The organism is Rhodomicrobium lacus, assembly GCF_003992725.1.
In the GTDB taxonomy this organism is placed as follows: Bacteria; Pseudomonadota; Alphaproteobacteria; order Rhizobiales; family Rhodomicrobiaceae; genus Rhodomicrobium; species Rhodomicrobium lacus.
The window spans coordinates 565,089-622,759 of sequence record NZ_RZNF01000002.1 but is presented as its reverse complement, the minus strand read 5'-3'; the positions used below and the strand labels follow the sequence as shown (position 1 = coordinate 622,759).

The window sequence follows — 57,671 nt, the reverse complement described above, 5'->3', positions numbered from 1 at the left end:
GCGGCCGGCTCGGAAGGCCAGCGCAACGCCATTCAGGTGCGCGTGGAGCTTCAGGCCGACTGCTATGCGGGCGTCTGGGCGCATCATACGGCGAAGCTCAACAACACGCTGGAGCCGGGCGATATCGAATCGGCGCTTCGCGCGGCCGAGGCGATCGGCGACGACGCCATCCAGAAGAGCACGCGTGGCTATGCCGTGCCTGATTCGTTCACGCATGGTTCCTCGGAACAGCGGGCGCGCTGGTTCACACGCGGCTATCAGACTGGCTCGCTCGCAGCCTGCGATACGTTCAACACCGACTCGATCTGACGTTACGGTTCGGCGCTCAAGCGCCGTTTCGTCATGCGCTCGCCACAGCTTTCCCCTATCAGCGCAGCCGATGTTTACCCTGCGCCGCTATGCTGTTGCGTGGCGCAGCGCGGTCGATTGTTTCCATCGGTCGCGGTTTGATCTAGGCAGAGCGGCAGCGAAGGCAGAAGGGGACGACCGATGGCGGGTTTCAATGCGGTGGTGCTGGCGGCGGGGCAGGGGACGCGCATGAAATCCGCGCTGCCCAAGGTCTTGCATCAGGTTGGCGGATTGCCGCTGGTCGCCCATGTCGTCAAGGCTGCGGCGGATGCGGGCGCGGAATCCTGCTTCGTGATCGTTCCTCCGGACGCGCGAGAGTTCGATGCGCTTCGCTTGCCCATCGCTGCCCGGTTCTTCGAGCAGCGCGACCGGCTCGGCACCGCGCATGCCGTGTTGCAGGCGCGCCCCGCGCTCGAAACCTCGAACCTTCCCGTGGTGGTGCTTTGCGGCGACACGCCTCTCGTCACGCCCGATAGCCTCGCGCGCCTTTCGGGCGCCGTCGCGAACGGGGCCGACATGGCCGTCATGGGGTTCGAGGCCCGCGATCCGCAGGGATATGGCAGGCTGATAACCGACGCGTCGGGCGCGCTTCTCGCCATCCGCGAACACAAGGATGCGACCGAGGAGGAGCGTGCCATCACGCTGTGCAATGCGGGCATCCTTGCCTTTCGCGGCGACCTGATCCTTTCGCTGCTCGACCGCATCGGCAACGACAATGCGCAGCGCGAATTCTACCTCACCGACGCGGTCGAAATCGCCCGCGCGCGGGGGCTTCGCGTGGCCTTCGAGATCATCGACGAGGACGAGGTTCGCGGGGTGAACACGCGCGCCCAGCTTGCCGAGGCCGAGGCCATCTTCCAGCGGCGGGCGCGAGCGGCGGCGATGGCGGGCGGCGCAACGCTGATCGCGCCCGAGACGGTGACCTTCTCGCACGACACCGTCATCGGACAGGATGTCGTGATCGAACCGAACGTGATCTTTGCCGGGGGCGTCGTGATCGAGGACGGCGTCACGATCCGGGGCTTCTCGCATCTCGAAGGCGCGCGTGTCGGACGCGGTTCCACCATCGGCCCATTCGCGCGGTTCCGTCCCGGCACGGTGCTTGAGGCCGGGGTGCATGTGGGCAATTTCGTGGAACTGAAGGCGTCGCATGTCGGCGAGGGCGCGAAGGTGAATCACCTGAGCTACATCGGCGATGCGCATGTCGGTGCGAAGACCAACATCGGCGCGGGCACCATCACCTGCAATTACGACGGCTATAAAAAGTACAAGACCGATATCGGCGCGGGCGCCTTCATCGGCTCAAACAGCTCGCTCGTCGCGCCGGTAACCATCGGCGACGGCGCCTATATCGGCTCGGGCAGCGTCATTTCCGAGGATGTCCCGCCGCACGCGCTGGCGCTGACGCGGGCGCCGCAAGTTCACAAGGACGAATGGGCGAAGCGCAAGCGCGCGCGCGCCGACGCCGAGAAAGCAGCCTCCACGAAGTAGGCGACCGGCGGCATTCCAGCCGCCAAGCCTCTCCGTACAGCCCTTCGCATTCGCGGCTCGTTCACGCGATCCGCACGGCTGCCTTGAACAGGCGGTCAATGATACAGTATAACATTACGTATCATCCACCGGAGAGCTTTCTTCCCATGACGCAGAGAGACACGCGCCTGCCCGTAACCGTCCTTTCGGGCTTCCTCGGCGCGGGCAAGACGACGCTCCTGAACCACGTTCTGAACAACCGCGAGGGGCGCCGCGTGGCGGTGATCGTCAACGACATGTCCGAGGTGAACATCGACGCCGACCTCGTCAGGGCAGGGGGCGCGAACCTGTCCCGCATGGAGGAAACCCTTGTCGAAATGTCGAACGGCTGCATCTGCTGTACCTTGCGCGAAGACCTTCTGAAGGAAGTCGCCCGCCTCGCCTCGGAGGGCCGCTTCGACTATCTGCTCATCGAATCGACCGGCGTTTCCGAGCCGCTGCCCGTTGCCGCCACGTTCGAATTTCGTGACGAGGAAGGCTTGAGCCTGTCCGACATCGCGCGGCTCGACACCATGGTGACAGTGGTCGACGCGGCGCATCTGCTCAAGGACTACTCCAGCACCGACTTCCTGCGCGACCGTGGGGAAGTCGCGGGTGAGGAGGATAATCGCACGCTCGTCAATCTTCTCGTCGAGCAGATCGAATTCGCCGATGTGGTGATCCTCAACAAGATATCCGACGCAACGCCCGAGCAACTCGACGCCGCACGCAAGATCATCCGCAGCCTCAATCCCGACGCGCGCGTCATCGAGACGGATTTCGCCCGCGTCGATCCCGCCCGGATCTTCGACACGGGGCTGTTCGATTTCGACAGGGCGCATCAGCACCCGCTCTGGTATAAGGAACTGTACGGCTTCGCGGAGCATACGCCGGAGGATGTGGAATACGGCATCACGAGCTTCGTGTGGCGCGCGCGAAGGCCCCTCGACCCCGCCAAATTCCAGGAATTCATCCAGACGCCGCTGCCGGGCGTCGTCCGCGCGAAGGGGCATTTCTGGCTCGCGACGCGCCCCGATTGGGTGGGTGAGTTCAGCCTGGCGGGTGCCATCGCCGCAACGGGGGGCATGGGCTATTGGTGGGCCGCCGTGCCGGAGGCGCATCTGGCGCAGGACGAGGAAACGCTTGCGAAGGTCAAGTCGCGCTGGGATCCGGTCTTCGGCGACCGGCGGCAGGAGCTGGTTTTCATCGGCGCGCTCGGTGCCATGAATCGCGGGCGCATCGAGGCGATGCTGGAACGCTGCCTTGTGGGCGATCCCGAAAAGCCCGTGTTCAGTCCCAAATCATGGGCGACACTTCGGGATCCGTTTCCGTCATGGGGAAGCGGCCCGAATGGGTGACGCTTGCGCGAACCTTTCCGAAGCGCAACTTAAACTTGCCTGAAACAGTCTGTAGTATTGTTTGAATTTGTGCGTTCGCGCGGCGCAGCTACCATCCCGGGCGTTCATCGTCGTCCGACCTTCGGAAAGGCCAAATCCATGTGCGGAATCATCGGTATTCTCGGAAAAGAACCGGCAGCGCCGCGTCTTGTCGATGCGCTGCGCCGGCTTGAATATCGCGGCTACGATTCCGCGGGCGTCGCTACTCTCGAAGGCGGCGTCCTCACCAGGCGGCGCGCCGAGGGCAAGCTCGCCGCGCTCGACCGGAAGCTTGGCGAGGAACCGCTCTATGGCACGGCCGGCATCGGCCATACGCGCTGGGCGACACATGGCGCGCCGGTCGAAAGGAACGCGCATCCGCATATGGCGGGCGGTGTCGCCATCGTTCACAATGGCATCATCGAGAATTTCCGCGAGCTTCGCGAGGAGCTTGAGAGGGAAGGCGAGACCTTTGAAAGCCAGACCGACAGCGAAGTCGTAGCCCATCTCATCAATCGCGAGCTTCAGCGCGGGGCGGACCCGGTGGCGGCCGTTCGCGAATCGCTGGCCCGCCTGACCGGCGCCTTCGCGCTGGCGATCCTGTTTTCCGGGCGCGACGATCTCATGATCGGGGCACGGCGCGGCAGTCCGCTTGCCGTCGGCTACGGCAAGGGCGAAATGTTCCTCGGCTCCGACGCCATGGCGCTCGCGCCCTTCACCGACCGCGTGACCTTCCTCGACGAGGGCGACTGGGCGGTGCTCAGCCACGGCGGCGCGGCGATCTATGACGAAAGCGGCGCGGAGGTGAAGCGTCACATCGTGCGCACGGCGGTTTCGGCGCTGCTCATCGACAAGGGCAACCATCGCCATTTCATGGCGAAGGAGATCCACGAGCAACCGGAAGTGATCAGCCGTACGCTCGCGCATTATGTGCGCTTCGACCGCAATTCCATCGAACTCCCCGGCGGCGGACTGCCTTTCGACAAGCTGTCGAAACTGACAATCACCGCATGCGGAACGGCCTTCTATGCCGCGCTCACAGCGAAATACTGGTTCGAGCGCTACGCCAAGCTGCCGGTGGATGTCGATATCGCGTCGGAATTCCGTTATCGCGAGGCACCGTTGCCGAAGGACGGCCTTGCGGTGTTCGTCTCCCAGTCCGGCGAAACGGCGGACACGCTCGCAAGCCTTCGCTATTGCCGCGACAACGGCCAGCTCATCGCCTCGGTGGTGAACGTGCCGGAATCGTCCATCGCGCGCGAATCGGACGCCGTGCTGCAGACGCTTGCCGGCCCGGAAATCGGCGTGGCCTCGACCAAGGCGTTCACATGCCAGCTTTCGGTGCTGGCCTGCATGGCGATCGCCGCCGGGCGCAAGCGCGGCGTGCTTTCCGCAAGTGACGAGGCGGAGCTTGTGACCGCGCTCGTGCAGGTGCCGCGCCTCATGGCGGATGTCCTGAAGCGCGAGGACGAATTCGACATGCTGGCCCAAACCCTCGCGAAGGCGCCGCTCGTGCTCTATCTCGGTCGCGGATCGAACTATCCGCTGGCTCTCGAAGGTGCGCTGAAGCTGAAGGAAATCTCCTACCTCCACGCTGAAGGCTTCGCGGCGGGTGAACTGAAGCACGGCCCCATCGCGCTGATCGACGAGACGGTCCCCGTGATCGCGATTGCGCCGAAGGATGCGCTGTTTGAAAAAACCGTGTCGAATCTTCAGGAGGTGGCGGCGCGGGGCGGCAAGCTCGTCGTGTTTTCAGACGCGCCCGAAGCGCAGGCGTCCGTCAAGGCGCAGGCGAATTTCGTGCTTCCCGCGGCGCACAGCCTCGTCAACCCGATCCTCTACGCCGTGCCGATCCAGCTTCTCGCCTATCACACGGCGGTGGCGATGGGGACGGACGTCGACCAGCCGCGCAACCTCGCGAAGTCGGTGACGGTGGAGTAGGGGACGCGCGCGCCCGGATCATTGTTGTTCGACGCTGCGGCGGCGGTCTGTTCGACGGTCCGCATGTGGAGGGCTGGAAAATGAGCGCGGCGTAATCGACGCCGTCATGGGCGAGATGTTCGGAGTTGTCCGCCCGAGATTGTAAAGCAACGGGCTTGCGATTGGGGCCCGGATCGGAAGGTCCGAGGACATGCGGCGAATCCTCGGAATTTCAAATAGCCAGCTGGTCTTGATCCTGATTGCGGCACTTGGATTTTTGCTTATCCTATCTGTCGTGAAATTTTCGGGAGCGCCCCCAGATCGAGACCGAACATAGAGATTTTTTCCCGTGCGATAACAGCTATGCGCGCCTGCCTGCGCGCTTCTACGCCAAGCTTCCGCCGGTGCGCGTGGCCGCCCCTCGTCTTGTTCGGTTGAACGAAGACCTTGCGCGGCAACTTGGTCTCGATCCAGCCGCGCTTTCCACAACCGATGGCGTGGCGGCGCTTTCAGGAAACCGCGTGCCGCAACGGTGCGAACCGCTCGCCATGGCGTATGCCGGTCATCAGTTCGGCATGTTCGTTCCGCAACTCGGCGATGGCCGTGCCCTCCTGCTTGGGGAGGTTATCGACCGTGACGGCGTTCGCCGCGATATCCAGCTGAAAGGCTCCGGCCGCACGCCGTTTTCGCGAGGCGGAGACGGGCGCGCGACGCTCGGGCCGGTTCTTCGCGAATACATCGTCAGCGAAGCGATGGCGGCGCTGGGCATTCCCACGACACGTTCGCTTGCCGCCGTCACGACCGGCGAAACCGTGGCGCGGGTCAGGCCGTTACCTGGCGCTGTGCTGACCCGCGTCGCCTCAAGCCACGTCCGCGTCGGCACATTCCAGTTTTTCGCCGCACGCGGCGACGTGGAGGCGACCCGTCGCCTTGCCGACTATGTGATCGCGCGGCACTATCCGAATGCAGCGGGTGCGGAAAACCCCTATCTCGCGCTTCTCGGTCTCGTCTGCGTACGGCAGGCAGAACTCATCGCAAAGTGGATGCTGATCGGCTTCATACACGGCGTGATGAACACAGATAATGTGTCGATTGCGGGCGAGACCATCGACTACGGGCCGTGCGCCTTCATGGACGCTTATCACCCGGATACCGTCTTCAGCTCCATCGACCATGGCGGCCGCTACGCTTACGGGAACCAGCCGCGCGTCGCCCAATGGAATCTGGCGCGTCTCGCCGAAACGCTGCTGCCCCTGATAGCCGAAGACAAGGCCACCGCCATTGAGAGCGCGCAAGAGGCGCTCACCATCTTCGCGGCCCGCTTCGATGCGGCCTATATCGACGGGATACGGCGCAAGCTCGGGCTTCTGCGCCCCGAACCCGGGGACATTTCGCTCGCGGACGATCTGCTGAAGCGCATGGCGGCGAACGGCGCGGATTTCACGCTCACCTTTCGCGGCCTGTGCGAGACGGCGTCGGGCGTCCCGGCACACGAGACCGCGCGTCTTCAGTTTGCCGATCCGACTGTTTTCGATGAATGGGCGGTGCGCTGGCGCGAACGGCTTGCGCGCGAAGCAACCGAACCGGCCGAACGCCGCGCCGTCATGCGTTCGGCGAACCCCGCGTTCATTCCGCGCAATCACCTGGTCGAGGAGGTCATCGACGCGGCGCAGGACAAGGGCAATTTTGCCCCCTTCGAAACCCTGCTTGCGGTTCTTGCGAAGCCTTACGAGGATTTCCCCGAATTCGCCCGCTACGCGGCGGCGCCTCGGCCCGATCAGGTCGTTCATCAAACTTTCTGCGGAACCTGACGGGTCGAGCCTCACCGGCACCACACCCCGAACCCGCAATTGACCTCCTGCGCGTTCCTTAAGACGCCGACGGAAGCCGCTCGCATGGATCGATTGTTACCCGCTGGATGCGGGCGGCGGCTGGCTGCCGCCGCTTCCGCAATGGGGGCGATTGCGTACTCGCTCACGGAGCAGGCCGCGGCGCCTCCGCACTGGCAATTTCGTTTCGCAATAGGTGCCTATTCAGGCGTCTTCTACATTCTCCCTTTTAAAACAGCAGGCTCTCAAGGTCTGCTTCGGCTTCTTCCTGCACATCCGTGCAATCGGACGGCACACCGGCTTCCCCACAAGCCTGATCGTGTATGATCCGCTCTTTCTGCATGGTGTACCGGGAGCGGATCTCGGCCAGCGGCTCCCTATCGACTGTCAATGACGCGAAATCCCGATCTCCCGCTGCGGCATCGAGTGCCGAGATGACATCCGGCCAATCCTGCTGATCGTCAGCGCAATCCCGAACCCGGTCCGCCGCTTCGTCGAGAATACAAATGGTCTTCGGCCCAGCCTGCTTCAGCGTCGCCGCTTCCTGTTTGATGCGACCCATAACCGTCTCCAGCAGCCTCGCCGCGTTCATGGGATCGCCATTCACCTCACGACCCCCCGATCGCTGGGCTTCCCCTCGCGCGGCCTCGACGGCGTCTTTCAGGTCGGTCAGGATCTGACGCATGCCGGCCGCGGCGCCCTTTGCGCTCCGGGCGACGGCTCCCAGTTCACCCGCTATCACGCGCATTCCACGCGCGCTTTCTCCAAGCCTCGCGCAGAGGATTGCCATGTTGAGACGCAGAAGCTGGACCACGTGGTCGGTCGCTTCGATGGCGTCCATCTGTCCGAGAATCTCCCGCATCGCATCAGCCGTCTCCTCGCCAAGCTCGCGGACGGTGCGACGCATGTCCGCGTCCTTCTGAAGAAGGGGGACGATGGATTGGAGATTTTTCGCCAGAGCGGTCAGGGCGTGGCCGCTGTCCGCGAGGATCTCGTCTGCCCGTTCGCTCCCTTCCTCAAGCACCGCCTGAGCGTCGCGGCGAGTACCGTCGAGCGCGGAGAGCAGGGCCACAACCTCGGTGGCAAAGTCCTCATGGGTCGATGCAAGCTGCAACGCCGCAAGACGAAAAAGCATCGCCTCGGTATCGTCATCCCCAGGCCCGCCGCGGTCCAGGATCGCGCTCAGGATTTCTTCGACATGCTCAAGCCGCTGACGGGTGCTGTCACCGATCTGCATGGCGGCAATAGCATCGCCGATCCTCATGCTGATCGCCGATGTCAGTTCGCCGGATCGCTGAGCGTAGGACGCGGCGCGGCCTTGCTGAAGCTCGATGGTTGCGAGATTGGCCTTCAGCTGTTCCGAAATCGTCGCCATGATCTTCGCATGTTCGCGATTGGAGGCGAGGTGAATCTGCGTCGCTCTGGCTACGGTTTCGCTGACGCGGGCGTGGATGCTCAGGATCGAACGGACCGTTTCGCGTGCCTTGCGTCCGATCTCCGTCATATCTGCCACGAAGGCAGCGAGATCTTCGTGGCCCGCTTCGACGCCTGCCGCCACCACCCGGGCATTGATCGCGATGAGATCCAGCATTCTGATGGCGTTGGCGAGATCGTCGAGAGGATCCTTCAGCTTCCGGATCGTCTGGGCGATCTGTCCGATTTCGGTATCGTCGGCTGCCAGATCTGAGACGATTTCAGCGACTTCATCGCGAAGCGCATGCACGCACTCGGCAACAGTCAGGAAATCACGGCCCTGAAACTCCGCAACCATGGCCTGATGGGCAGCGGAAACGGTCCGTAGCAACTTCACGCCGCCTATCAGGCGTTCGCCCATTTCGAGGAACGTCCGCTCGATTGCCTTCCGAGGCTCGGCTATTTCCGCGATGATCTCCGAAGGATCGCAGACTTCCTGCACGAAGGACATTCTCGGCTTCTCGACAGCCATCACATCAAGAGCCGTCATGACGCCTTCACCGCATCGACTGTATGGTTGCGCGTTTGCATGATCACCTGCGCCATGCGCGACAGAGGCAGAACCTTTACGGCCGCTCCCCGGCGGATCGCTTCTCTTGGCATACCGAAAACGATGCTGCTTTCCTCGTCCTGGGCGATCGTGAAAGAACCCGCCTCGCGCATCTCAAGAAGACCTTGCGCTCCGTCGTCGCCCATCCCCGTCAACAACATGCCGAGAGCCTGCGGCCCGAGGCTTTGCGCAGCCGATCGGAAGAGTACGTCCACCGAAGGCCGATGCCGGCACACCGCAGGACCGTCCTTGATGGTCACGCTGACGCGGGAGCCCGCGCGCTGAAGAAGCATGTGGCGATTGCCCGGCGCGATCAGCACACGGCCGGGGATTGCCGCATCTCCGCTTTGGGCCTCCTTGACCGACACGGCGCAGATTCCATCGAGGCGGCGCGCGAAGGCGGCGGTGAATTTTTCCGGCATATGCTGAACGATGACGATCGGAGGACATTCCGCAGGCAGCGCGCGAAGGATATCACGGAGAGCTTCCGTCCCACCGGTCGACGCGCCGATGCAGACAATCATATCGCTCGCACTGTAATGATCCGCGCGCGTTCTTGCCCAACCCTGGGGAATAATGGCGTCGGCCGTGAACTTAGCCTCCACGCGGAGCGGCTGAGTCGCCCGCGGCTTCAGCCTCGCATGCGCGGCTGCCTTGGCAGTATCGCAGATCCGCATTCGCGAGTGCTGGAGAAACTCGACCGAACCGATCCGCGGCTTTGTAACGACGTCGACGGCCCCCGCCTCCATCGCTTCCATGAGCGTGCTCGACCCCTCCTCGGTCAGACTCGAACAGATCACCACCGGCAGCGGGCGCTGCGCCATGATCTTGCGCAGGAAGGTCAGGCCATCCATGCGCGGCATCTCGATGTCGAGGAAAATGACGTCAGGTATCTCCCGACGGATGCGCTCCGCGGCGACATAGGGATCCGAGGCCGTGGCCATCACCTCGAGTTCGGGGTCGCTGGAAAGAATGTCCGACAGGGCCTGGCGGACAGACGCCGAGTCGTCCACGATGAGAACCCGGAATTTTTCGCCTGAACGTCTTGTTGAATTCTGCATCGGTCGCCTCACAAAACCTGAAAGATGGATGGTGCGACCTGCCGTGCGGTCAGACTGGCGCCGACCCACGTCTCGGAATGGCCGAGAAAAAGATAGCCGTTCGGTCTCAAATGGCTGATCAATCTGCGGGTTACGGCGACCTGTGTGTCCTTCTCGAAATAGATCAGCACATTACGAAGGAAGATGGCGTCGAAATCGCGCTCGTATCGATAGGTTTCGTCCATCAGGTTGATGGCTGAGAACTGCACATGGTTCCTCAGTTCCGGGATCACGCGCACCTCATTGGCTTCGGGATCGCGCGAACGCATGAAATAGCGTCGCTGCATCGCCTCCGGGACAGGAGACACGAAACCAGCCGGATAAACCGCGCGCCTCGCGGCAGCCAGCATCCTCGTCGAGACGTCGGTGCCGAGTATCGAGAATTGGAAGCGGAGATTGGCGCCTGCCATATCGGCGAGGATCATGGCCATGGTGTAGGCCTCGGCGCCGTTTGAACTTGCCGCGCTCCAGAGTTTCAGATGCGGCGTTCTCTCGCCGGCGCGGCGGGCAACCAGATCCGGTACGGCTCGATCGGCAAGGAAGCTGAAATGATCAGGCTCGCGGAAAAAATCCGTCTTGTTTGTCGTCACCACATCGATCAGATGCGTTAACTCGGTCCCCTCGACGCCTTTGTCGAACAAGTAGGCACAATAGGCATCGAAGGTCGGCTTGGCGCAGGCGCGCATGCGCTTGCGCAGTCGCGTTTCGATCATCGTTCTTTTCGATGGCGGCAATCGGATTCCGGTCTGCCGGCTGACCAGTGTCGCTATGCGCGCGAAGTCACGGTCTCCGAGCTGATCGAAATCGGGCATCCTCTCGCGCCGGGCTTCGGCAAGCTGGGCAACGGTCATGCTAAAACTCCACAAATACGGGTCGGGTCAATCAAGGCGAGTTGCACCTGCTGCGCGCGCCTCAGGCCAACGAGTCCGACGCGAGGACGTCGGCCAGAAACAGCCGGTCGAGATCGAGGACGGTGACGAACGCTCCGGCGCGTCGTCCCACACCCGCCACGCAGTCAGCGCGCCATCTCGCTCCAAGATCCGGCGGAGGTTCGAGCGCGCCTTGATCGAGGCCGGTCACCTCGAAGACGCGGTCTGTTTTCAGACCGAATCGGCGCGTGGCTCCCTCGACCGAGACGTCGAGAACGACGATCCGGGTGTTTTGCGTGTCTGCCGAAGCCGGCAGCGCCAGTTTGGTTCGCAGATCGATCACCGGCACATTCTGGCCGCGAACATCGATCAGGCCGATAAAATCGGCCGGTGCGTTCGGCATCGCCGCGACAGGCTGGATTTCAAGAATTTGCTGAACGCTCTCGACGGGCACGGCGAAAAGACCGTCGGCGACGCCAAGCGTCACATATTGTGTTTGGTCGGTCATCCTGTCCTCGCAGTTTTTCGATAAGGGGCCCCCGGCCGCCGGAACGGCCGGGGTGATGTGAGTGGAAAAGGCTCATGCCGCTCCGTTGCGTACGAACTGCTTGTCGAGATCGTCGCCGAGCTGCTCGTTCATGTTGAGAGTGAAGCCAGTCTGGGCCGAAGGCTTTGGGCTTCTGGACGCAATCGAGGGGCTGGCGTGGCGCAGCGCGTCCTGCATTTGCGCGACGCTGAGGCGCCCCGTCGCCTTCGCGGGCTGCCGCTCAACGTTCGCGAAGCCTGCCTCATCGATCCGGAAGTAGCTGACGGCCCGCTGAAGCTGCTCGGCCTGGCCTGCCAGTTCCTCCGAAGTCGATGCCATTTCCTCGGCCGCGGCGGTGTTCTGCTGGGTCACCTTGTCGAGCTGCTGGATCGCGATGTTGATCTGCGCCGCGCCCGCATTCTGTTCACGGGTGGCGTTCGAGATTTCGAACACCAGTTCGGCGGTGCGCTGGATGTCGGGCACGAGGCGCCCCAGCATCTCGCCGGCCTGCTGGGCGGCCTTGACCGTGTCGCCGGAGAGGCCGGAGATTTCCTGCGCCGCGGCTTGGCTTCGCTCGGCGAGCTTGCGAACCTCGGAGGCGACGACCGCAAACCCGCGGCCATGCTCGCCCGCCCGAGCCGCTTCGACCGCCGCGTTGAGCGCGAGGAGGTCGGTCTGCCGGGCGATCTCCTGCACGATCAGGATCTTTTCGGCGATGGTTTCCATGGCCTGGACGGCCTTGTCCACCGCTTCGCCGCTCGTCTTGGCATCGATGGCCGACTGGCGCGCCATTTTCTCGGTCTGAGCGGCGTTGTCGGCGTTCTGCCTGATATTCGACGCCATCTCCTCCACCGAGGAGGACGCTTCTTCGGTCGAGGATGCCTGCTCCGTTGAGCCCTGGCTCAGTTCCTCGGCCGTCGCCGACAGTTCCTGGCTCCCGGCGCTGACATTGCGGGCGGACGTCGTGACCTCCGAGATGACGCCGCGCAGGCGCTCGACCATGCTGGCGAGGGCGAGACCGAGCGTGTCCTTGTCTGACAGCGGTTTGTGCGAGACGGTGAGGTCGCCGCTGGCGATCTTGTCTGCAACATGCGCGGTCTGGCGAAGATTGGCGGTCATGCCCTGCATGGCGATACCGAGCGTGTCCTTGTCCGAAAGCGGTTTGACGTCGCTGGAAAGGTCGCCGTTGGCGATGCGATCGGCGACCGCGGCAGTCGCGCGCAGGTTGCGGGTCATCGTGTTAAAGGTCTCGACCAGATCCTTGATCTCGTCGTCCGTTCTGACTTCGACAGTGTGGTTGAGGTCGCCGATAGCGACCGCATCCGCCGCGGCCTTGACCTTGCGCAGGCCGTTGTTGATGCCGAGCGAAATCCACAGGCCGGCGGCCACAGCGATAAGCAATACTGCTGCGACGGCAATCATCAGAAGCTTTAACGTATCGGCATAAAGAACGTCGGTGTCATGATCGGCTTGTTCCAACAGTTTTTGCTGAATATCAATGAGCGTCTCGACCGCCTTGCTCACCTCGGCATAGATAGTCCGGATATCGCCGTTTGAAATGTCCGTTGCGGTTGCCTTGTTGCCCGAATTCAGTGCTGCGGAAAAGTTCTGCGTCGCCTGAGTGAGCTTCTCGCCGAGATTGGAGACGCTGATCCAGTAAGGGCGTCCCGCTTCCGGAGCCTTGGCGAGACCGTCTTTCCAAACGCGTTCGGCATCCTGAAGACTGCGGACCGTTTTTCGCGAGAAATCTTCGATCTCCCGGCTGTCTTGCGCCAGAAGCGCGTTTTTCTGAGTCCTGATACTCTCAAGGATGTGGAGATTGACTTGATAGGAGAGCTCAAGCCGCTTTACCGGGCCTTTTATGACATCGGTGATGGCCGAATTCAGCGAGTTCAAGCTCGATATGGCGTAAAGGGAGAGCCCCAGGACCAAGGCGATGATGGTTCCGAAAGCCAATGCAAGTTTTAGCTTTATGGTGAAGCGCATAACACTTGTTCCGTCTGGTTGGCGCCCGCCACTATGGGCGCTCTTGGTGGTGTTGATCGGGAGATGCCCGGGGGGAGGGGCATCCGTTCTGTATGCGTCCGTGATCAAGTAAAGAGCGCCCCCTTGTAACGTTCAGTTTTTCTTGCCGTCGTCCTCGCTGTTTTCTGGTAAGGGGCCCCGGCCGCCGGAGCGGCCGGGAGGGGTAGCAAGCTCTGCCGAAGGAAGCTCATGCCGCTCCGTTGCGCACGAACTGCTTGTCGAGATCGTCGCCAAGCTCATCCATGTTGAGGGCGAAGCCGTTCTGGGCCGAGGGCTTCGGGCTTCTGGGCGCGATCGAGGGAGCGGCGTGGCGCAGCGCGTCCTGCATTTGCGCGACGCTGAGGCGCCCCGTTATCTTCGCGGGCTGCCGGTTGCGCTCGACCCTCGCCGAGCCTGCCTCATCGATCCGGAAGTAGGCGACGGCCTGCTGAAGCTGCTCGGCCTGGCCTGCCAGTTCCTCCGATGTCGATGCCATTTCCTCGGCCGCGGCGGTGTTCTGCTGGGTCACCTTGTCGAGCTGCTGGATCGCGATGTTGATCTGCGCCGCGCCCGCATTCTGTTCACGGGTGGCGTTCGAGATTTCGAACACCAGTTCGGCGGTGCGCTGGATGTCGGGCACGAGGCGCCCCAGCATCTCGCCGGCCTGCTGGGCGGCCTTGACCGTGTCGCCGGAGAGGCCGGAGATTTCCTGCGCCGCGGCTTGGCTTCGCTCGGCGAGCTTGCGAACCTCGGAGGCGACGACCGCAAACCCGCGGCCATGCTCGCCCGCCCGCGCCGCTTCGACCGCCGCGTTGAGCGCGAGAAGGTCGGTCTGCCGGGCGATCTCCTGAACGATCAGGATCTTTTCGGCGATGGTTTCCATGGCCTGCACGGCCTTGCCCACCGCTTCGCCGCTCGTCTTGGCATCGGTTGCCGACTGGCGCGCCATTTTCTCGGTCTGAGCGGCGTTGTCGGCGTTCTGTTTGATATTCGACGCCATCTCCTCCACTGATGAGGACGCTTCTTCGGTCGAAGATGCCTGCTCCGTTGAACCCTGGCTCAGTTCCTCGGCTGTCGCGGACAGTTCCTGGCTCCCGGCGCTGACATTGCGGGCGGACGTCGTGACCTCCGAGATGACGCCGCGCAGGCGCTCGACCATGCTGGCGAGAGCGAGACCGAGCGTGTCCTTGTCCGACAGCGGCTTGTGCGAGACGGTGAGGTCGCCGTTGGCGATGCGATCGGCAACCGCTGCAGTCGCGCGCAGGTTGCCGGTCATGGCGTTGAAGGTCTCGACCAGATCCTTGATCTCGTCGTTCGTTCTGATTTCGACAGTGTGGTTGAGGTCGCCGATAGCGACCGCATCCGCCGCGGTCTTGACCTTGCGCAGGCCGTTGTTGATGCCGAGCGAAATCCACAGGCCGGCGGCCACAGCGATGAGCAATACCGCTGCGACGGCAATCATCAGAAGTTTTAACGTATCGGCATAAAGAACGTCGGTGTCATGATCGGCCTGTTCCAACTGGTTTTGCTGTCTTTCAATGAGCGTCTCGATTGCCTTGCTCACCTCGGCATAGATCGTCCGGATCTCGCCGTTTGAAATGTCGGTCGCGGTTGCCTTGTCGCCCGAATTCAGTGCAGCGGAAAAGTTCTGCGTCGCCTGGGTCAGCTTTTCGCCGAGATTGGACAAGCTGGTCCAGTAAGGGCGTCCCGCTTCCGTAGCCCTGGCGAGACCGTCTTTCCAACCGCGTTCGGCATCCTGGAGACTGCTGACCGCTTTTCTCGCAAAGTCGGCGGCCTCCCGGCTGTCCTGCGTCAAAAGCGCATTTTTCTGAGCCCTGATGCTATCGGAGATGTGGAGATTGACTTGATAGGAGAGCTCAAGCCGTTTCACCGGGCCTTTTAGGACGTCGGTGATGGCCGAATTCAGCGAGTTCAAGCTCGATATGGCGTAAAGGGAGAGCCCCAGAACCAAGGCGATGATGGTTCCGAAAGCTAATGCAAGTTTTAGCTTTATAGTAAAGCGCATGATACTGTTCCGTCTGGTGCAGCCGCCTGACTTAAGGGCGGTCTTTGGTAGTGTTGATCATCAGATGCCAGGGGGGCTTCATCCGCTCTGTATTCGTGCGAAATCGAGCAAAGGGCGCCCCCTTGTAACGTTCGGTTTTTCTTGCCATCGTCCTCGCTGTTTTCGATAAGGGGACCCCGGCCGCCGGAACGGCCGGGGTGATGAGTGGAAGAGGCTTACGCCGCTCCATTGCGCACGAAGTGCCTGTCGAGATCGTCGCCAAGCTCATCCATGTTGAGGGCGAAGCCGTTCTGGGCCGCAGGCTTCGGCTTCCTGGCTGGGTTGTGGCTCGCCGCGATCGAGGGAGCGGCGTGGCGCAGCGCGTCCTGCATTTGCGCGACGCTGAGGCGCCCCGTTATCTTCGCGGGCTGCCGGTTGCGCTCAACGCTCGCGAAGCCTGCCTCATCGATCTGGAAGTAGCTGACGGCCTGCTGAAGCTGCTCCGCCTGGCTTGCCAGTTCCTCCGATGTCGATGCCATTTCCTCAGAAGCGGCGGTATTCTGCTGGGTCACCTTGTCGAGTTGCTGGATCGCGATGTTGATCTGCGCCGCGCCCGCATTCTGTTCACGGGTCGCGTTCGAGATTTCGGACACGAGTTCGGCGGTGCGCTGGATGTCGGGCACGAGGCGCCCCAGCATCTCGCCGGCCTGCTGGGCGGCCTTGACCGTGTCGCCGGAGAGGCCGGAGATTTCCTGCGCCGCGGCCTGGCTCCGCTCGGCGAGCTTGCGAACCTCGGAAGCGACGACCGCAAACCCGCGGCCATGCTCGCCCGCCCGCGCCGCCTCGACCGCCGCGTTGAGAGCGAGGAGGTCGGTCTGCCGGGCGATCTCCTGGACGATCAGGATCTTTTCGGCGATGGTTTCCATGGCCTGGACGGCCTTGCCCACCGCTTCGCCGCTCGTCTTGGCATCGGCGGCCGACTGGCGAGCAATCTTCTCGGTCTGAGCGGCGTTGTCGGCGTTCTGCCTGATATTTGACGCCATCTGCTCCACCGAGGAGGACGCTTCTTCGGTCGAAGACGCCTGCTCGGTGGCACCCTGACTCAGCTCCTCGGCCGTCGCCGACAGTTCCTGGCTGCCGGCACCGACATTGCGGGCAGACGTCGTGACCTCTGAAATGACGCTCTTGAGCTTCGCAACCATATCTCGCGCTGCCGCCAGCAGGCTGTGGGCGTCGCCGTCGCGGGTTGCCACCTTGACGTTGAGATTGCCGTCGGCGATTTCCTTGATCACGTCTCGCGCATAGGTCGGCTCGCCTCCGAGTGTGCGGAAGATGTCGCGGATAAGAAAAACCGCCGTGCCGATGCCGATGAGAAGTGCAACGCCTATGACGCTGAAGATGATCGTCTGGGACTGGGCGAAGACGGCGTCGGCTTCCTTGCTCGCGGCATCTGCGCCGGACACGGCGAGCGAAACCAGTCGATTGAGGGTCGAGGACGTATCCTCAAATGCTGCGCGGTTCTCGTTGAGTTTTTGCTCGGCCACTTCCGTCTGGTTCTCTCTTACCAGAGTTATCAGTTGGCGTGAGAGACCCATGTAGTTACCGAGTTTGGCGAGAAAGGTCTCATAGAGTTCCTTCTCCTCTGGCGCCGAGATAAGCGCCTGATATCTTTCCTGGTGCTTCTTGAAACGCTGACTGAATTCGTCCAGACGTTCTTCCGAAAAACGCCTTTCTTCTGGCGTATTCGCCATCACAAGCCTGAATTCGGCGGCGCGATATCGTCCCAGTCCGGAATTGATGCCGTGGACGGCATCAACGCTCGGTAACCACTTGTTCGTGATAACGATCGTCTGGGCCTCCATCTTGTTCATCTGCAAGGTCGCGATGCCGCCGAGGCCGCTTACGAGCAGCAGCAGTGCACCGAAGGCGAGTGCCAGTTTCGCTTTGAGAGAGAGCTGCATCTAGAGTTTCCTTTCATCCGTAGCGGAGGACGTCTCGCGATCCTCCTTCGGCCCAAAGATCCTTGCCATGTCGGGAATGATGATGAAGTCCGCGCCGCGCTTGCCGATGCCGCGAATGAATTCCGCTCGCCAGCGCATGCCCACCGCTGGCGCCTCTTCGACGGAAGCGCCCGCGATTTCAGTAACGTCGTGCACCTTGTCGGCGAGGATGCCGACCAGCGTCGGCTCACCCTCCAGATCGACCTCGATGACCACGATGCGTGTGTTGGTATCGGGCGGCGTCCGCTCCATGCCGAACATCACCCTGAGATCGGCGAGAGGCACGACCTTGCCCCGCACATTGAGCACCCCGCCGACGAAGGCCCTGGCATTGGGCACCTCGGTAATGGGCACCATGTCGAGGATTTCTCTCACGGATTCTGCGGGAAGCGCGAAGACCTCGCCCTGCAGTCCGATGGTGAGTGCCTTCATGCTCGCAGGCACGCCCGCCTTCTCGAACGCGTGGCTCATGCAACCCTCCCCAGGCCTTCGCCTCTCCACTGTCTTTCAAACGCCTGGCCGAAGGCGACGAGGGAACTGATGTCCAGTATCAGCGCGACCGTGCCGTCTCCGAGGATAGTTGCACCGGAGAAGGTCTCGATGTCGGAATGAAGTTTCGACATGGACTTGATCACCGTCTGGCTGTTGCCGATGATCTGGTCGACGACGAAGCCGACCCGGGACTCGCCCGCCGAGACGATGACGACCTTCTGATGGAGGTCCGGCGGCGCATTGACCTTGAACAGCTCCCGCAACCGCAGGAAAGGCACGATCCGTCCCCGTATGTTGAGGAAGTTCTTCCCGTTTCCGCCCAGTTCGGTTGTGCTTGGCAATTCGACGCATTCTTCCACTGCCGACAGCGGGATTGCGTAGCGTCCCCGGCCAACCCGTACGAGCATGCTTTCGATGATCGCAAGGGTCAGGGGCAGGCGGAGCGTCACGACGGTGCCTTGTCCGGGTGTGGTCGTCAGATCTATCGTGCCGCGCAGACCCTCGACCGCCCGCTTGACGACGTCCATTCCGACGCCGCGCCCCGAGACGGACGTGACTTCGCTCGCGGTCGAAAAACCGGGGTGGAAGATGAGCTGGCACAGTTCGTGGTTGCTTATCTTCTGGTCGGGCAAGACAAGCCCGGCCTCTTCGGCTTTGACGCGGATGCGCGCGGCGTCGATACCGGCGCCGTCATCGATGATCGAGATCGCGACTTCCGCGCCTGTGTGGATCGCGGCGAGGCGGACCTGTCCTCTGGCGGGCTTGCCGGCACTGGCTCTTGTCTCCGGGCTCTCCAGACCATGATCGATAGCGTTGCGAATGATATGCACGAGCGGGTCGGCCAGACGCTCGATCATGGTCTTGTCGAGTTCGGTTTCACCGCCGGTCGTGACGAAATCGACCTCCTTGCCGAGATCATTCGACAGGTCGTGAACGAGACGGCGAAAGCGCGAGAAGACCGTGCCGATCGGCACCATCCTGATTCCCATGGTGGTGTCGCGAAGCCCGGAAGAGAGCCTGCCGAGTTCTTCCACGACGGCCTTGAGATTGAGATCGTTGCTGGCGCCCGCGATCTGGGAGAGACGCGACTGGACGATCACCAGTTCCCCAACCCTGTCCATCAACTCGTCGAGCCGTTCAGCCGCAACTCTTACGGATGAACTGGCCTTGTTGGCCGCCGGTGCGATATCCCTCGCGCGACGGGAAGGCTCATCCGCATCCGGCTTGGAGGCCGCAGGCGTTTCGCTGTCCTGCTCTTCGGCTGGTTCGGGTGCCGTGAACGCGTCGCCCTGATCGATAGGTTTGATCGAAAGGTCGGTTCCGTCGCGGATGAAAAGAAAGACGTCCTCGATCTTGTCTGTTCCGACCTCGTTCGGGAAGGTAACTTCCCAGCCGAGATAGGACGCTTGCGGGTTCATGACTTCGAGCGGGGGCAGTTGATCGACCAACGCCTTCACGGAGCAGGCGCCAAGCTCGCGTAACTCATCGAGAAGAAGCAATGGATTCGTGCCGAAGGCGATCGCGTCGGCCGGAAGCCGGAAGCGGACAAGGCAACCTCCGCGGGGCCGCTCGGAAAGAGCCTCTGTAACCTCTTCCGCGTCACTCTCCGCCTTGCTCGCTGCCTCGCGAAGTTCGCTGAGGAGCCTGGCAGAATCGTCGGCATGAAGGGCGGGCTCGACGATGAGCCTATGGATGTGGTCCTTTGCTGCCAGCGCGATGGCGGCGAGCGCGGGACTGATGGGCGCACTGCCTTTGCGGACCCGATCGAAGGCCGTCTCGAATTCGTGGACGAACTCGGCCATCTCGTCGAAGCCGAACATCGCGCCCGAGCCTTTCAGCGTGTGCAGGGCGCGGAAACTCTGGTCCACGAGAGCCTTGTCGTCCGGCCGCTGTTCGAGGTCGAGCAGTGTCTCTTCGAGTGCGTCCAGGAGTTCTCTGGCTTCCTGACGGAAGGTGTCTGTTGGGTCGGAGGCTTTCATGCGCCGAGCACCTTTTTCAGAATGGCAAGGAGCTGGTCCTGCTTGAAAGGCTTCACGATCCAGCCTGTGGCTCCGGCGGCCTTCGCCTCGTTCTTCGATGCCGCGTCCGATTCCGTGGAGAGGAAGATGACAGGCACACCGGCGCTGGATGGGTGGCTTCGATATTTGCGGATGAATTCGAGCCCGTTTACGCGCGGCATGTTGAGATCGGTGATCACCGCGTCGATGGGCGTGGCCACGGCTTTCGCATAGCCGTCTGCGCCATCGACTGCCTCCATCACCTGATAGCCGGCTGATGACAAGGTGAGGGAAACCATCTGGAGGACCGATGGCGAATCGTCGATGGCAAGGATCGTTTTCGACATGAGATTTCCTTTCTCCGCTATCGTGAAAGAGCCGTCTGAGGCGGGGTAAAGCCTGCGGGGATGGCAAGGCCCGCCCTCGCGAAGGTGGTCTCGACAGCACCTTCAGGCGTGCGCAGGAGCGTAATGGTGCGCCCGAGTTTCTCGGCCGCCACGTGGGCTGCGATCAGGACTTGGAGAATTGAGACGTCGAGCGATGTGACGCGTCGTGCATCCACCAGGACTTCGTTCTCATCGCCAAGGGCCGCGAGCAGGGCTTCATGGAGTCCGCTTGCATTGCGAGGCCCGAGATCGCCCTCGAGTTCGAGCGTTCCAGCTTTCGTCTTGTCGATTACATCAGAGCACATACGGAAAACCTCCGCCTCGCAGATGCGAGGTTGCAAAAAAGAACCGATGCCCCCCGCTTTTGACCGAAGCGGATGCAACTCAGTTGCCGTGTAGATTGTATGCTATTATTTAGGGCGCTCTTCTTAAGAAGTACTGAAATGACTGATTACTTTCGTTCAGAAAGTGCACAAATATGGGTGCGAGTTCATTCAGTACAAATGTCGCTTTTATTTTAACCTGATGCCGAGCAATCATGATCGGCGGCTGGGAGGTCAGTCCGCTGCAGTATTCTCTGTCATCAGTCGGCAGGCGGAGAGAATGAGAGCAGCGGCGAGTTGGCAAAATGCGGGCCGCAGTCGGGTGCTCGCACTCCGGGGCAGCAGTCACACCCAGCAAATGCCTGCTGCAAGGTTTCGGCAGAAACGGCTTCGAACTTTAACAAGAGACCGGTTTACCGATCTGATTGCCGGGGAGGAGGGAAGAGCCGACTGAAAAACATCACTGCCACCTCACCTGATCCGACCCGACGTGATGCGCGGCTCATCCTGGTTTTGCAGTGTGTCGAACTTTGCCAGCACTTGCGGGAGCGCGGCGGGCGGTTCCTTGTTTGCCTCGGATATGCGCAGGGAAGGCAGAAAGTCCGCAGGGTGAACACCTGCGTCGGGCACAGGGCGAAGGGAGATCTTCCGACCGCAGACGGCTTCCGCGGCGGTCGCCGCTCGTAATCCCGCTCACCGGATGCGGCAAAACTTTATCCAGATCCCAGAACCAACTGCGGTTCGCGTTCCGATCAGCCTGTTGTTAAATAGGCGGGGATGAAAAAGCCGTGCAGGAACTGTCGGAAGATTTGCTGCGCGAAAGCGTCGTGGCGCAAACGCTGCCGTTTTCCTTGTCGATCAGCCTGTCTGCATCTCATCGACGGCACAGCAGGGACATGAGGCGCCATGCGGCCTCACGGCCAGCGGGGCGCAAGCGCACCCTCCTTTGAAGGCGCGACGGCTGGCTCCTGCACGCATGGACTGCGCCGATCGGGCCTGTCCTTGCGTGCTTATGATGCTGATGCGAGCGGCGCGGCGCTACTCGCCGAAAACCCGCGCGAAGATGACATCGACGTTTCGCATGTGGTGCTGGGGATCGAACAGCGCCTCGATCTTTTCGGGCGAAAGCGCCGCCGTCACGTCAGCATCGGCCTTGAGAAACGCGAGGAACTCGCCCTCGCCACGAAAGGCCCGCATGGCGTTCCGTTGCACGAGACGATAGGCGTTCTCGCGGCTGACGCCAGCCTGCGTGAGGGCGAGCAGCACTTGCTGCGAATGCACGAGGCCGCCGCCGCGTTCGAGGTTCGCCTTCATCTTCCCGGGATAAACCACGAGCTTGTCGATCACGCCCGCAAGGCGCGCCAGAGCGAAATCGAGCGTCACGGTCGCGTCCGGGCCGATCAGGCGCTCGACCGAGGAATGGGAGATGTCGCGTTCATGCCAGAGCGCTACGTTTTCCATCGCGGGGACCGCATAGCCGCGCACGAGGCGCGCCAGGCCGGTAAGGTTTTCCGTCAGCACCGGATTGCGCTTGTGCGGCATCGCCGACGAGCCCTTCTGGCCTTCGGAGAAGAACTCCTCGGCCTCGCCGACTTCGGTGCGCTGCAGATGCCGGATCTCGGTCGCGAGCCGTTCGACGGAGGACGCGATCACGCCGAGCGTTGCGAAGAACATGGCATGACGGTCGCGAGGGATGACCTGCGTCGAGACCGGCTCCGGCTTGAGGCCGAGCTTTTCGGCGACATAGGCTTCAACGCGCGGATCGAGATGCGCGAAGGTGCCGACCGCGCCGGAGATGGCCGCCGTGCCGACATCTTCTTTTGCACGCAGCAGGCGCTCCCTCGCGCGGGTGAACTCCGCATAGCCCAGCGCCAACTTGAGCCCGAACGTTGTCGGCTCCGCGTGGATGCCGTGGCTGCGGCCAACCGTAACGGTGTATTTATGTTCGAGCGCGCGGCGCTTGAGTGCGGCGAGGACCGCGTCGATGTCGGCGAGCAGGATGTCGGCCGCGCGGGTCAGCTGCACGGCGAGGCAGGTGTCGAGCACGTCGGACGAGGTCATGCCCTGATGCATGAAGCGCGCCTCAGGGCCAGCATGCTCGCTGACGCTCGTCAAAAACGCGATGACGTCGTGCTTCACCTCGCGCTCGATCTCGTCGATGCGCTGGATGTCGAACGCGCCCTTCTCGCGCAAAACCTTGGACGTGCCCGCCGGGATCGTGCCGAGCTGCTCCATGGCCTCGGCGGCGAGCGTCTCGATTTCGAGCCAGATTTCATAACGTGACTGGTCGGACCAGATGTTTGCCATCTGCGGGCGGGAATAGCGCGGGATCATGGAAAAACTCTCAGGCTGCGGCGGCTGCGCCGTCTTTTGCATCGATCTTTGCAGCGATGCTTAGCTGATGAGCCTGCAAAAGCGCAAGCAGCGATGGCAATGGCGTGCGCCCGGAGGTGAACGCGATAGTGCCGGAACCCCGTTTCGCGCCCACACCGACGATATGGCCGCGCTCCGAGAGTACGTTCGCAATGCGGCGCGCGATTGCGGGGGCAGGGTCGAGCCAGGTTACAGGCCAGGGCGAAAGCGCGTCGAGGCGTTCGAGCAACAGCGGATAATGCGTGCAGCCCAGCACCACCACATCGGTGCGCGCATGCCCTTCCTCCACGAAGCACGGCGCGATTTCGTGCGCGATGGCGGCGTCGGAAACCGGCTCGCCGCTGGCGTAGCTTTCCGCAAGCTCCGCGAGGTTCGGCGTGCCGACAAGCGTCACGCGCGCGCCCGACGCATATTTGTCGATCAGGGTATGGGTGTATTCGCGCGCGACCGTGCCGGGCGTGGCGAGCACCGAAACGAGGCCGCTGCGCGTGATGGCCGCCGCAGGCTTGATCGCGGGCACCGTGCCGACGAAGGGCACGGAGAAGGCGGCCCGCAGCGCCGAAAGCGCGACCGTCGAAGCCGTGTTGCAGGCGAGAACGACGCAATCCGGTTGGAACGCCGTCAGCGCATTACCGACGAGCTGGAGAAGCCGGTCCACGAGTTCGCCTTCCGGCTTCGGGCCATAGGGAAAGGCGGCGTCGTCGGCGATGAAAAGCACTTCCGCTTCGGGGATCGCGGCGCGCGCCGCCTTCAGCACGGTAAGACCTCCGAGGCCCGAATCGAGGAACAGGAGCCTCGCGGCGCGTTTGCTGTCGCTCATGGTGTCGCCATCGCCTTTCGGCTGTTTCGCGCAGGGAGGCCGCATGGCCCGGCGCGCGAGACGCCGCGCAAGTCATACTGCATTCATGCGCTTGCGAAAAGGTTGCGATAGCTCTGCGTGCCGTCCGGCAGGGATGAGGACGCCGCATGGACGCCGCGTGCGATTGCGCGGGCGAGGCAGTTCGCGGCGGCCGCGCCGATATAGGGCAGCGCGGTGTCCCGGTCCGAAAGCACCGCCCGCGCCGTGGCGAGCGCGAAGACGATGTCGCCGTCGAGCGGCGAGAAAACCGGATGGATCGCGCGCGCCATGCCCGCCGCCGCCATCGTTGCCACGCGTTTCGCCTGTGTTTGCGTCAGCGGCGCGTCCGTCGCGACGACACAGAGTGTCGTGTTTGCGCCGGCGAGCGCCCCGTATTTCAGCACGGGCCGCGCGGCTTCCGGCGGGATCGGATGAGGCAGGCCAAGTCCACCGAATTCCGCGCCGTGCTCATAGGGTGCGGCCCAGAAATGCGCCGTGTCCGCGACCGTCACCGCGCCAGCCGCGTTCACCGCCGCGAGCGCGCCGACGACGACCGCTTCGCCGCCGAACGTCAGGCGCTCGGACGCGCTGCCGAGGCCGCCGCGCATTGAAAGACCTGCCCCCCGCGCGACCGTCGCCCCGTATCCGGCACCGGCCGAGCCGAGCGCAAAGTCTCCGCCTGCCGCCTCGGCGGCCTTGAAACCAAGTTCACGATAGGGCGCCTCGCGGCCCCAGTCCTTGTTGCCGCCGTTGATGAGATCGAACAGGATCGCCTGCGGAACGATGGGCACCCGCACCGGGCCAACCTGAAAGCCGCGTCCGTTTTCGCGGAGCCATGTCTGCACGCCGCTCGCCGCATCGAGGCCGAAGGCGCTGCCGCCGGAGAGCACGATGGCGTCCGCCGCGCCGACCGTGCCTTCGAGGCCGATGGCGTCGCGCTCGCGCGTGCCGGGGCCGCCGCCCATCACGGTTGCAGCCGCAACGACGGGCGCGTCGGCCAGAATGACGGTCGTGCCGCTCGCGATGCGTGTATGTTCGGCGTTGCCGACCCGCAGCCCCTCGACGTCGGTGATGAGATTGCGCACGCCGTTCGCTCCTTCGCTGTGAAAGGGGTAGGCGCTTTATGTGGGGTATAAGGCGCGTCGGCGAAGGGCCGGGCGACGCCAAGGTTTCGTGATCGAACGAACCAATCGGCGGGCCCGCGCGGCTTCGGTGCGAAGCGACCTTGAGCGCCGCCTTCCGTGAATTTACGGCGTGACCGTGCAGGGAATATTGCGTTGCCTGATGGCTCCGCAAAGCGCCGTCGCCGCCGCCTTCGCCTTGTACGGCCCTGCCTGAATGCGATAGCCGCCTGCGCCGGACTCCACATCGAGATCGCGATTCACGAGGATGTCGGAAAGTTGCGCCTTGATCTGGCGGGCGGTTGCCTGCCCGGCCTGCTGACTGGGAGCGGAGCCGAAGACGATGAGGAAACCGTCGGCTGGCGATGCCACGGACGACGCCGATGTGGCCGTCGAGACAGGCGTCACCGGAGGGGTGGAAACCTTCGCGGGAGGCGTCGCTTTCGCAACGCGGGCGGGCTTGGCGGGTGCGTCGGCCTGAAGCGAAGGATCGACGCGGATCGGCGCGGCGCGGCGTGTCGGCGCGGGGCTGACGACGACCGCGGAGGCCGCGGCTTGCTGTTGCGCTTGCTGTTGCTGCGACGCGGAGGCTTGCGCTTGCCAGCCTTGTTGTTGCGGCTGCTGCGCCTGAGCGGCCTGCTGGCCTCCCGACGATCCGCCAAAAATGCTGTCGAAGAACCCGCCGATGCCGCCGCCCGACGAAGACTGTGCCTGCGGAGGGGAAGATTGGGGATCGGGCTGGGAAGCCGGCGCCTGAATTGCGGCCGGATTGTTCGCGTGCCTGGAGCGTCCCTGAGCCGGTTGGCTCGCTTGCGGCGCGGCAGATGCCTGTTGCTGCTGCGGGCTCAAACCCATCGCAGCCATCACGCGCTCCTTGCCTTCGTTTGCCGTCTTGCGGTCGGCGGCCGGAAGGCTCTCCATCCAGAGCGCGTTGGAATAATCCTGAAGCGCGCGGGCGTAGGAACCGCTTCGCTCGTTGATACGGGCGCGGAGCAAAATCGCGCGCGCCGCAAGTTCCCCGCTGAGACCGGCACGGAAGGCTGCATCGATAAGGGAGGATGCGTCCGAATAGGCGCCTGCGTCGAAGGATCTCGTCGCGCGGCTGAGAAGATCGACCCCTCGGCTGTCGCCGCTCTGCGCAAAGGCGACGATGGATCCCCCGCAAAGCCCAGCGGAAAAACCGAAGGACAAGACGAGACTAACGACAAACAATCTGATGCAGCCAAGCCCCATGGAAAAGCAATCGCCCGTTCCGTCACCTATCAACACATGCGCTAACGCACCCGAACGCACACGTAACCACTAGATTAGGGCATAGCCGTGTCTAACCTGCCTAGCGCGATTCGGCAGCGCGACAGCGGATGCACAGAGGCTAATCCACAGAGGGAGCGGGCGCGCGGCCCGATTTGCACAGAAACAAGCGAGAGTCTGCTGCTTGAGCCGCCGGCCGCAATCCGCCGGGAAAGACGGCGCCGTGGCGGCGGATCGCGCCTGTGTACCGTCTCGCGTCATAGCCGACTTCAAAGCCGGTGATGCGGAAGCCGTTTTGCCAATGAAACCCATCGCTGAAACAGTTGCGTCTTTGAGAACCTCAGCATATTCTGCCCGAACCGAGCCGCCCGGCGCATTTCAGGGCATGCCGTGGCGGCTTTTTCGTGCTTCTCCAAATGCGAGACGCGCTGGCGGCTTCTTCAGCCGCAAAAGCTGTTTCGTGCGAGAGATCCAATAAGAAAGGAAGCAAAATGCCCAAGATGAAGACCAAGAGCGGCGTGAAAAAACGCTTCAAGATCACCGGAACCGGGAAGGTTCTCGCCTCGCAGGCGGGAAAGCGTCACGGCATGATCAAGCGGACTCCGAAGTTCATTCGCAATGCGCGCGGCAGCGTCGTCCTCGAACCGGGCGATGCGAACCATGTGAAGAAGTTCGCCCCCTACGGGCTTGACTGATCACCGAAACGACGCAACGATTGAGCTTGGAGACGACGAACAATGTCACGTGTGAAACGCGGTGTAGCCGCACACGCCCGTCATAAGAAGGTTCTTGAGCAGGCGAAGGGCTTTTACGGCCGCCGCAAGAACACCATCCGCATCGCGAAGCAGGCGGTCGAAAAAAGCCTGCAATATGCTTATCGCGATCGCCGGACGAAGAAGCGCAATTTCCGCTCGCTGTGGATCCAGCGCATCAACGCCGCCACGCGCGAACACGGCCTGACCTATGGCCGCTTCATCGACGGCCTCAACAAGGCGGGAATCGAGATCGACCGCAAGGTTCTGTCCGACCTCGCCATCACCGATCCGGCGGGCTTCGCGGCGCTCGTCGGCAAGGCGCGCGAGGCTCTGCCCGCGGAACTCAGGTCTGCATGAGGCTTGACGAACTGACAGTGCCCGAGTTGCTCGCGCTGGCGAACATCCTTCTTCGGATCGCCGACGAAATTCCGAAGGAAGACGCCCGCGCGACGCGGGATGCGCGCGACGAGATCACTTATGTTCTGAAGCTGATTTCGGAGAAGGAGGGCAAGAAAGAGCCCTCTCCCGCGTTGCTCAACTAGAGCTCCGCCTGCAACTCGAACCCTGTCCGTTCAAGGAACAGCCCGCGATGCGCCCCAGGGTGCATGGCGGGTTTTTTTATCGCTTGGCGATGTTCAAAAGGTCGCCGAAACCCGATGGCTTCGTGCACGCCGTCTTCAGCGGTCTTGACCCCTCCGGCCAAAAGTGGCACGCCAATCGCACATCGCCATTCCTTCCCGAACGAGAAAGACCCCATGGAAACGCTTGCGGATTCCGCACCCGATCTTGACGCCCTGTCGAACCGGCTGGTCGAGGCCGTGGGGAATGCGGGCGACCTCGCCGCGCTCGATGCCATCCGCGTTTCGGCGCTCGGCAAGAAGGGCGAAATCTCGGAGCTTATGAAGAAGCTCGGGACGCTGCCGCCGGAGGAACGCAAGAGCTTCGGGCAGGCGGTCAATGTGGTGAAGGACGCGGTCGCCGCCGCGCTTGATGCGCGCAAGGCCGAACTCGAAGCCGCAGCGCTTGCCGAAAAGCTCGCGACCGACCGCGTGGACGTGACGCTGCCCGTGCGCGCCAACCCTGCCGCCGAAGGCCGCATCCATCCCATTTCCCGCGTCTGGGAAGAGCTGATGGTGATCTTCGCCGACATGGGCTTTTCGGTCGCGGAAGGCCCCGACATCGAGACTGACGACAACAATTTCACGCGGCTGAACTTCCCCGTGGGTCATCCGGCCCGGGAGGCGCACGACACGTTCTTCTTCAATCCGAACGAGCAGGGCGAACGCCTCCTGCTGCGCACACACACCTCGCCCGTGCAGGTGCGCACCATGATGAAAGAGAAGCCGCCCATTCGCATCATCGCGCCGGGCCGCGTCTACCGCATGGATTCGGACCAGACGCATACGCCGATGTTCCATCAGGTCGAGGGCCTCGTCATCGACCGCGCCACGCATATGGGGCATCTGAAATGGGTGCTCGAAGAATTCTGCAAGGCGTTCTTCGAGGTGCCGGACGTGAACATGCGCTTTCGCATGTCGCACTTCCCGTTCACGGAGCCGTCTGCCGAAGTGGATATCCAGTGCGACCGCTCGGGGCCGGAACTCAAGATCGGGCAGGGCAGCGACTGGCTCGAAATCCTCGGCTGCGGCATGGTGCATCCGAATGTGCTGCGCTCCTGCGGCATCGACCCGGACGAGTGGCAGGGCTTCGCCTTCGGCATGGGCATCGACCGCATCGCAATGCTGAAATACGGCATGCCGGATCTGCGCGCGTTCTTCTCCGGCGATCTGCGCTGGCTGAAGCATTACGGCTTCTCGCCGCTCGCCACGCCCTCGCTCGCGGGCGGCCTGTCGAGTTGAGGCGCGGGCGTTCGCGATAAATCCGCAGGATTTGTGAAGCGCCGCCGTGCTTCAACACATCACCTGCTCACGGCGAACGCGGCGGTGCGATGACGGAAAACATCTGGCAGCAATACGAGGCGCGGCTTCTTCGGGTGCTGGAGCACATCCACGCCCATCTCGACGAAGACCTCGACCTCGAAAAGCTGGGCGAGATTGCTTGCCTGTCATCGTATCACTGGCATCGCATCTATCGCGCGGTTCACGGCGAGACGGCGGCGCAGACCATTCGCCGCCTGCGCCTTCACCGCGCCGCCACAGAACTCGTGGAAACGCGAAAGAGCGTGTCGGCGATTGCTGCCCGAGCGGGTTACCCCAACCTGCAGTCGTTTACGCGCACTTTCGGCGCGGCCTACGGCCTGCCGCCCGCCGCCTATCGCGAGCGCGGCAAGACCGTCTATCCGACTGCCCAGTCTGAAAAGGCAAGTGCCATGTATGAAGTCACCATCAAGACGATAAAGCTGATGCATCTCGTCGGGCTCGCGCATCGCGGCCCGTATCCGGAGATCGGCGCCACGTTCACGCAACTCGGCGTACTCGGCGGTTCGCGTGGCCTGTTCGCGCGGATGAAGGGAAGCGTTGCGCTTTATTACGACGACCCGGACGTGGTTCCGGCGGAGAAGCTTCGCTCGCTTGCGGCGATATGGGTGGACACGCCTGAATGCGTCGAGCCGCCGCTCGAAGCCGCGATCATCGAAGGCGGCGATTATGCGATGCTGCGTCATGTCGGCCCGTATTCAGACCTGCACAAAGCCTATGGCTGGCTTTACCGCACGGGTCTACCCAGTCTCGGGCGCCCCGTGAGCGATGCGCCGTGCTTCGAGGACTACGTCAACGATCCGAAAAAAACGCCACCCGCCGAGTTGATCACCGACATCTACGTGCCGTTGGCATGAAGTTGCTGCCACATGGGGGCGGCGGCGTCGATGCGGCGGCTCTCGTCTCAGCCGTCGCCGCCCCTCATCCTCGGTCGATGAGACGCGCCGCTACCTGATCCAGCGAAGGGCGGGACGCTCGGCGACGCTAGGCCACGTGGACAGCAATCTCGGTACGAAATCGTGGATGGAAAAGAGCGTCGTGGCCTTGAGCGCCTCGATTTCCTCCGGCGTGCTCACGGGCACCCATGTGACGTTCCGCAATAAAATCCGCAGGATTTGTGAAGCGCGGCCGTGCTTTATTCCCTGATGCTCCACAGCTCTAATTTAGAGCCGCAGGCATCAAAAGCCATATAAATTTTCAATCCGCCCGAATAAATGTGTGTTTGGACCTCGTCACAGCTGTTTTTTTCATCCAACGATTTTATCTCTGCTTTTTGATGCGCATCAGCGCAATACAATTTGCAGCAGTTTTTATTTTCGGCCAAAAAGCGCAAAGTTAAATCGGTGCTTTGACCCATTACACGGTTGGGGTCAAGCTTGCGCGCATTATGCAATATTGCTTGGTCCAAGAATTCCCAGTTTCTTAAGAAACCGTCGCGTCCATAACAATAACCCGGCTTATGTGGCTCGAAAAATCCCACGTTCTCATTCCAAAACATATATATTAAGACAAAAATACCTATTATCGTCGCTATAAACGATGCGACGATGCTTGCAAATAACATTGCGGCTCGAAATAAAATCATAATGTTTTCTATCCCGCCTGCAACAGCCGCATCGCCTCGTCGCGCTCGAACAGCGCGAGGCAGGTGCGCGCGGCAAGCCCCTGTTCTGACTTCAGGAACGGATCGCGGCCCAGGAGATAGCGAACGGCGGTCGCCGCGCGCTCGATCAGCGGCGCGGCGTCGGGCCAGCCCGCGATACGGAAGCCGGGATCGCCGCTCTGCTTCGCGCCCAGTACCTCGCCGCCGCCGCGAAGCCGCAAATCTTCCTCCGCGATGACGAAGCCGTCGTCCACCTGCCGCAGGATATCGAGGCGCGATTTCGCCGTCTCGGACAGCGGCCCCTTGTAGAGCAGGATGCAGGACGACTGCGCCGCGCCCCGCCCCACGCGCCCGCGAAGCTGGTGGAGTTGCGCGAGGCCGAACATCTCCGCGTTCTCGATGATCATCACGGTCGCGTTCGGCACGTTCACGCCAACCTCGATCACGGTGGTTGCGACGAGGATCGAGGTTTCGCGCGCGGCGAAAGCGGCAATCGCCGCGTCCTTCTCGGCGCCTGACAGCTTGCCATGCACGAGGCCGACGCGCTCGCCGAAGACCTGGCGCAGATGGGCGGCGCGCTCGGTCACGGCGGTCATGTCGCGCGCGGTCTCGCTTTCGACGGCGGGGCACACCCAGTAGACCTGCGCGCCCTCGCCGAGCGCACGATTAAGGCCCTCGATGACATCATCCAGTCGCTCCTGCGGCACGGTGCGGGTGATGACAGGCTTGCGGCCAGCGGGCTTTTCGGTGATCTGCGACACGTCGAGATCCCCATGCAGCGACAGTTGCAGGGTACGCGGGATCGGCGTCGCTGTCATCACAAGGATGTCGGCGTCGCCCGCGCGGGCCTTCTCCTGCAAGGCGAGGCGTTGCGCCACGCCGAAGCGGTGCTGCTCGTCCACGATGGCGAGGCCGAAATCGCGGAATACCACATCGGGCTGAAACAGCGCATGGGTGCCGCAGATCGCGCGGATTTCACCGCTCGCGAGCTTGCCGAGAAGCCGCCCGCGCGCGCGGCCCTGTTCTCGCCCCGAGAGATAGCCGAGCGGGATGCCGGCCGCCGCACACAAGGGCGTCAGCGTTTCGAGGTGCTGGCGGGCGAGAACGTCCGTCGGCGCCATCAGCGCGACCTGCGCGCCCGCTTCCACCGCGTTCGCCATGGCAAGCGCCGCGACGACCGTCTTGCCCGCGCCGACATCGCCTTGAAGGAGCCGCAGCATGCGCCGCGACGAGGCCATGTCCGCCTTGATTTCGGCGAGCGCGGTTTCCTGCGACCGCGTCAGCGCAAAGGGCAACTGGCCGCGCATCTTCGCGGCGAGGCTGCCGTCGCCGACAAACGAGCGTCCGGCAAGCTGGCGGTGGCTTCGGCGCACCAGCGCGATGGCGAGCTGAGCGCTCGACACTTCATCATGGGCGAGCCGCTCGCGCGCCTTGTGCCATAGCGCGAGGTCTGCATGACTCCGGGGGCGGTGCAACGTCACGAGCGCCTCGCGGAAGGTCGGCCACCCTTCCGCTTCGACGAGCGCCGTATCGTGCCATTCGGGGAAATCCGGCACTTTCGCCAGCGCTTCGCCGATGACGCGGTAGAGAAATTTTTGTGTAAGGCCGAACGTCAGCGGGTAGACGGGCTCGATGGCGGGCAGGCGATGGCGCTCCTCCGGCGCGAGGACATAATCCGGGTGCGTCATTTGCAGGCGCGCGCCGTGGCGCTCGACGCGGCCCGAGACGAGGCGCGGTTCGCCGACCGGCAACAGCCGTTTGATCCCCGCGCGGTCGCCGTGGAAATAGACGATGTCGAGCGCTCCGCTTTCATCCTCGCAAACGATGCGCAACGGCGCGCGAGGGGCAGAACGCGGCGGCGCGCTGAGCTTCACCGGCGTAACCACGAGCGTGACGATGCTGCCGGAGAGCGCTTCGCTGACCGATGGCGTGAGCCTGCGGTCGAGCGTGCCCGTCGGCAGATGCCAGAGGAGATCGATCACGCGCGGTGGCGTCAGCGGCTTTGCGAGGAGCTTCGTGAGAAGCTCCGCGCCGCGCGGGCCGAGCCCCTTGAGGCTCGTCAGCGGCGCATGAAGCGCGTTCAAGCCGGCTCCTGTTGCGGGGCGTTCTTTGTCCGGGACAACCATGCGTTCAAGAAATGTGGGCGTTGATGCACCCTGCCAAGGAACCGGCGCTTCAAACAACGGCATTTGCGACTGCGATTCGCTCATGGTGGCGAGTTTGAGCACGGCGCGCGGCCCGCGCAATCCGCCGCGCAATTTTTGCACCGGCGTGACGGGGATAAGGCGGAAAGTGCGAAAGCCGGGGGTATGAATGCAGGAGCTTCGCGACTATATTGCGGGCACGGTGCCAAGTGCGCCAACATTCGCGTTCTAAAGGTTTTTTTGATGGACGGGCTTGAGCTGAGGCGCAAGCGCGCGGTGTACCGTGCGCTTCATCGCGGCACGAAGGAACTGGATCTCATTCTCGGGCGCTATGCCGAGGCGCGCGTGCCCGTCATGGACGAGACGCAGCTTACGTCCTTCGAAACGGTGCTCGCGGCGCAAGACCCGGATGTCGACCTCTGGATCAGGAAGGGCGAAGCGCCGGGCGACCTCGCGGCCATCGTGTCCGAAATCCGCAGCTTCTACAGACTATGATGATGCTTCGAGCCTGATCCGCAAAAGCGCACGGCGGTTCTTCGATAAGGATCCTGCTCGACAAGCAGCGCCGCTCACTCGATTTACGCGAAAGCGATAACGCTCAACAGCTCCAACGCGGCGGCCCGAGGCCGCACCCCGACATGGCAGGCGAAACCGAAACATTGGACAAGAAGGCGGCGGGAAAGCCCACCGCGCTCGACAGGCTTGCGGGCGGAGACGGCGCTATCCTCGCCTCCGGCGTGCCCGAGGGCCACGACGCGTTTCTGATCGCGGCCATAGCGCGGCGCCTCCCCACCGACACGGCGTACCAGCAAGTGGTGCTGCACATCGCGCGCGACGACCACCGTCTTGCCGCGCTCAAGAGCCAGCTCGAATTCTTTGCCCCCGGCGCGGACGTCCTCTCGTTTCCGGCGTGGGACTGCGTGCCTTACGACCGCGTTTCGCCCGACAGCGACATCGAAGCCCGACGCATCGCTACGCTCGCAAGGCTCGCCCATGCGAAGGGCGGCAAGCCCGCGATCATCGTGCTGACAACGGTGAATGCCGCTCTTCAGCGCGTGCCGCCGCTCGCCGCGATGAAAAAGTCGGCGGCGCGGCTCACCGCTGGCGGCCGCATCTCCATGGAACAGGTGGTCGCGCGGCTCGAAGGATCGGGCTTCATGCGCACCGGCACCGTGATGGAGCCCGGTGAATACGCCGTGCGCGGCGGTATCCTCGATCTCTACGTGCCGGGGCATGCGCGGCCCGCGCGCCTCGACTTCTTCGGCGATACGCTGGAAACGATCCGCACCTTCGATCCCGTCACGCAACGCACGCAGGCCACGCGCGATGGCGTCACGCTGCTTCCGATCAGCGAAATCCCGTCGGGCGACGCCGCCGTCAAGCAATTTCGTCAGCGGTACGTCGAGCTGTTCGGGCCGAGCAAGGGCGACGACGCGCTTTACGAGGCGGTGTCTGCGGGGACGCGTTACCCCGGCGTCGAGCACTGGCTGCCGCTGTTTTACGACGGCATGGACACGCTGTTCGATTACCTGCCGAACGCGGTCGCAACGCTCGATCATCTGGCGGACGAGGCGGCGCTGCGCCGCCTCGAAACCATCGCCGATCATTATGAAGCACGCCGCGAGGGGCTCGAACAGCGCTCCTTCGGCGCGCCGCCCTACAAGCCGCTCAAGCCCGACGCGCTCTACCTCACATCGGAGGAATGGACAGCGAAGCTTGGCGAGCACAAGGTGCGCCGCTTCGAACCCTTCCCGCAGCCGGACGCCAGGGCGGTCGTGCAGATCGACTTCAGGGGCAAGCAGGGGCGCAGCTTCGCGCTCGAACGCGCTGAAAGCTCCGACAAGCTCATTCCGGCCGTCGCCGAGCATATCCGCACGATGCAGAGCCTCGGCAAGCGCGCGGTCGTCGCCTGCTGGACGAACGGCGCGCGCGAACGCCTCGGCAACATGCTCTCGTCGCACGTCTCGCGTATCGAAAAGGTTGCGAACATCGCGGAGGTGCGGAAGGCCGAGAAGAGCGCGGTCAGCTTCGCGCTGCTCGGCCTCGAGTCGGGCTACGAGACGCCCGACCTCGCGATCATCGCCGAACAGGATATCCTAGGCGACCGCCTCATCCGTCGCCGCAAGGCGAAGAAGGCGAGCGATGTGCTCGTCGAGGCGTCGAGCCTCACGCCGGGCGACCTCATGGTGCATGCCGATCACGGCATAGGGCGGTTCATCGGGCTGAAGACCATCGACGCGGCAGGCGCCCCGCACGATTGCGTCGAACTCGAATATGCGGGCGGCGACAAGCTGTTCCTGCCCATCGAGAATATGGAACTGCTTACGCGCTACGGCTCGGACGAGGGCGACGGCCAACTCGACAAGCTCGGCGGCGCGTCGTGGCAGGGCCGGAAAGCGCGGCTCAAGAAGCGCATCCGCGAGATGGCGGAAGAACTCATCAAGGTCGCGGCTCTGCGCGAAATGAAGCCCGCGCCGGTGCTTCAGGTTTCGGACGGCGCCTATAATGAATTCGTCACCCGCTTCCCTTACGAGGAGACCGACGATCAGCTCGCCAGCATCGAAGCGGTGGCGGACGATCTCGCAAAGGGCCGCCCGATGGATCGCCTCGTGTGCGGCGATGTCGGCTTCGGCAAGACCGAAGTCGCGCTCCGCGCGGCCTTCATCGCGGTGATGGAGGGCAAGCAGGTGGCGGTCGTCGTGCCGACGACGCTGCTCGCGCGCCAGCATTACCAGACCTTCGTCAATCGCTTCCAGGGCTTCCCCGTCAAGATCGCGCAGGCTTCGAGGCTCGTGACGCCGAAGGAGATGGCGCTGACGAGAGAAGGGCTGAAGGCCGGGCAGATCGATATCGTGGTCGGCACGCATGCGCTCCTCGCCAAATCCATAGCCTTCAAGGATCTGGGCCTCCTCATCGTCGACGAGGAGCAGCATTTCGGCGTGGCGCACAAGGAACGGCTGAAGAACCTGCGCGAGGAGGTGCACGTGCTGACGCTCACGGCGACGCCGATCCCGCGCACGCTGCAACTCGCGCTGACGGGCGTGCGCGAAATGTCGGTGATCGCGACGCCGCCGGTGGATCGCCTCGCTGTGCGCACCTTCATCACGCCGTTCGATCCCGTCACGCTGCGCGAGGCGCTGCTTCGCGAGCGTTATCGTGGCGGCCAGTGCTTCTATGTGGTGCCGCGCATTTCCGATCTCGACGATGTGGCGGCGTTCCTGCGCGAACACGTGCCGGAAATCCGCTTCCGCCAGGCGCACGGTCAGATGGCGCCGACCCAGCTCGAAGACATCATGTCGGCCTTCTACGACAGGGAATTCGACGTGCTGCTGTCCACGACCATCGTGGAATCGGGCCTCGATATTCCGAACGCGAACACGCTGATCGTGCATCGCGCGGACATGTTCGGCCTCGCCGCGCTCTATCAGCTTCGCGGGCGTGTCGGCCGCTCGAAGACGCGCGCCTATGCCATGTTCACCATCCCGCCGAACGGCAAGATCACGCCACAGGCCGAAAAGCGGCTCAAGGTGCTGCACTCGCTCGACAGCCTCGGCGCCGGTTTCACGCTGGCGAGCCACGACCTCGACCTTCGCGGCGCGGGCAACCTGCTCGGCGAGGAGCAGTCCGGCCACATAAAGGAAGTCGGCTACGAGCTTTATCAGTCGATGCTGGAAGAGGCGGTCGCAGCGCTCAAGGCCAACGGCGGCGAGGAGCGCGAGGAAGAGGAACAATGGTCGCCGACGATCAATGTCGGTCTGCCCGTGTTGCTGCCGGAAGCCTACGTGCCCGATCTACAGGTGCGGCTCGGCCTTTATCGCCGGCTCTCGGGGTTGCATGAGAGCGCCGACCTCGAAAATTTCGCGGCAGAGCTGGCAGACCGTTTCGGGCCGCCACCCGATGAAGTGAAGCACCTCCTCACCGTGGTTCAGATCAAGAATTATTGCCGCAAGGCGGGCATCGCGCAGGTCGACGCCGGACCGAAAGGCGCGGTGATCACCTTCCGCAACAAGAAATTCGCGAACCCGCAAGGTCTTGTGAAGTTCATGTACGAGCACGGCGCGCAGGTAAAACTGCAGATCGATCAGAAGCTCGTGTACAAGGAGGAGTGGGACGACGGCGTGGAACGGCTGCGCGGTGCGCGGGCGCTCGTGCGCGAGCTTGCGGCCATCGCGAAGGGCGAGGCGGAAGGCGCATCGGGAGTGGCGGCAGGCGAGGGCAAAGCCATTCACGAGATGCGCCTCGCGCTGCCGAAAAAGCCCGCGACGCCGCCGCCTGCGAAGCATCAGCAAAGACCCGGCGCGGGCGCCGCACAGTTCCGGCACGCCGCAGCGGGGAAGGGCGTGCCGCCGAAGCCTCCGTCGAAGGGTGGCAAGCCCCGCTATAATTAGATCAGGCTATTCGACGCCATTGCCTGCGTTACCGCCCCGGTACGCAGGCAAAAACGTTGGATTGCGCCTGCGAACCGGTTGCTCTTCACGTCTGTGTTTTCACACAAGCTGCTGCCCGATACTTTCGGGCCTCACCAGCTGTCTTTCGCCAAATATCGACGTGGAGCGGAAGGCTTGGAGCTGTTCCTGTCCTGAGCGCCGAATGCCCCCCCAAAAAAAAAGGCGCCTCGCCGAAGCGAAGCGCCCGATTGCCGTGGCAGCCGTCGACCGCGACTGTCTAAGCTCGAAATTTACTGGATCTGCTCGTAGCCCTTCTTGCCCCAGCGATAGAACACATAGGACGGAAGGTTCGGATCGCCCTTCGCGTCGAACTTGAACTTGCCGAGCGCGGTGTCGAACTCCAGATCCTTCAGCGCGGCCACGACCTTCTCGCCTTCCGTCGTACCCGCTTTCTCGGCGGCCTGCGCCCAGGTCTGGACCGCGGCGTAGGTGTAGACGACATAGCCTTCCGGGTTGACGCCCTTCTTTTCGAGCGCGTCGACGACCTCTTTCGCGGCCGGGTTCTTGCGCGGATCGGGGGAGAAGGTCATGAGCGTGCCTTCCACATCGTCGCCCGCGATCGAGCCGAGTTCCGTCGAGACGAGCGCATCGCCGCCGACGAGGATCGTCTTCAGGTTTTGCCCGCGCGCCTGGCGGATGATGAGACCGGCTTCGGTGTGGTAGCCGCCCAGATAGACGACATCGATGCCGTTCTGCTTCAGCTTGGTGACGATGGCCGTGTAGTCCTTTTCGCCGGGCGTGATCGCCTCGTAGAAGACTTCCTGCTTGCCCGCAGCGTTCAGCGCCTTCTTGGTCTCGTCGGCGAGGCCCTGGCCGTAAGCCGTCTTGTCGTGCAGGATCGCAATCTTCTTGTCGGCGAATTCCTTCGCGAGATAAGCACCCGCGACGCCGCCTTGCTGATCGTCACGTCCGCAGATGCGATAGGTGAAGTCGCCCGGACGCTCGTCCGTCAGCTTCGGGTTGGTGGAACCGGGCGAGATCTGAACGACGCCCTGTTCGTTGTAGACGCTCGAAGCAGGGATCGAGGAACTCGAACAGAAGTGCCCCGCGACGAAGACCACCCCGGAGGAAGCCAGTTGCTCGGCGACCGCGCGCGCCTGCTTCGGGTCGCACTGGTCGTCGCCGAACTGAAGCTTGAGCTGCTTGCCGAGCACGCCGCCCTTTGCATTGATGTCGGCGACGGCTGCCTCCGCGCCCGCCTTGAACTGGGCGCCGAAGGTCGCTTCCTTGCCGGTGAGCGGACCTGCGATGGCGATGGAGATGTCGTCCGCCCAAGCCGGGGCGGCTGCGGCCCCAAGACCGAGAAGGGCCAGACCTGCCAGAATTTTGCGCATATATCGTCCTCTCCAAGTGCTTTTCATCTTATGGACTGCGGAATGCGGAAGTTCAGTCTCGACGGGATTGCGGCGGGCTCTTGGCGTCGTGCAATGGCCGCCACGTCAGCGGGCTCGTTTCCACAGCGAGCCAGCCATACTGCCGAAGCATTTGCACTGTGCGTTGCCGGGAAAACCCGATTGCCGCGAAAACGAGCAGCACGATTGCATCGACGAGATAGTAATGGAGCGATAGTAGCGAGCCCTGAGACTGGCGCCAGCTTTCAAGCGTCGCACCCGCAAACAGTCCCCAGTGCAGAAAGCGCACCGCCGCCGTCAGCAGCATCACCTGAAGGCCCGCCTGCCAGATAGGGTTCCACCCGCGCGCCGCCGCTCGCCCGATCATGTAGGCCGCGCCGCCTCCGGCAAACACGGTGACGAACAGGAAGGCCCAGAACGAGGTTTCCCAGATCACGCCCATGGCGCATCCCCCACAGGTCTGCCGCGAGAAAAAGGCGATCCATCAGGCATGAACGCCTCCTTCGAGATAGGCCGCCTTGATGTCGTCGCGAGCGAGAAGCTCGGACGCCGGCCCCGCCATCGTAATCTGACCGTTGACCATCACATAACCGCGATGGGCGAGCTTCAGCGCGTGAAAAGCGTTCTGCTCGACGAGGAAGACGGTAAGACCCTGCCTGCGGTTCAGATCGCGGATCACTGAAAAAATCTGTTTGACGATGAGCGGCGCGAGACCGAGCGACGGTTCGTCGAGAAGCAAAAGCTTTGGCCGCCCCATAAGCGCCCGGCCGATGGCGAGCATCTGCTGCTCGCCGCCCGAGAGCGTACCGCCTCGCTGCCCTTGCCTGCGTTCGAGGACGGGAAACAGGCTGAAGACGGTTGCGAGATCTCCCTTTATCGAGGCGTCGTCGTTGGGGCCGAGCAGGGCACCCATGAGCAGGTTCTCGTAAACCGTCATGCGCGGGAAGATGCGGCGGCCCTCCGGCGACTGCGCGATCGACAGCCGCATGATTTCATGCGTCGGCATGGCCGTGATGTCGCGGCCGTCGAACACGATGCGGCCGGAGCGCGCGCGCGGATCGCCGCAGATCGTGTTCATGAGCGTGGTCTTGCCCGCGCCGTTCGAGCCGATCATCGTCACGATCTCGCCCTCGAAAACGTCGATGTCGACGCCCTTCAGCGCCCGGATCGCACCGTAATAGGTTTCGACGCCGCGCACGGCGAGAAGCGGCTTCATGGTTCAACCTCCACGCCAATGTCGGCCACTTCATCGTCGGGAACGCCGAGATAGGCCGCGATCACGCGCGGATCGGCGCGGATCTCCTCGGGGGTGCCTTCGGCGATCTTCCTGCCGTAGTCGAGCACGGCTATGCGGTCGGAAATCTGCATGACCACGCCCATGTCGTGCTCGATGAGGAGGATGGACAGCGCGTGCTCCTCGCGGATCTTGAGGAGGAGCGCGTTAAGCTCGTGGCTTTCGCGCGGATTGAGCCCGGCGGCCGGTTCGTCAAGGCAGAGCAGCACGGGATCGGTGCACATGGCCCGCGCGATTTCAAGCCGCCGTTGCGCGCCATAGGGAAGGTCGCCCGCCGGGTCGTCGGCGCGGTCGATGAGGCCGATTTCGCGGAGCCAGTACGCCGCCTTGTCGATGGCTTCGGCTTCCGCGCGCCTGAAGCTCGACAGCCCGAGCAGCCCCCCGATGGTGTAGCCGGAGGCCGCGTTCAGCACGGTATGCTGCGCGACGAGCAGGTTTTCGAGAAGCGTCATGCCCGCAAACAGCCGGATGTTCTGGAATGTGCGCGCCACGCGGGCGAGCCGCGCGATTTCGAAGCCCGGCATGCGTTCGAGAAGGAACACCGCCCCGGCGCCGTCCGCCTTCAACCATTGCTTGCCCCGGAACGTCGCCGCTGGCAGCGCCTCGAACGCGGCTTCCGAACCATGGGCAAGCGCGATGCGCCCCTCCGTCGGCTTGTAGAAGCCGGTAATGCAGTTGAAGAAGGTCGTCTTGCCCGCCCCGTTCGGGCCGATGATGGCGGTGATGTCGCCGCGCCGCGCGGTGAAGGACAGCTTGTCTACGGCGAGAAGCCCGCCGAAGCGCATGGTGAGGTTCTCCACACGCAGGAGGTCGTCGCGGATTGCGTCGCTTGCGCCGTCTGCCATCAGCCGCGCCCTTCCTTGACGAAGCTGCCAGATATGTTCTTCCTCGCGTTGAGAAAGGCGGAGGGCGTGCGTCCGGACATGAGCCCTCGCGGACGCCAGATCATGACGAGCACCATGGAAAGCCCGAAAATGAGCATGCGGTAGTCCTCCAGGTCGCGGAAGCGCTCCGCGCTGCCGATGAGGATCACGGCCGCGATCACGACGCCGAGTTGCGAGCCGAGGCCGCCCAGCACCACGATGGCGAGCACCAGCGCCGATTCCATGAAGGTGAACGACTCGGGGCTGATGAAGCCTTGCCGCGCGGCGAAGAACGAGCCCGCGAAGCCGCCGAACATTGCGCCGATGGCGAACGCGGTCAGTTTGGTCGTGACCGTGTTGATGCCGACAGACCGGCAGGCGATCTCGTCCTCGCGCAGCGCTTCCCAGGCGCGGCCGATGGGCAGGCGACGCAGGCGCAAGGTTATGAAGTTGGTGAAGAGCGCGAGCGCGAGGATGACGTAATAGAGGAACACCATGCGGTGGAGCGGGTCGAACTTCAGGCCGAACACGTTCGCGAAGGTGCTTTCGCCGGTGCGCTCGAAGGGCAGGCCGAAGAAAGTGAGCTTCGGGATCTTGTTGATGCCGTTCGGGCCGCCCGTCAGGCTCTGCCAGTTCAGAAGAACGATGCGGATGATCTCGCCGAAGGCCATCGTCACGATGGCGAGGTAGTCTCCGCGCAGTCGCAGCACCGGGAAGCCGAGCGTGATGCCCCACAAGGCCGCGAAGAAGCCCGCGAGCGGCAGGCAGACCCAGAACGACCAGCCGAATTGCGTGGAGATGAGCGCATAGGTGTAAGCGCCGACCGCGTAAAAAGCGACATAGCCGAGGTCGAGGAGCCCCGCGAGGCCGACGACGATGTTCAGCCCCCAGCCAAGCATCACGTAAATGAGGATCTGCGTCGCCGTGTCGATGGCGTAGCGCTGCGACGGCCCCACCGTCAGCATCGGAAGAGCGAGCGCGATCAGAAGCAGCGCAATGGGAAACTCGCGCCCGAAATCGGCCGTAAGGCGCCTCAGGATGCCCTGTCCGACCGCCTCTTCCGGCGTCTGCCCGATAAGGAGGCGAGCCGCCCGCACAATGGCCATGGCGGCAACGACGAGGAACGTGCTTTCGCATGCGAAAGTGATGAGGTCGGTCACAGCCCCAAGCGCCGGGTGGCCAGATCCCGCCCCCGCCACCAGCGAAGTGCGGAAGCCGGGAATGCCGTAAAGCGCGAGCCCGAACGTGACGCCAACCGCACCCGCGATCTTCAGGACCGGCAAGGCCGATGGGACAAGCGAGGCAAAGGTGCGTCCGTCTTTCATCCTGCGCCAGATGAAGACGTCCAGCAGGAGCCGCCCCACGGCGACGGCCGTAGCAAGCGCGAGCGCCTTGCCGAATTGTGGCAGGAGAATCAGCACGCCGTTCACGGTTTCGGTTCTGAGGCCCACGATGGAGCCGAACAGCAGAAGCGCGATGACGAATGTGATCCCTGCGTCCTTCAAAACGTCGGCGGTGATAAAGCCCTTGGGAAGCGTTCGGGTGACGGGCGACGTTTCAGGCTGAAGCGTGTCCGTCATCTTCTAGACCTTCTCCACTTCAGGGCGACCGAGAAGGCCGGATGGCATGAAAATGAGCACGATGGCGAGGATCGAGAACGCCGCGACATCCTTGTATTGCGCGGTGAAATAGCCTGCCCAGAACACTTCGATGAGGCCGATGAGGAGGCCGCCCAGCATGGCGCCCGGCAACGATCCGATGCCCCCGAGCACAGCGGCCGTGAAAGCCTTGATGCCCGCGACAAAGCCCACGAAGAAGTCGATCACGCCGTAATAGGCAAGGAACATGAGCCCCGCCACGGCAGCCAGCGCGGCGCCGATCACGAAGGTGAGCGAGATCGTGCGATCCACATTCACCCCGCAAAGCGCGGCCATCTTGCGGTCCTGCTCGCAGGCGCGCTGCGCGCGGCCCAGGGATGTGCTGTTGATGAGGTACGAGAAGGCCGCCATCACGACCACCGTGGTCACGACGATCAGGATCTGCATGTAGGAAAGGCTCACGGCGAAGCCGCCATCGCCCTCGGACAGGGTGAAGCCGCCCCGGATGATGGGCGGCAGGGGCTTCGAGCGCGCGCCCTGCGCGAGCGCCACGAAGGTCTGAAGCGCGATCGACATACCGATGGCGGTGATGAGGGGCGCGAGGCGGAAGGAATTTCGCAAGGGGCGGTAGGCAAGGCGTTCGATGGCCCATCCCCAGAGGCCGGTCAGCGCCATGGCGATGACGAGTGCGAGAAGCAGCGCGAGCGGAACGGCGGTGACGCCCAGCGCGAAAAGCGAGAGAATGGCGATCAGGGCGACGAACGCGCCGATCATAAACACTTCGCCATGCGCGAAGTTGATCATGCCGACGATGCCGTAGACCATCGTATAGCCGATTGCGATGAGCCCGTAGATCGAGCCGAGAGTCAAACCGTTGATGAGTTGTTGGGCGAAATAGTCCATCGAGAGTTCCGCTTCGGTGCGGCCGGTATGTAAACCGGCACGAGCCCACGATGTAGTCTAATCCGGGGGGCTGCGACAACAACTACCGGCAGTGGGCCGCGCATTGTTAAGCTGGATTCGGACCGACGCGGCGCAAAACCCGACGGGGTCAGGCGTGGGCGTCGAAAGCCTCCGCCCTTCGGTGCGCATTCGTGCGCGAAGACGCCGGGCGGTCGTCGTCGAGAATGTCGAGGATCGCGCGCGCTCTGGCGTTACGGAGAGAGTAGATGACGTGATGGCCGTGCCGCTCGGCCGCGACGATGCCGTCGAGGCGGAGCCGCGCCAGATGTTGCGAGGCCAGGCTTTGCCGCAAGCTCAGGCGCTGGCAAAGATCCATGACCGTATGCGGAGCTTGACCGAGAAGGCGAAGGATCTGGAGCCGGTGCGGATTGGCGAGCGCGCGCAGCATGTTGGCCGCCTGCACAGGGCCGTGTCCCGCCGCAACATCGTCTGCCCTTGCTTCGCCTGTCCCGTCGAGTTTTCCCATGTCCACGCCCCGTAATTGCTGACTCTGCGTCTTGTCTCGTTCACATAATGATAAGGGGTTTCGAACATCTCCGGTTTCAGATGTTTGCCAGAACGGTTCAAATAAACGAGAGGCGCATAAACGAGAGGCACATTTCAGGCGCCGAAATCTTCATCGAAAGCGCCGGGCAGATTGAAGCTTCGCTGCACGATCTGGGAAGGGCGCCCGCAAAGGTGCTTTCCAAAGCCGTCGTCCAGTGCGCGGGCATAGACGGCAAGCGACGCATCCACCGCTTCCACGGTCCGCTCGATGTCGTGCGCGGAATGCGAATAGCAGACGGCGAGCGAGGGGCAGATGACGCCGCCGCGGATCATCTCCTGCAGGAAAAGCGACCGGTATCCCTGAGAGGGTTTCCGGTCGCGGTCGAGCGTCGCGAAGACAAGGCAGCAATCGCGGCCATGGACGGATACGTGGTCCCGCAGGCCGTGACGGCGGATCGCCTGCTCGAAGCCCTCGCGCAACGATGCGCCGAGCCTATGCAGCGTTTCGATCACCGGTTGATCCTGGTAGGTCTCGATGGTTGCTAGAGCAGCGGCGAGAGGCCCGGTTTCGCCGCCGTGAGTGGTGGAGAGCAGGAACACGCGCGGCTTGTCGTGGTGCTGAAAGCCGCCGAGCCGCATGAACTCGCGTTTGCCGCACAAGGCGGAAACGGAGAAGCCGTTGCCGAGCGCCTTGCCGAATGTGCTGAGATCGGGCTCGATACCGTAGAGCGCCTGCGCGCCGCCATTCGCCCACCTGAAGCCGGTGATCATTTCATCGAGGACGAAAAGCGCGCCATTGCGATGGCACAGTTCCTTCAGCCGATGCAGGAAGCCGTCCTTCGGATCGGCGCCGCGCGAGGGTTCGAGGATGATTGCCGCGATCTTGCCGGGGTAACGGTCGAAGAGCGCCGCAGCGCTGTCGAGATCGTCATACCTGAACGTCAGCGTAAGGTCTTTCGTCGCCTGCGGCACGCCGGCTCCCATCGCCGTCGTGCCGATGAACCAGTCGTCGACGGAGAAAAACGGGTGATCCGAGCAATAGGCGACATGGTCGCGTCCGGTGTGGGCCCTCGCAAGTTTGATCGCGCCGGAGGTGGCGTCCGAGCCGTCCTTGCAGAACTTCACCATCTCGGCGCCGATCAGGCTCAGGAACCGCTCGGCGCACTCGACTTCGATGGGGCTCGGCCGGGTGAAGTTGCAGCCTTTCGCAACCTCTTTCTGGACCGCATCCACAACGGCGGGAAACGCATGCCCGAGCGTGACGGCGCGGTTTCCCATCCCATACTCGATGAACTCGTTGCCATCGACATCCCAGACGTGGGGGCCACGCCCGCGCTCGATGAAACCCGGCGCGAGGACGGGATATTGGTCGAGGCCCTTGGCGTAGGTGTGGCATCCCGCAGGAATGAGACGATGGGCTCTCGCCTGAAGCGTCTTCGATCTGGAAAAGGACTGATGTGACATATCCCGCCTCAAGAACTGCGCCAGCATTCGGAGACTTTGGTGCAGCCCCATTTGTTTCGATGTCGATTCAAAATGCAGAGATTGCGATTGCTGGCGGCGCAGTCCGCAGCCTAAGCACCCGCATTCTCCGTCGCAATATGGATGGCTCCGCCAAGAATTAGACGCGAATGCACTGTTTGGACAATAGCACGAGACTGTTTCTCTTGAACTTGGTTAAGGCGTCGATCCGGCTTTGTTTGTCTTGCCGTCACTAGAAATTTGTGCCAACACGTCCGATGACGCGCGTATTTGCCTCGCCCTCCGTAGGCATGCAAGCAAGATTATGCGCATCAAGAGCAACTTGGACGTATTGATCCGAACGCAAGCGGTTTCCAGTGGAAGTCAATACACCGGATATCAGAGATGTTTTGTAAAAGGCTGGTTGTTTCTTGAGTTTCCCGATGCATGATGTCGTCGTCGATCCCGAAGATCGCGAGATCGATTTCAGAAAGATCCTGAACGCGCTCTTCGTCAATGCACGTCTGGTTATCGCAGCCGCGGGGCTTGGCGTCGCGCTCGCCGTGCTTCTCATCGTGGTCTCGAACCCCGCCTACAAGGCGACAGCCAAGGTTCTCATCGACACGCGACAACAGAACATTCTTTCCAGCGAGGAACTCGTCAAAAGCGCCATCTTCGACACATCGGCAATCGACACGCAGGTTGAACTTCTCACGTCGGGCAGTGTGGCGCGCCGGGCGCTGGCCGAACTGTCGGAGAAGTCGACACCGGGCGAGACAAAGCGGGAAACCTTCACGGACAAGGAAATTCGCGCCTTTCTCGCCAATCTCTCGGTTGCGAGAAAGGGGCTGACCTACGTTCTCGACGTCACTTTCTCGGCTCGCAACGCCGCCGACGCTGCCAACGCCGCCAACGTCATCGTGAAAGCCTATATCGATGAGGCTGCCGCCGCCGACACGAGCGCCGCGCAAAAAGCCAACGCCTGGCTGCAGGGCCGCATCAAGAACCTCGAACCCCAGGTCATCAGGCTCGAAAAGCAGATGCAGGACTACAGGGCCGTAAATGGACTTGTCAGCGTCGGCGAGCAGACCGTCGAGGAGCGAAATCTCGTCGAATACATAGGCCAGCTCGGCCTTGCGAGAGCCGCACTTGCCGAGGCGCAGGCCAAGCGCGACCTCGACCAGTCGAAAAGCGCAGTGTCGCTCCAGTCGCAGGATGCCTATTTGATTGCGAAAACGAAGGTTGCCCTTTTGGAGCGGGGGCTTGACACCCTGCGTGGCGAAGTTGTCGAGCGGCGGGAAAAGGAACTTCAGCTTCAGGAGATGGAGCGGGAGGCAACGGCCGCGAAGGAGCTTTATGCGCTGCTCCTGAAACGGCAGCGCGAGATCGAGGCGCAGGAAAGCCGCAGCGCCGCCTATGCCCGCGTCGTTCAGGAGGCGCTGCCACCGGCATGGCCATCCTGGCCGCCTAAGGCGCTCCTTCTTCTTGCAGGCGCCTTCATCGGTTTCGTGGCTGGTGTGCTCCTCGTGGTGGCAAGGCTCGTCGCAAGTGCAAGGGGGGTCACCCTGCACTCGCTTCGTCCCGCATTCGACGGCGGCATCCGCGACGCGCGGCCTACGGGGCGCGATGCGTAGATCGATCCTCTATTCCGTCCTGGACCAGGCTGCCCTCAGTGCCTTCAACTTCGCGCTCGCCTTCGCGCTCATCCGCATCTGGAGCGACAACCCCGAGGTTTTCGGCATCTATTCGATGGTGTTCGCCGGCTCGCTTGCGCTCATCTCGGTGCAGAATGCGCTGATCAATGCACAATTCACCATCCTTCGCCCCAAGGCGACGAGCGAGAGCGACGAGTCCACTCTTCTCTCGATGTTCTGGACGGTGAACGTCGCCGTCGTGTTCTGCGCGATGCTGCTGATGTTCGCCTCGATCCTCGCCACAGGCGGCGACCTTGCGCTTGCGGCCTCGGCCGCAGCCTATGTCGGCGCGACACTTCTGCGCGAATACACCCGCAGCCATCATTTCTCCGACATGAATGTCCTTGCCGTCCTCGCCCTAGACGGCGTGTCGCTTGCCATCAGTATCGGCCTCTTCGCTGCCGCCTATGCGTTCGGGCCGCCGCTCGGCCTGCCGATCCTGTTCGCGATCCTGGCGGCGGGCCTTCTCATCGCTTCTGGCCTCGCGATCCGCATGCATCGTCAGCATTATCGCATTCTCGCCGACCGGGAGACGGTGGCCTTTTATCGGGCGGTGTGGCGCAAGCATTCCTTCTGGGCGCTGATGGGCGTGCTCACGTCGGAGTTTCAGCAGCGCGGATATGTTTTCGTGGTTGCGGCGGCTTTCGGCGCGGGAAGCGTCGCACTGATACAGGCCGCCGCCTTGCTGTTCCGACCGATTCAGCTCGTGACGCACGCCTGGGGCAAGCTCGCGCGCGCTGTTCTCGCCGACCATCTGGCCAGGGGAGATGTCGCCCGCGCCCGCGCGTTCACGCTTCAAAGCTTCGCGGTGCTTGGCGCGCTGTTCCTCGCTTTCAGTGCGGCGCTGGCGCTTGGCTGGCCCTTCATCAGCGATGTCCTCTTTCGAGGGCGCTACACGGACCTCGGCGCAATCGTCGTGCTGTGGGGGATCGCGGCGGCAGTCATCATGAGCACGGGAATTTTCAGCCTCGAAGTGCAGACGCTCATGCGGTTCAGGGAATTGAGTTTCGGCGCGGCGCTGGGCGCGCTGGTCTGCGCGGTCGTGCTGGCGGCAGTGGTGCTGTTCGGCGATTTCCGTGCTTCGGTTCTCGCTGTCATCGGGGGACAATTGGCGTTCTTTGCCGTGGTTTTGTGCCTTCTGCCCAAGACCAAGCCCCGGTTCGCCGCCAAAATCGGGCCTGCGCCGGAGCTTCGGACGAAGGGCGCGCCCCCTTCGCCGCTCGAAAGAGGCGTAGCCGAACCATGACTTTCACCCGCCGCGAATTCCTCGGCTGCACGTCGCTCGCGATCTTGACTGCGGCGCTTGACGGCGCGCGGGCCGAGGATGGCGATCCAGCGCTGAGGCAACTTGGCGGGGAAAAGGGGCTCGTGATCGGCTCCGCATTTTCGACGACCGAACTCAACCCCGGCGACGAGCGCCTTTTCAGGTGCGAAGTCGCGCGGATCACCCCCGAAAACGAACTGAAGATGACAGCCATCAGGCCGACGCGCGAGACGTTCGATTTCACCCGCGCCGACGCCATCGCCGATTTCGCCGGGCGAGGCGGTCTCGAAATGCGCGGCCACACCCTCATCTGGAACAATGACCGGCAGCCGGGGTGGCTTTCGACGCTCTCCGAGGCCGAGATGCGTTCGACCCTCGAAGAGCATATCGAGCGCACCGTGGCGCATTACCATGGCCGCATCGAGGTGTGGGACGTGATCAACGAACCGGTCGGCGCCGTCGCGTTCGGGCCTTACATGCTGCGCGACGGACCGTTCGTTCAGCGCCTCGGGGCCGATTATATCGCGCTTGCCTTCCGCACCGCGCGCGCTGTCGCTCCCGCCGCAAGGCTCGTGCTCAACGAGACGCACACCGAGCGCGACGACCGCTTCGGCCGGGATTATCGCAGGCGCCTCATCCATGTGATCGACCGACTTCAGGATGCGGGTGTGCCGCTGGACGGGATCGGCCTGCAAGGCCATCTCCAGCCCGACAAGCCGTTCGACCCGGACGGTTTCGGCGCCTTTCTCGACGAGATCGCGCGCCGGAAGCTTTTCATCGAAATCACGGAACTGGACGTCAACGACGCGAGCTTTCCCGACGACGTAGCGGCGCGCGATCGGGCCGTCGCCGAAACATATCGGCGCTTCCTCCGCACCACGCTCGCGAACCCTGCTGTAAAGAGCCTGAGCTTCTGGCAACTCGGCGACGGCCCAAGCTGGTATTTCGCGCAGTCGGTGGACGAGAACCCGTCGAGCCAGCGCCGTCCGCGTCCGCTGCTTTATGATGGAAACATGCGGCCGAAAGCAGCCTTCGACGCAGTGGCGGACGAACTGAGGCGGATGCCCCCACGTACGGGCGGCTAACCGGCAGACGCTTGCCCGGAGGACGTATCACGCGAAGCGAGGCGTCGCGCCGTCATGAAACACAGCGCGACCGTGATGATCCACGGCATCGCGAGGCCGCGCGCGAGCGACGATTCGGTCACGTTATGCATGAGCAGGAAGATCAGCAGCGAAAGGGCGAACAGGAAGAAGGCCCGGTCGCTGACCCGCAGGCGGTCGACCGCAACGAGGACCTGCCACAGGAATGCGATCATGAACGCAAGCCCCACCGCGCCGACCGTCAGGGCGAGGTCGAGATATCCGTTATGCGATTGGGTCAAGAGGTGAATGAAGGGCGGGCTCGCCTGAAGGTTCGGCGCATCGAACCCCACGCCCCAGAAGGAACCGTAGCCGAAGCCTAAAAGCCATCGTGTCCGCCACTGTTCGACCGAAAACGCCCAGATTTCATCGCGCCCGGTGAAGGATGCGTCCGCCAGCACCATGCCGAGCGCGTCGGCGACCGTCATGTCGAGCACCACGGTCACGACGAGAAGCAGGCAAGTGACGAGAGCCGCCCCGAGCGCCAAAATCACGGGCATTTGCAGCCGCGTCTCCCTCGCCGCAAGAAGGATGAGCCACGCGAGTGTTGGCGCGGCGATGGTGAGCGCCAGGGCCGTCTTGTTTCCCGAGAGCAGAAGCAGAGCTACCCACGCCGCGAGATAGACCGTGTTTACCGCGCGCGAGAGCGCTCCTTCCAGCCTGGTTCGCCACATCGCGCCGATGAAAAGCCCCGTCGCCGCGATCACGCCGAGGAAGTTCTTGTCGCCGGAAACCCCTCGAAAAAGGCCCCGGTAGTCGAACGAAAACGGGAAGGCGAGGCTTGCCAGATTGGCGATCAGGGTGATGGCGAAAGCGAGATACGCGACCCGGAGCACCTCGTCTTCCGATCGGCAATAGGCGGTAGCGCCTGCGGCGCAGTAGACGCCGATGACAAGAAGGAGCGTACGACGAAACGAGATGTCGGGATGCGTGGCCCATGCCGGCGAGAGGAGGCAAAATGCGAGAAAGATCGGCAACAGCCAGAGGGTCGGCAGGAGCCGGACGAGCCGCCCCGGTCCGCGCAGCAGGATGACGAGCGTCACGAGGCCCGCCATCGACAGCCAGACCAGCTGATTGGCGAGATCGCTGGTCGCTGTGCTGACGGCGAAGGAACCTGTCTGCAAGTCGGTGAAATCGACGGGCGAAATGTCGGGCGGGAGCATTTCGGCAATCCGAAGCAGGATGACGAGCCAGAGGAGGGCAGGGAGCCACGCAAGCGGCGTCGGCGTGCGGTCGGTCGCTTCGCTCATGGCTTTAGCGCCCTCGCGACACGGTCGAGACAGTCCCGGTAGGCGGCGAGCGTTCGGGCGGAAATGCCATCGGGATCGAACGCGTCGAGCGGTGCGGACGTGCCCCGGGGTGGGCGTTCCGCGCGCGCGACATCAAGCGCCTTACGCAAGCCCTCCGGCGAAAGCGGCTGCGGCAGTGGCACGAACCAGCGCAGGCCGAGATGTTCGGAAAGCGCCTTGAGCGAGCCGAGTTCCGGCGCACATACCGGCACTTCATGGGACAGAGCCAGCAGCACGCTGCCCGAGTTGAGAACGTGCTTGAAGTTGAACGCGCCGAGATCGGCGGCGGAATAGATCACAGCAATTTCATCGTCCGACACGCGATGCGGGCGAACGATCAGACGCCCCGCGCTTCCGCTGGCGAGACGGACAAGCGCCGAGAGATAGGCGGCATCGTCGCAAGCACCGGCGATCACGAGTTTCTCGTCTTCCCGCGCGATCCGAAGAAAAGTTCGCGCCAGTTCGAGAATGCCCTTGCCGGGCCGGATCGCGCCGACGGCGGCGAGAATGAAATCCGACGCCCCCACGCCGAGCGCATCGCGAGCGCGGGCGGTGTCGACGCGCGGAGGATAAGCGGCACGATAGTGCGGATGCGGGATGACGATCCTGTGGACCGGGACGAGTTGCGGATACGCGTCGAGACAGCGCCGCTCCGCTTCGGCGGTCAGGTTGATGACGAGATCGAGCTTCGAGCAGAACGCCGCCATGTAACTTTGCCAGATCCGCTCGCGGGGCTCCCCCAGCGGCTCGTGCGGCGCGATGTTGTGCGCCGTCCAGACGACGATGCCGCCTTGGCTTTTCACCCGGTCCATCTGTTGCAGCATGCGCCTTGCGTAGAGGCGCGACAGGAAAGGATGGGCGCGCGATACGCGGCCCCAGAATATGCGTTCGGGCCAGTGGACGTGAAGAACGTCGGCATCGGCGGGGCACGCGCGATAGAAGGAGAATTCCGTGACAGCGCAGCCCTGTCCCGTCATGGGCTCATGGATGAGCCACGTGTAGGGATTGACCGCGCGATCGGCGGGGCCGGGGCAGGCGACGATGCGCATCGCGCGGGCGTCGGATCCATCGATGCGGCGCGGCGGCGATGATAACCCGCAAGCAAAATCGGGCGAGAGTGACACGGCTTCTCTGATATGCGGCTAGATTTTTTCAGAACGCTAGCATCCCCGGACGCGAAGATCTCATCCTTTGTTCGTTTCGGTTAAAGATATAAAATTTGACGATTAACCACGCGCACAATACATCCGCTTCCTCGCGCTTGTACGCGTTGCGATGCTCTGTGTCTTTGTCTAGACCGAACAATCACGGAGTTTGCAAGATGAAAATATTCTTGACCGGGCATCTGGGCTATATCGGCACCATCATGGCCCCCATGCTCGCCGACGCGGGCCACGCCGTTACCGGTTGCGACGCCGATCTCTACGAGCGGTGCACTTATGCGCCGGGCGGTCGGATCGGTGACTTCCCAAAGCTGCGAAAGGATGTGCGCGACGTTCAGGTGGAAGACCTCGAAGGCTTCGATGCCGTCGTTCACCTCGCTGCGCTGTCCAACGATCCGTTGAGCGACCTCAATCCCGACATCACCTACGCGATCAATCACAAGGCGAGCGTGCGCCTCGCCGAGCTGGCGAAGAGGGCGGGTGTGCACCGCTTTGTCATGGCGTCTTCGTGCAGCAACTATGGCCGCGCAGGCGAGGGGCTCATTGACGAAACCGGCGATCTCAATCCGGTCACGGCCTACGGACAATCCAAGGTGCGCTCCGAGCGGGATATCGGCGCCCTCGCGGACGACGGCTTTTGCCCCGTTTTTCTTCGCCCTGCAACGGCGTACGGCGTGTCGCCCCGCATGCGCTTCGACATCGTGCTGAACAATCTCGTCGCCTGGGCGGTGACGAAGGGCGTCATCTACATGAAGTCCGACGGTACGCCGTGGCGCCCGGTGGTTCATATCCGCGACATTTCGCAGGCTTTCCTGCGTGCGCTCGAAGCGCCGCGCGATGTGGTCTTCAATCAGGCGTTCAATGTCGGGAGCACGGAACACAATTACCGCATCCGCGATCTCGCCGAGGTGGTAGCCGGGGTCGTGCCCGACTGCCGGATCGAATACGCGGCCGATGCGGGCCCCGACACGCGCTCCTACCGCGTGGATTTCGGCAAGATCGAACGCGAACTCGGCTTCAAGGCTGAATGGGACGCAAGGAAGGGCGCGGAGGAACTTTACAACTCCTATCGGGAGGCTGGCCTGACGCTCGACGATTTTGAAGGACCGCGCTATCAGCGCATCGGGCACATCAAGTCGCTGCTGGCGGCGGGCATCCTCGCGCCCGATTTGAGGCACGTGCCGAAGGCGGCGGCCTGAGCGTGGGCGAGGCGACGAAACCGGCGGCGGTGCCCCCCGGTCTCGAGGCCGATGCGGGCGTAACGATCCACGCGATTGCCGCCGAGATTTTTCCGCTTTGCCGCAGCATTACCGGAGACGGTGTGAGGGAGACCTTGCGCCGTATCGGCCGTAACATTCCGCTCGACGTGATCGAGGTGGAGAGCGGCTCGCCTGCGTGCGACTGGACGGTGCCGGACGAATGGACCATCCGCGCAGCCTATATCGAGAACGCGGCCGGTGAACGGATCGTCGATTTCCGCGCGAACCCGCTGCACGTGATGAGCTACAGCGTCGCCGTGGACGAGGTCATGCCGCTCGACGCGTTGAAACGCCACGTTTTCACGCTTCCTGAACAGCCGGACCTGATCCCCTACCGCACGTCCTATTACGCGCCGTGCTGGGGCTTCTGCATGGCGCATCGGCAGTTGGAAGCGCTGCCGGACGGACCTTACCGCGCCGTCATCGATGCCGATATCGCGCCGGGCCACCTCACTTATGGCGAGTTTTACCTGCCGGGCGAGACGCCGGAGGAAGTGCTGCTTTCCGCGCACATCTGCCATCCCGGCATGGCGAACGACAATTGTTCCGGCCTCGCGCTTCTCACCTACCTCGCGAAACAGCTGACGGGTGAGAAAAGGCACTACAGCTACCGCTTCCTGTTCGCGCCGGGGACCATCGGCGCGCTGACATGGCTCGCCCGCAACGAGGAGACTGTTTCGCGCATCCGCCACGGGCTCGTGCTCTCCTGCGTCGGCGACGGCGGCGGTCCGTATTACAAGCGCAGCCGCCGTGGCAATGCCGCCATCGACCGCGCCATGGATCATGTCCTGAGGCTCAACAGCGCCGCGCCCGAGATCGTGGATTTCGTCCCTTACGGCTATGACGAGCGCCAGTTCTGCTCGCCGGGCTTCAATCTGCCGGTCGGGCTGTTCCAGCGGAGCCGATATGCGAGTTTCCCTGAGTATCACACTTCGGCCGACACGATGGATTTCATCACGCCCGAACATCTCGCGGAGAGCCATGCGCTTGTACGCGAGGCACTTTTCGTGATCGAAAACGACCGGCTCTATCGCAACCTGTTCCCCAAGGGCGAGCCGCAGCTTGGCAGGCGCGGGCTCTACGATGCGCTCGGCGGCGATCCGAAGGCCGCTGAAAAGAACCTCGCCATGCTGTGGATGCTGAACCTTTCGGACGGCGCGCATTCGCTGCTCGACATCGCCGAGCGCGCGAAGCTCCCCTTCGCGACGATCCTTGCCACCGCACGGCTCCTGGAAAGGCACAAGCTGATCGCGCCCGTCCCGGCCTGATCATCCGCGAACGATCTACACGCGGGCGGCGCGCAGGAACGGAATGCTGTCAAACATGAGTTCGGGACGGTAGCGGAACGTCTCGGGGATTGCCGACGACGCGGAATGGAGGGCGAGATAGGCGAAACACCGCGCCTTTTCCGCGGCGCTCAGGTCCGTTTTACGCAGCATCGAAATGTAGTGGCCGAGTTTCACAAGTTGGGCGGATTTCAAACGGATCGATGGATCGATCCGCGATTGCACCGACGTCTTGCCCATCATGCTCGTCATTTCCGTGTGCATGCGCTTCCTGAAAAGTTTGCCGGGAGCTATGGCGTAGCGCCCGTGCAGCGCGAGTTCGGCGAGCAGCAGCTTGTCGGAGCCGAAAAAGCTTTGGTGGAGCACCGTCTTGAGCAGCGTTTCGCGGCGCATCAACCCGTAGATCGGCGCGCACATGATCTGGCCCGCAAGCACGGCGCGGAAGCGCCGGGTGCGCTCCCCCGAGCATGCGCAGTCGTCGCGATCGAGGAGCCACGTTCTGCCGTTCTTGTCATCGAAGCAGGCGTGAAGACCGGCGTCGTAGGGCAGAGCGCACCCATCTTTGTCGACGAGAGCGGTCTCGCTGTGGCTGACCGCCACCGACGCGTCGTCCCGGATTGCGGGAAAGCAGGCCGCGAGGTAGTCCGGCTCGTAAAGATCGTCGGCTGCGGACCATTTGAAAAAGGGCGCGCTCGCAAGCTCGAAGACCCGGTTGTAATTCGGGATCAGCCCGATATTCGTCTCGTTGCGGAAATATTTCACGCGGGCGTCGGCGGCGGCATAGGCGCGAAGCAACTCTTCGGTGCCGTCGTTGGATGCGTTGTCCGAGATCACGATTTCGAAGTCGCCGAACGTCTGACCTAACAGGCTGTCCATGAGCTGGCCGATATAGGGCAGCCCATTGTAGACCGGAACACCGATCGATATTTTTGCCATTGTACGCATCACAAAACCTCCGAACCCGCGAAACTCAATAGGCCTTGCGGGAGATGAAGCCGTAGACCGGCGTCATGAGAATGATCTTGATGTCGAGCCAGATCGCCCAGTTCTCGATGTATTCGAGATCGAGCCTCACGCGATGTTCCATCTGGGACGGCTTCAGGACTTCGCCGCGAAATCCGTTGATCTGGGCCCAGCCGGTGATGCCTGGCTTCACGCGGTGGCGCGTGGCATAATTCGCCAGAAGCCGGGAATAATAATCATTGTGGGCCAGCGCATGAGGTCTAGGCCCCACGACGGACATGTCGCCCTTGAGCACATTCAGGAACTGCGGCAACTCGTCGAGGCTCGTACGGCGAAGGAGACGCCCGACCCGCGTCACGCGGCCATCGGATTTCGAAGCCTGCACAACCTGCTTCCCGTCTTCGAGCACGGTCATCGTGCGGAATTTCAGCACGTGAATGACCTTGTTATTGAACCCATGGCGACGCTGGCGGAAAATTACGGGACCGGGCGAATCCAGTTTGATTGCAATGGCAATGAGAACCATCGCGGGCGCGAATAGTAAGAGCGCGATCAGCGCGATGACGATATCCTCTATCTTCTTGACGAAGACGCCCCATTCCGAGATCGGGATGCGCTGTACCCCAATGGCGCCGAATTGCCCATAATGGCGCACCGTCCCCATGGAAAGATCGAGCGCGCCGAAGTCGGGGACGATATTGACGTTCACCGGCAGCAGGCGCAGATGCTCGACTGCCTTGCAGAGAACGTCTTTTTCCGACGCCGGAACAGCCACGATCACATCGCTGACGAACGTGTTTTGACATTGCGTAACGATTTGCTGAAGACATCGGTCGAGGTGCGCAGTGCGGTCGGGTGCCGAACTCTCCCGGGCGGGCGCCATACTCGGGCAGAGTGTGTAGACGCCCGCTATGCTGACGGGCCCCAGGCGTTCTTCTCTCCTGAGTCTCGCGACCGCATTTTGAAGCGGTTCGCCTGAACCGACTATAATGACGGCTGTCCGCAGATAGCCCTTCTGGAGCAGGCGCATGTAGGCCGAACGCCAGCCCACGCGGGTCACGAGCAGGATCGCATATGTGGCAATCAGCCAGCTGGAGAACCAGCCGCGCGAAAGCTGCGCACTTTCCTTGACGGCGAAGAGAACGAAAAGAGACAGTCCAAAGGCGAAGGCAACGATCAGGAACAGGCTGAAATAGCCCCGCCAGACGCCCGGCCGAAGTATGTCTTCATAATAATTCTGGCGACGAAGCCCGAAATAGAGGGAGATGACAACGATAAAAATGCAACTCGCGTGAAAGGAAGGCGCCTCCGCTTCCAGATAAATAGAAATATATAAATATTTTATGACAAAGGCTGCCGCCACCACCAGAGCGATGTCGAATGCCATCGCGATATCGGAGAACATTCTTTGCGTAACAGCTTGTTCTTGCCGCTTTCCATCGACTGTAATATCCGAAATATCGAGATAATTGCTGGACATACCCCTCATTGCCGCCTTTAATTTATCCGTAACTTTCGATCAACCATTTTAGCGGAATGATTTGCAAAAGCGATCTGTTATAATCATAACTGTTTGTTATTATTAACGGCCGCGCAATTATGTTTGAGAATTATTTGCGGATATTTCTAATTGCCTGGCTTCATTGTGGTGGAGCGTCGCCCGAGCGCCACGCAGCGACCAACTCGGTCGGAAGCTTCGTCGGCCCTCCAACGACGACCACATCGCCGGGCCTTACGACGCTCTCATAATTGGCGCTGATAAATATCTGCCCGCCCTCGGTTCTACGCATGATCTGCAGAAGGCGCCCCGGCCGTGCGGTCGATACATCATGCAACTCGTTTTCCGGGCCTTTGAACTGCTCCACGATCTGCCGAGCCGCTTCATGAAGCGCGACATTCGACTGGATTCTTTCATCAAGGGCGGCCAGTTCTTCATCGATCTGGATCTGCCTGCGCAACGGCAAGTCGGAAACCGTCTGCTCGAGTTGCACAAGGTCCCGCTGCGCGCGCGACATGGACCCAAAAAGCTCACGCCGGTTGCTTTCGAGCGTCGCGATATAGCTTTCCACGCTCAGGATGTCGGGACGCTTCGCCACTCCTTTGGCCAAAAGAGAGTTCAATTCTCCGAGATGCGCTTTCTTGACTTTCAGTTCGTCGTCGATGCGCTTCAATTGCGCCGTGTAGTCGTTGATTTCCTGACGTGTCAGAGCGACTTGACGCTGACGCATCTCGATTTCGTCTCGCAGCGCTTTCCGGCGTAGCGTCAGGCTGCGCGTCTCTTCCTCCACCAGCTTTCGCGCCGTCTGCCCATCGACAATGCCGAAAACATCCGACGGAGGCTTGATCGACGTCTCTCCGGCCTTTTCCGCGAGAAGCGAGGCACGGCGGACAAGCTGATATTTCGTCTGCTCCTGGAT

General features: G+C 62.8%; 48 protein-coding genes (2 of these 48 cut by a window edge). 17 read left to right on the top strand and 31 right to left on the bottom strand.

Going from position 1 to position 57,671, the window contains the following annotated elements; translation table 11 throughout:
* From ypfJ to EK416_RS03640, 5 genes are all read left to right on the top strand, one after another.
* Positions 1–309, top strand: the final stretch of a protein-coding gene (gene ypfJ, locus EK416_RS03660; RefSeq protein ID WP_127076115.1) for a KPN_02809 family neutral zinc metallopeptidase. It extends 609 nt beyond the left edge of the window; 309 of the gene's 918 nt are visible here — the last part of the coding sequence; the start codon falls outside the window, past its left edge; its stop codon occupies positions 307–309.
* A 180-nt stretch (positions 310–489) separates the two neighbouring features.
* Positions 490–1,839: a bifunctional UDP-N-acetylglucosamine diphosphorylase/glucosamine-1-phosphate N-acetyltransferase GlmU gene (glmU, locus tag EK416_RS03655; RefSeq protein WP_127076114.1), complete on the top strand. Its 1,350-nt coding sequence runs from the start codon at positions 490–492 to the stop codon at positions 1,837–1,839.
* Positions 1,840–1,985: 146 nt separating this feature from the next.
* A complete protein-coding gene (locus tag EK416_RS03650) occupies positions 1,986–3,215 on the top strand; it encodes a GTP-binding protein (RefSeq protein WP_127076113.1) in 1,230 nt (409 codons plus the stop codon).
* A gap of 138 nt (positions 3,216–3,353) precedes the next feature.
* Positions 3,354–5,174, top strand: a complete 1,821-nt coding sequence (gene glmS, locus EK416_RS03645; RefSeq protein WP_127076112.1) for a glutamine--fructose-6-phosphate transaminase (isomerizing) — start codon at positions 3,354–3,356, stop codon at positions 5,172–5,174.
* Between the two features lie 299 nt (positions 5,175–5,473).
* A complete protein-coding gene (locus EK416_RS03640) occupies positions 5,474–6,964 on the top strand; it encodes a protein adenylyltransferase SelO (protein WP_127076111.1) in 1,491 nt (496 codons plus the stop codon).
* 247 nt (positions 6,965–7,211) lie between these two features.
* On the opposite strand, the gene EK416_RS03635 is transcribed toward EK416_RS03640, so the two are convergent.
* The 15 genes from EK416_RS03635 to EK416_RS03565 form a co-directional block, all read right to left on the bottom strand.
* Entirely contained in the window at positions 7,212–8,945 is a 1,734-nt protein-coding gene (locus EK416_RS03635) for a hypothetical protein (RefSeq protein ID WP_127076110.1), read from the bottom strand.
* Positions 8,942–10,066 (bottom strand): protein-glutamate methylesterase/protein-glutamine glutaminase, encoded by a 1,125-nt coding sequence (locus tag EK416_RS03630; RefSeq protein WP_127076109.1) that lies wholly within the window; start codon positions 10,064–10,066, stop codon positions 8,942–8,944. The genes EK416_RS03635 and EK416_RS03630 overlap by 4 nt, the downstream gene beginning before the upstream one ends.
* Before the next feature lie 8 nt (positions 10,067–10,074).
* The gene (locus EK416_RS03625) at positions 10,075–10,956 is read right to left on the bottom strand and encodes a CheR family methyltransferase (protein WP_127076108.1); all 882 of its coding nucleotides are present in this window, start codon (positions 10,954–10,956) and stop codon (positions 10,075–10,077) included.
* 61 nt (positions 10,957–11,017) lie between these two features.
* Positions 11,018–11,482 (bottom strand): chemotaxis protein CheW, encoded by a 465-nt coding sequence (locus EK416_RS03620; protein ID WP_127076107.1) that lies wholly within the window; start codon positions 11,480–11,482, stop codon positions 11,018–11,020.
* A 72-nt stretch (positions 11,483–11,554) separates the two neighbouring features.
* Positions 11,555–13,486 carry a HAMP domain-containing methyl-accepting chemotaxis protein gene (locus EK416_RS03615; protein ID WP_127076106.1) on the bottom strand — a complete coding sequence of 644 codons (1,932 nt, stop codon included), beginning with the start codon at positions 13,484–13,486 and terminating at the stop codon, positions 11,555–11,557.
* 226 nt (positions 13,487–13,712) lie between these two features.
* Positions 13,713–15,530, bottom strand: a complete 1,818-nt coding sequence (locus EK416_RS03610; protein WP_127076105.1) for a methyl-accepting chemotaxis protein — start codon at positions 15,528–15,530, stop codon at positions 13,713–13,715.
* 215 nt (positions 15,531–15,745) lie between these two features.
* The gene (locus EK416_RS03605; RefSeq protein WP_127076104.1) at positions 15,746–17,470 is read right to left on the bottom strand and encodes a methyl-accepting chemotaxis protein; all 1,725 of its coding nucleotides are present in this window, start codon (positions 17,468–17,470) and stop codon (positions 15,746–15,748) included.
* Positions 17,471–17,980 (bottom strand): chemotaxis protein CheW, encoded by a 510-nt coding sequence (locus EK416_RS03600; protein WP_127076103.1) that lies wholly within the window; start codon positions 17,978–17,980, stop codon positions 17,471–17,473.
* Positions 17,977–19,980, bottom strand: coding sequence for a chemotaxis protein CheA (locus EK416_RS03595; protein WP_127076102.1), 2,004 nt, complete (start codon positions 19,978–19,980; stop codon positions 17,977–17,979). Before EK416_RS03595 ends, EK416_RS03600 begins: the two co-directional genes overlap by 4 nt.
* Positions 19,977–20,345 carry a response regulator gene (locus tag EK416_RS03590; protein WP_127076101.1) on the bottom strand — a complete coding sequence of 123 codons (369 nt, stop codon included), beginning with the start codon at positions 20,343–20,345 and terminating at the stop codon, positions 19,977–19,979. Before EK416_RS03590 ends, EK416_RS03595 begins: the two co-directional genes overlap by 4 nt.
* A 17-nt stretch (positions 20,346–20,362) precedes the next feature.
* Complete coding sequence (locus EK416_RS03585; protein WP_127076100.1) at positions 20,363–20,689, bottom strand: STAS domain-containing protein; 327 nt, start codon at positions 20,687–20,689, stop codon at positions 20,363–20,365.
* Between the two features lie 1,056 nt (positions 20,690–21,745).
* Positions 21,746–23,041 (bottom strand): adenylosuccinate lyase, encoded by a 1,296-nt coding sequence (gene purB, locus EK416_RS03580; RefSeq protein ID WP_127076353.1) that lies wholly within the window; start codon positions 23,039–23,041, stop codon positions 21,746–21,748.
* Between the two features lie 10 nt (positions 23,042–23,051).
* Complete coding sequence (murI, locus tag EK416_RS03575) at positions 23,052–23,900, bottom strand: glutamate racemase (RefSeq protein ID WP_127076099.1); 849 nt, start codon at positions 23,898–23,900, stop codon at positions 23,052–23,054.
* 83 nt (positions 23,901–23,983) lie between these two features.
* Complete coding sequence (locus tag EK416_RS03570) at positions 23,984–25,003, bottom strand: P1 family peptidase (RefSeq protein ID WP_127076098.1); 1,020 nt, start codon at positions 25,001–25,003, stop codon at positions 23,984–23,986.
* Between the two features lie 162 nt (positions 25,004–25,165).
* Positions 25,166–26,305 carry an SPOR domain-containing protein gene (locus EK416_RS03565; RefSeq protein WP_164729836.1) on the bottom strand — a complete coding sequence of 380 codons (1,140 nt, stop codon included), beginning with the start codon at positions 26,303–26,305 and terminating at the stop codon, positions 25,166–25,168.
* 476 nt (positions 26,306–26,781) lie between these two features.
* Between EK416_RS03565 and rpmI the strand changes: the two genes are divergently transcribed.
* The 5 genes from rpmI (at position 26,782) to EK416_RS03540 (ending at position 29,839) form a co-directional block, all read left to right on the top strand.
* Positions 26,782–26,985 (top strand): 50S ribosomal protein L35, encoded by a 204-nt coding sequence (gene rpmI / locus EK416_RS03560; protein ID WP_037235405.1) that lies wholly within the window; start codon positions 26,782–26,784, stop codon positions 26,983–26,985.
* A gap of 42 nt (positions 26,986–27,027) precedes the next feature.
* Positions 27,028–27,402 (top strand): 50S ribosomal protein L20, encoded by a 375-nt coding sequence (gene rplT / locus EK416_RS03555; protein ID WP_037235402.1) that lies wholly within the window; start codon positions 27,028–27,030, stop codon positions 27,400–27,402.
* Positions 27,399–27,587: a hypothetical protein gene (locus tag EK416_RS03550; protein ID WP_127076096.1), complete on the top strand. Its 189-nt coding sequence runs from the start codon at positions 27,399–27,401 to the stop codon at positions 27,585–27,587. The genes rplT and EK416_RS03550 overlap by 4 nt, the downstream gene beginning before the upstream one ends.
* A 213-nt stretch (positions 27,588–27,800) precedes the next feature.
* Positions 27,801–28,904: a phenylalanine--tRNA ligase subunit alpha gene (pheS, locus tag EK416_RS03545; RefSeq protein ID WP_127076095.1), complete on the top strand. Its 1,104-nt coding sequence runs from the start codon at positions 27,801–27,803 to the stop codon at positions 28,902–28,904.
* A gap of 89 nt (positions 28,905–28,993) precedes the next feature.
* On the top strand, positions 28,994–29,839 hold the full coding sequence (locus EK416_RS03540; RefSeq protein WP_127076094.1) for an AraC family transcriptional regulator: 846 nt from the start codon (positions 28,994–28,996) through the stop codon (positions 29,837–29,839).
* 90 nt (positions 29,840–29,929) lie between these two features.
* Here the strand turns inward: EK416_RS03540 and EK416_RS18080 are convergent, their stop codons facing one another.
* From EK416_RS18080 to recG, 3 genes are all read right to left on the bottom strand, one after another.
* Positions 29,930–30,064: a hypothetical protein gene (locus EK416_RS18080; protein WP_281023857.1), complete on the bottom strand. Its 135-nt coding sequence runs from the start codon at positions 30,062–30,064 to the stop codon at positions 29,930–29,932.
* Positions 30,065–30,117: 53 nt separating this feature from the next.
* Positions 30,118–30,462: a hypothetical protein gene (locus tag EK416_RS03535; RefSeq protein ID WP_127076093.1), complete on the bottom strand. Its 345-nt coding sequence runs from the start codon at positions 30,460–30,462 to the stop codon at positions 30,118–30,120.
* A 113-nt stretch (positions 30,463–30,575) separates the two neighbouring features.
* Positions 30,576–32,711 carry an ATP-dependent DNA helicase RecG gene (gene recG / locus EK416_RS03530; RefSeq protein WP_127076092.1) on the bottom strand — a complete coding sequence of 712 codons (2,136 nt, stop codon included), beginning with the start codon at positions 32,709–32,711 and terminating at the stop codon, positions 30,576–30,578.
* Between the two features lie 261 nt (positions 32,712–32,972).
* Here recG and EK416_RS03525 point away from each other — a divergent pair, with 261 nt between their 5' ends.
* On the top strand, positions 32,973–33,224 hold the full coding sequence (locus EK416_RS03525) for an FAD assembly factor SdhE (protein WP_245433923.1): 252 nt from the start codon (positions 32,973–32,975) through the stop codon (positions 33,222–33,224).
* A gap of 143 nt (positions 33,225–33,367) precedes the next feature.
* Positions 33,368–37,117 (top strand): transcription-repair coupling factor, encoded by a 3,750-nt coding sequence (gene mfd / locus EK416_RS03520; protein WP_127076090.1) that lies wholly within the window; start codon positions 33,368–33,370, stop codon positions 37,115–37,117.
* Positions 37,118–37,407: 290 nt separating this feature from the next.
* Here the strand turns inward: mfd and EK416_RS03515 are convergent, their stop codons facing one another.
* From EK416_RS03515 to EK416_RS03480, 8 genes are all read right to left on the bottom strand, one after another.
* Positions 37,408–38,511 (bottom strand): branched-chain amino acid ABC transporter substrate-binding protein, encoded by a 1,104-nt coding sequence (locus tag EK416_RS03515; protein ID WP_127076089.1) that lies wholly within the window; start codon positions 38,509–38,511, stop codon positions 37,408–37,410.
* A 52-nt stretch (positions 38,512–38,563) separates the two neighbouring features.
* Positions 38,564–38,971, bottom strand: a complete 408-nt coding sequence (locus EK416_RS03510; protein WP_127076088.1) for a DUF6867 family protein — start codon at positions 38,969–38,971, stop codon at positions 38,564–38,566.
* 42 nt (positions 38,972–39,013) lie between these two features.
* A complete protein-coding gene (locus EK416_RS03505) occupies positions 39,014–39,745 on the bottom strand; it encodes an ABC transporter ATP-binding protein (RefSeq protein WP_127076087.1) in 732 nt (243 codons plus the stop codon).
* Positions 39,742–40,668, bottom strand: a complete 927-nt coding sequence (locus EK416_RS03500) for an ABC transporter ATP-binding protein (protein ID WP_127076086.1) — start codon at positions 40,666–40,668, stop codon at positions 39,742–39,744. The genes EK416_RS03505 and EK416_RS03500 overlap by 4 nt, the downstream gene beginning before the upstream one ends.
* The gene (livM, locus tag EK416_RS03495) at positions 40,668–42,011 is read right to left on the bottom strand and encodes a high-affinity branched-chain amino acid ABC transporter permease LivM (RefSeq protein WP_425376108.1); all 1,344 of its coding nucleotides are present in this window, start codon (positions 42,009–42,011) and stop codon (positions 40,668–40,670) included. Before livM ends, EK416_RS03500 begins: the two co-directional genes overlap by 1 nt.
* Positions 42,012–42,269: 258 nt before the next feature.
* Positions 42,270–43,187, bottom strand: a complete 918-nt coding sequence (locus EK416_RS03490; protein ID WP_127076084.1) for an ABC transporter permease subunit — start codon at positions 43,185–43,187, stop codon at positions 42,270–42,272.
* Positions 43,188–43,335: 148 nt separating this feature from the next.
* Complete coding sequence (locus EK416_RS03485; RefSeq protein WP_127076083.1) at positions 43,336–43,713, bottom strand: ArsR/SmtB family transcription factor; 378 nt, start codon at positions 43,711–43,713, stop codon at positions 43,336–43,338.
* A 134-nt stretch (positions 43,714–43,847) separates the two neighbouring features.
* Positions 43,848–45,197 carry a glutamate-1-semialdehyde 2,1-aminomutase gene (locus EK416_RS03480; protein WP_127076082.1) on the bottom strand — a complete coding sequence of 450 codons (1,350 nt, stop codon included), beginning with the start codon at positions 45,195–45,197 and terminating at the stop codon, positions 43,848–43,850.
* A 440-nt stretch (positions 45,198–45,637) separates the two neighbouring features.
* Here EK416_RS03480 and EK416_RS03475 point away from each other — a divergent pair, with 440 nt between their 5' ends.
* The 3 genes from EK416_RS03475 to EK416_RS03465 are packed head-to-tail and all read left to right on the top strand — an operon-like array spanning position 45,638 to position 49,237.
* Positions 45,638–46,828, top strand: a complete 1,191-nt coding sequence (locus EK416_RS03475; protein ID WP_127076081.1) for a GumC family protein — start codon at positions 45,638–45,640, stop codon at positions 46,826–46,828.
* Complete coding sequence (locus EK416_RS03470; RefSeq protein WP_127076080.1) at positions 46,821–48,134, top strand: lipopolysaccharide biosynthesis protein; 1,314 nt, start codon at positions 46,821–46,823, stop codon at positions 48,132–48,134. Before EK416_RS03475 ends, EK416_RS03470 begins: the two co-directional genes overlap by 8 nt.
* Complete coding sequence (locus EK416_RS03465; RefSeq protein ID WP_127076079.1) at positions 48,131–49,237, top strand: endo-1,4-beta-xylanase; 1,107 nt, start codon at positions 48,131–48,133, stop codon at positions 49,235–49,237. The genes EK416_RS03470 and EK416_RS03465 overlap by 4 nt, the downstream gene beginning before the upstream one ends.
* Here the strand turns inward: EK416_RS03465 and EK416_RS03460 are convergent.
* Positions 49,234–50,544 (bottom strand): O-antigen ligase family protein, encoded by a 1,311-nt coding sequence (locus tag EK416_RS03460; protein WP_127076078.1) that lies wholly within the window; start codon positions 50,542–50,544, stop codon positions 49,234–49,236. The genes EK416_RS03465 and EK416_RS03460 overlap by 4 nt on opposite strands.
* Positions 50,541–51,707 (bottom strand): glycosyltransferase family protein, encoded by a 1,167-nt coding sequence (locus tag EK416_RS03455; RefSeq protein WP_127076077.1) that lies wholly within the window; start codon positions 51,705–51,707, stop codon positions 50,541–50,543. Before EK416_RS03455 ends, EK416_RS03460 begins: the two co-directional genes overlap by 4 nt.
* A 197-nt stretch (positions 51,708–51,904) precedes the next feature.
* On the opposite strand from EK416_RS03455, the gene EK416_RS03450 reads away from it, so the two are divergent.
* The gene (locus tag EK416_RS03450) at positions 51,905–52,945 is read left to right on the top strand and encodes an NAD-dependent epimerase/dehydratase family protein (protein ID WP_127076076.1); all 1,041 of its coding nucleotides are present in this window, start codon (positions 51,905–51,907) and stop codon (positions 52,943–52,945) included.
* A 2-nt stretch (positions 52,946–52,947) separates the two neighbouring features.
* A complete protein-coding gene (locus EK416_RS03445; protein ID WP_127076075.1) occupies positions 52,948–54,273 on the top strand; it encodes a DUF4910 domain-containing protein in 1,326 nt (441 codons plus the stop codon).
* 15 nt (positions 54,274–54,288) lie between these two features.
* Here the strand turns inward: EK416_RS03445 and EK416_RS03440 are convergent, their stop codons facing one another.
* The 3 genes from EK416_RS03440 to EK416_RS03430 all read right to left on the bottom strand — a co-directional run.
* Positions 54,289–55,227, bottom strand: a complete 939-nt coding sequence (locus EK416_RS03440) for a glycosyltransferase family 2 protein (protein WP_164729835.1) — start codon at positions 55,225–55,227, stop codon at positions 54,289–54,291.
* Positions 55,228–55,261: 34 nt separating this feature from the next.
* Positions 55,262–56,641: an undecaprenyl-phosphate glucose phosphotransferase gene (locus tag EK416_RS03435; RefSeq protein ID WP_164729834.1), complete on the bottom strand. Its 1,380-nt coding sequence runs from the start codon at positions 56,639–56,641 to the stop codon at positions 55,262–55,264.
* Between the two features lie 253 nt (positions 56,642–56,894).
* On the bottom strand, positions 56,895–57,671 hold the 3' portion of the coding sequence (locus EK416_RS03430; protein ID WP_164729833.1) for a polysaccharide biosynthesis/export family protein. It continues 519 nt past the right edge of the window; only the last 777 of its 1,296 coding nucleotides appear in the window; the start codon falls outside the window, past its right edge; it ends in the stop codon at positions 56,895–56,897.

Bases quoted from the DNA above. Each gene is read 5' to 3' on its own strand.
- EK416_RS03595 (WP_127076102.1), bottom strand. From the start codon at position 19,980: ATGAAAGCCTCCGACCCAACAGACACCTTCCGTCAGGAAGCCAGAGAA.
- glmS (WP_127076112.1), top strand. From the start codon at position 3,354: ATGTGCGGAATCATCGGTATTCTCGGAAAAGAACCGGCAGCGCCGCGT.
- rpmI (WP_037235405.1), top strand. From the start codon at position 26,782: ATGCCCAAGATGAAGACCAAGAGCGGCGTGAAAAAACGCTTCAAGATC.
- EK416_RS03615 (WP_127076106.1), bottom strand. From the start codon at position 13,486: ATGCGCTTCACCATAAAGCTAAAACTTGCATTGGCTTTCGGAACCATC.
- rplT (WP_037235402.1), top strand. From the start codon at position 27,028: ATGTCACGTGTGAAACGCGGTGTAGCCGCACACGCCCGTCATAAGAAG.
- recG (WP_127076092.1), bottom strand. From the start codon at position 32,711: ATGGTTGTCCCGGACAAAGAACGCCCCGCAACAGGAGCCGGCTTGAAC.
- EK416_RS03470 (WP_127076080.1), top strand. From the start codon at position 46,821: ATGCGTAGATCGATCCTCTATTCCGTCCTGGACCAGGCTGCCCTCAGT.
- EK416_RS03465 (WP_127076079.1), top strand. From the start codon at position 48,131: ATGACTTTCACCCGCCGCGAATTCCTCGGCTGCACGTCGCTCGCGATC.
- EK416_RS03585 (WP_127076100.1), bottom strand. From the start codon at position 20,689: ATGTGCTCTGATGTAATCGACAAGACGAAAGCTGGAACGCTCGAACTC.
- EK416_RS03500 (WP_127076086.1), bottom strand. From the start codon at position 40,668: ATGGCAGACGGCGCAAGCGACGCAATCCGCGACGACCTCCTGCGTGTG.
- EK416_RS03450 (WP_127076076.1), top strand. From the start codon at position 51,905: ATGAAAATATTCTTGACCGGGCATCTGGGCTATATCGGCACCATCATG.
- EK416_RS03460 (WP_127076078.1), bottom strand. From the start codon at position 50,544: ATGAGCGAAGCGACCGACCGCACGCCGACGCCGCTTGCGTGGCTCCCT.
- mfd (WP_127076090.1), top strand. From the start codon at position 33,368: ATGGCAGGCGAAACCGAAACATTGGACAAGAAGGCGGCGGGAAAGCCC.
- EK416_RS03480 (WP_127076082.1), bottom strand. From the start codon at position 45,197: ATGTCACATCAGTCCTTTTCCAGATCGAAGACGCTTCAGGCGAGAGCC.
- pheS (WP_127076095.1), top strand. From the start codon at position 27,801: ATGGAAACGCTTGCGGATTCCGCACCCGATCTTGACGCCCTGTCGAAC.
- EK416_RS03525 (WP_245433923.1), top strand. From the start codon at position 32,973: ATGGACGGGCTTGAGCTGAGGCGCAAGCGCGCGGTGTACCGTGCGCTT.
- EK416_RS03490 (WP_127076084.1), bottom strand. From the start codon at position 43,187: ATGGACTATTTCGCCCAACAACTCATCAACGGTTTGACTCTCGGCTCG.
- EK416_RS03650 (WP_127076113.1), top strand. From the start codon at position 1,986: ATGACGCAGAGAGACACGCGCCTGCCCGTAACCGTCCTTTCGGGCTTC.
- EK416_RS03600 (WP_127076103.1), bottom strand. From the start codon at position 17,980: ATGAGCCACGCGTTCGAGAAGGCGGGCGTGCCTGCGAGCATGAAGGCA.
- EK416_RS03590 (WP_127076101.1), bottom strand. From the start codon at position 20,345: ATGTCGAAAACGATCCTTGCCATCGACGATTCGCCATCGGTCCTCCAG.
- EK416_RS03485 (WP_127076083.1), bottom strand. From the start codon at position 43,713: ATGGGAAAACTCGACGGGACAGGCGAAGCAAGGGCAGACGATGTTGCG.
- murI (WP_127076099.1), bottom strand. From the start codon at position 23,900: ATGAGCGACAGCAAACGCGCCGCGAGGCTCCTGTTCCTCGATTCGGGC.
- EK416_RS03620 (WP_127076107.1), bottom strand. From the start codon at position 11,482: ATGACCGACCAAACACAATATGTGACGCTTGGCGTCGCCGACGGTCTT.
- EK416_RS03635 (WP_127076110.1), bottom strand. From the start codon at position 8,945: ATGACGGCTCTTGATGTGATGGCTGTCGAGAAGCCGAGAATGTCCTTC.
- EK416_RS03505 (WP_127076087.1), bottom strand. From the start codon at position 39,745: ATGAAGCCGCTTCTCGCCGTGCGCGGCGTCGAAACCTATTACGGTGCG.
- EK416_RS03475 (WP_127076081.1), top strand. From the start codon at position 45,638: ATGCATGATGTCGTCGTCGATCCCGAAGATCGCGAGATCGATTTCAGA.
- EK416_RS03630 (WP_127076109.1), bottom strand. From the start codon at position 10,066: ATGCAGAATTCAACAAGACGTTCAGGCGAAAAATTCCGGGTTCTCATC.
- EK416_RS03515 (WP_127076089.1), bottom strand. From the start codon at position 38,511: ATGCGCAAAATTCTGGCAGGTCTGGCCCTTCTCGGTCTTGGGGCCGCA.
- purB (WP_127076353.1), bottom strand. From the start codon at position 23,041: ATGATCCCGCGCTATTCCCGCCCGCAGATGGCAAACATCTGGTCCGAC.
- EK416_RS03435 (WP_164729834.1), bottom strand. From the start codon at position 56,641: ATGGCATTCGACATCGCTCTGGTGGTGGCGGCAGCCTTTGTCATAAAA.
- EK416_RS03540 (WP_127076094.1), top strand. From the start codon at position 28,994: ATGACGGAAAACATCTGGCAGCAATACGAGGCGCGGCTTCTTCGGGTG.
- EK416_RS03625 (WP_127076108.1), bottom strand. From the start codon at position 10,956: ATGACCGTTGCCCAGCTTGCCGAAGCCCGGCGCGAGAGGATGCCCGAT.
- glmU (WP_127076114.1), top strand. From the start codon at position 490: ATGGCGGGTTTCAATGCGGTGGTGCTGGCGGCGGGGCAGGGGACGCGC.
- EK416_RS03440 (WP_164729835.1), bottom strand. From the start codon at position 55,227: ATGGCAAAAATATCGATCGGTGTTCCGGTCTACAATGGGCTGCCCTAT.
- livM (WP_425376108.1), bottom strand. From the start codon at position 42,011: ATGAAAGACGGACGCACCTTTGCCTCGCTTGTCCCATCGGCCTTGCCG.
- EK416_RS03610 (WP_127076105.1), bottom strand. From the start codon at position 15,530: ATGCGCTTTACTATAAAGCTAAAACTTGCATTAGCTTTCGGAACCATC.
- EK416_RS03550 (WP_127076096.1), top strand. From the start codon at position 27,399: ATGAGGCTTGACGAACTGACAGTGCCCGAGTTGCTCGCGCTGGCGAAC.
- EK416_RS03605 (WP_127076104.1), bottom strand. From the start codon at position 17,470: ATGCAGCTCTCTCTCAAAGCGAAACTGGCACTCGCCTTCGGTGCACTG.
- EK416_RS03510 (WP_127076088.1), bottom strand. From the start codon at position 38,971: ATGGGCGTGATCTGGGAAACCTCGTTCTGGGCCTTCCTGTTCGTCACC.